This window comes from Sphingobacterium sp. UBA7038 (genome assembly GCF_002494055.1).
Taxonomy (GTDB): Bacteria; Bacteroidota; Bacteroidia; order Sphingobacteriales; family Sphingobacteriaceae; genus Sphingobacterium; species Sphingobacterium multivorum.
Genome location: NZ_DLAV01000015.1, coordinates 57,672 through 115,342 on the forward strand (window position 1 = coordinate 57,672; position 57,671 = coordinate 115,342).

Sequence of the window (57,671 nt, forward strand, 5' to 3'; positions counted from 1 at the left end):
AGGGAGATAGCGGCCGGACATTATGATATGCAGATTCAGGATGGCGAACAGGACGATCTGGGCAGCCTGACGGGATCCCTCAATGAAATGGCGCGTTCGCTCAAAACATCTTTTGAAGAACTCAATAATAACAACTGGCATCAAGCTGGTCTAACCCAGTTGGGTAACCTGTTGATGGGTAATAAACAGCAGGAAGAGCTCACGGCTGTCACGCTGGGCCATCTGACAAAATATGGCAACTGTGTCAACGGCGCCATATACCTGATGGAACAAGATGAGCTTGTCTTAAGGGGATCCTATGGACTTGAAGATCCCGAACGTAAACGCTTCGCCCCAGGTGAGGGCATGGTCGGCCAGGTCTTTAAAGACAAGAAAGAAAAGTTATTCGAAAACCTCGAAGATACCGATTATGTCATCAGCTTTGCTGCTGGGAAGGTACTGGTGAACAACCTTTTTATACTGCCTGTTTTCGATGGTAACGAATGTATCGGTGTAATGGAGCTGGGCTCACTACAACCTTTTTCTTCCATTCAGCTGGCGTTTTTTAGGGATGCGGTGCAAAAGGTGGGTACGACACTTGCGGCGGCCCAAGCCAGACTGGTGGTACAGAATTTATTGGAAGAAACGCAGGCACAGACCGAAGAATTGCAGGCACAGCATACCGAACTGGAATCGCTTAATTCGAGCCTCGAGATGCATACCCATAAGCTGCAGGCTTCGGAAGAGGAACTCCGCGTACAGCAGGAAGAATTGGTGCAGTCTAACCGTGAATTGGAAGAGCGCTCCAAATTGCTGGAGGATAAAAATTTGGAGATTGCCGAACGCAATCAGGAAATACAGAAAAAGGCGGCGGAGCTTGAACAGAGTACACGCTATAAGTCTGAATTTTTGGCCAATATGTCGCATGAACTGCGTACACCCCTCAATTCAATTCTGTTACTTTCACGCTTGATGGCCGAAAATTCGGATGGTAACCTGAATGAAGAACAGATGGAATCGGCAGCTGTGATCCAAAGTTCGGGAAAGAGCCTGCTGACCTTGATAGACGAGATTCTGGATCTTTCCAAAATAGAATCCGGAAAAATGGATCTGGATGTACAGCCTGTATTTTTTGCCGATATATTGAACGGGCTGACGGCGATGTTCGCACCAATCGCCGCCGACAAGCAACTTGGATTAGAAATGAGCGTTGCGGAAGGAATGCCGCTACAGCTCGAAACAGACAAGCAGCGCCTGGATCAGATTTTACGTAACCTATTGTCGAATGCCATCAAATTTACAGCTTCGGGTAAGGTTACCTTGCATATTGACCGCGAACAGTCGCAGACAAACCGTATCGTATTTGAAGTGCGCGATACGGGAATCGGAATACCGAAAGACAAACAGCATCTGATATTTGAAGCTTTTCAGCAAGCAGACGGTTCTACACGCCGCAAATTTGGCGGTACTGGACTGGGGCTCTCCATCAGTCGGGAACTGGCGCGTCTGCTCGGCGGCGAAATCTTGCTGGATAGCGAAGAAAACAAAGGCAGTGTATTCCGGCTGATCCTTCCAGCGAAGACTTCGGATGCCACGCCAGCTGCTTTCGGCACGGTGCAATTGTTGCCGATAGAGCTAGACTTCGCTGAAGAAGCATCTACAGCTGGAGTGCAGACTTCGCAAACAGTGAACTTGCCTGCCAAAAAGACACTGGAGATACCTATCCCAGCCGATATTCCTGATGATCGCGATAGTATCGTCGCCGGCGACCGCTTTATTTTGATTGTTGAGGATGATATTGAATTTGCAAAGATTCTGCTGAAATATACGCGCCAGCAAAACTACAAGGGTATCGTGGTCGTCCGTGGTGATATCGCGGCTGAGATGGTGGCACGTTATATGCCGTTAGCCGTTCTGCTGGATATTCAGCTTCCGCTCAAAGATGGCTGGCAGGTAATGGCTGAGATCAAGGAAAACCCCAAGACTCGACACATACCGGTGCATATTATGTCTTCTTTACAGGTTAAGAGGGAAAGTCTGCTGCAGGGCGCCATAGACTTTATCAATAAACCGATGGCATTGGAGCAGATGGGGGATATGTTCCGTAAAATAGAAGATGCCCTCACGCGGCATCCCAAAAAAGTACTTATCGTTGAAGAAAATCCCAAACATGCGGCAGCGCTGTCGCTCTTCCTCGGAAGTTTTGACATTGCCTCGGAGATCAAGAGCAATGTAGAAGATAGCATTGTGGCGCTGAGCTCAGACACTGCCGACTGTGTGATACTTGATATGGGGGTTCCAGACCGTGTTGGCTATGAGACATTGGAAGCTGTAAAACGGAATCAGGGTCTTGAAAATTTGCCGATTATTGTTTTTACCGGTAAGAACCTTTCGCAGGTAGAGGAAATGAAATTAAAACGGTATGCCGATTCTATCATTGTAAAAACGGCTAATTCCTATCAGCGTATTTTGGACGAAGTGGGTTTATTTCTACATCTCGTAGAGGAAAATAATGGTTCCACTACCAAATCTCCGGGTAGACTTGGCTTTTTGCGGGACGTTCTGCAGGGTAAAAAGGTACTTGTAGCGGATGACGACATCCGAAATATCTTCTCGCTTACTAAGGCGCTCGAAAAATATCAGATGACCGTGGTCCCGGCAACGGACGGAAAAGATGCCCTGAAACAGCTGGAAGATAATCCGGATGTAGCGGTGATCCTGATGGATATGATGATGCCCGAAATGGATGGTTACGAAACGATAGCTTCGATCCGACAAGATCAGCGATACGAAAACATGCCCATTATTGCTGTTACAGCCAAATCAATGATGGGGGATAGGGAAAAATGTATTGCCGCAGGAGCGTCTGATTATATATCCAAACCGGTGGATATTGATCAGCTTTTGTCCCTACTTCGCGTATGGATGTATGGATAATAGGTATATAAGGATGATGGATTGATTATTAGTAAGGTATTAAATATAGACAATAGGGGGATACTAAAACTGCATGGATAAGAACAAAATCATATTGATTATCGACGATGATCAGAACAATATATTTGCATTGAAATTGGCCCTGAAGTCAAGAGGTTTTCAAGCGATAGGCTGCCTGTCTGCCGAAGAGGGACTTGCTCAGTTACGGGATCATGCCGGCATAGGCCTTGTCCTCATGGATATGATGATGCCCGAGATTGACGGTTATGAAGCCACTCAGCTGATTCGGAAAACAAAGAATGCCTGTGAATTGCCTATCATCGCTGTGACGGCACAAGCCATGACCGGCGACCGTGAAAAATGTCTGGCTGCAGGAGCAAATGGCTACATTTCGAAACCGATAGACATTGAACTTCTGGTGCAGCTAATAGGGGAAATAAAAGGATGATTACGGGAAAAAAAATTGTCAGCCAAGAGCAGGTGATGATGCTGATGGAGGATGTGGAGCGTCTTTATGGTTACGATTTTACCCATTATACGAAAGCCTCCTTATCGCGGCGAATCAACCAACTTTGCCTGCTGGATAATTTTGCGAGCTTTGCCGAACTGCGTTACCGTGTTGTCCACGATCCGGAATACCTGCAGCGATTTGTCGAAAAGATGACGGTCAATGTGACCGAAATGTTTCGTGACCCTAGCTTTTTTGCACATCTTCGCCAGGAAATCCTACCCAAATTGCGCACCTACGCCTTTATCCGTATATGGATAGCTGGCTGTGCAACAGGTGAAGAAGCGTATTCACTGGCCATTCTATTGCAGGAACATAATCTGCTGCACAAATCGCTGATCTACGGCACCGATATCAATCCCTCGGTGCTCGAGCAGGCAAAGAAGGCTGTCATCCCGATGGCAAATCTAAAATCCTATGTTGAAAATTATCAGCTTTCAGGCGGTAAAGCTGATTTTTCATCGTACTATACCGCGAATTATAACTGGGTGAAATTCAATCCAACCTTGCGGGAACGAATTGTATTCGCTTCGCATAATCTGGTGAATGATGCTTCTTTTAATGCTTTTCAGCTCATTCTATGTCGAAATGTGCTGATCTATTTTGACACAGAGCTGCAGGCCAGGGTATTATCGCTCTTTGATGAAAGCCTTGAGACATTTGGTTACCTTGCCTTAGGCAGTCAAGAGACGCTGCGCTTCTCTGCGCTGGCACCCAACTATGATCAGGTGGGACACGAAAAAATATGGCGTAAGGTCAAGTAGAATCGAATACTATTTTTAACTGGATAGTATTAAAAAATTAACTTATTTAAAAAAATAAAGTATCTTAGTAGGATTGGAGGAAAAATGACTAAAATTCTTTTAGTTGATGACCACCGGCTTGTACGCAATGGGATACGCTTGATAATTGATACCCACGACAAGCTTACGGTGGTAGCTGAAGTAGATAGTGCGGAGGATGCACTGATCTACCTCGAACAAAATACATTGCCGGATCTGGTTTTAACTGATGTGAATATGCTGGGGATGGATGGCATAAGTTTTATCCGTATGGCCAAAAAAATCTATCCGGATGTTAAGTTTGCCATATTATCCATGATTGAAGAGCCCGCTCAGGTAGCCGAAGCTTTTCGGAGCGGAGCGGACGGCTATCTGTCCAAGGCCGGCGATTATGATGAGATCTTATTTGGCTTATTGCGCTTGGCGCAAGGTCACAAGTATCTGATGACTAATTTCGGTTTGCGCTTTATGGAAGATTATAATGTTGAGAGCAGTGCTACGGTCGATGTAGGTTCGCGCCTGGCACAGTATGAGATTTCCGATCGGGAGTTTGCTGTGCTGGAACTGATTGCCCAGGGTTTCACGGCAATGGAGATTGCGGATAAAATTTTTCTAAGCAAACGAACCGTTGAAGGACATCGCCAGAACTTGATGGATAAGACAAAAAGTAAGAATACGGCGGATTTGATCCGTTTCGCTTTTCAGCAGAAGCTTTTGAGTTAGCGCAGGATTTTTCGAATGGCGAAGACCTTAGGAAAGGTATCAGGAAATATTTTGCTAAAGTGAGTTATTAAGAATCGGGCTTCCATCTAAATGGAAGCCCGATTTTTGGGCGTCTTACGATCTCTTTTGTTTCTAGCGTGAATGCTAGCGTAGATATAGCCCATGTTTAAGTCGAACGTTGCCTGGATTTTTTGCTACTTCAGCTTTTTCAATTTTACCGTTTTTGTTGATAGGGGTATTACATAGCGATTCATCGCATCTTTGTCTATTCCTTCCACTTCATAATGGCTTTCTGGATTTATATTGAGCAGCATATTCGTGCTATATTGGTTTGCCTCCGTATTGAAGATCAGGGTGACGCTTCGGTCTTTTTGATCGTACTGTAATTCGGCAATTTCTCCGGCATCGGTGGTCAGCCAAAGATTTTCTTTTGCCAGAAAGACACGCCCTTTGGAAGCTGTAGTCAGGGCAACCTTGACCAGCTGTTTTTCGGTTTTTAGATTACCACTGAAAGCCAGCCAGCCAAATTCGGGATGGTCGACAATATAGGTTCCCGAATTGACGGCATAGCCATAAAAACCGGTTCCATAATCGCCCGAGATACCGTCATTGGCCAGTGTGGACGGGTAAGAGTGGAATGCTCCCGGGCCAAAGCCGTCTTGGGTGACATTGGCCAATGCACCCATCATGCCGGCATGTCCGATACGGAGTAGGTAGAAGTCGTCCGGATGGTCGCGGTAGGCAGTCAGGACGGGAATGGCATTGAGGGCCGAACCATAATGATGCAGCTGCCGCTCGATACGGGAGAGCTTGCCGCCATAGACAAAATCCCAGTAACGGCGCGCACTGCCATTGTAACCCCAGTGCGGAACGGTTGGCATGTAGGCGATGATGGCATTTAGGGTGACTTGAGCCTTTTCATCGAAACCAAAAAAGCGTGACCAGAGGTATACCTCTTCCTGACCGGTAGAGTCCCAGGGCATCTCGCTTCCGAATGGATAATTGAGGGTTTTCCAATGCTCTGCTCGCTTGCGCATGGCAGCTTCAAGCTTATCGGCCATGGTGGTTAATCCTTCCTTTCGGAGGTCATTGAGGACGATAAGGAAAATACTGCCTTCCATTTGACCGAACTGCGCGTAATAAGGCGCTTTTTCGACCATGGCGATACTGGTCTGGTACGCCCGTTCGAGGTACTTGTCCCAAGTTTCCTCGTTGACCAGATTGTTGTAGTTGCGGGCAAGCCTGTACATCACCCAGTGTGCTGCCGCCACGTGTGGGTAATTGTAGGACCGCCCAATGTCGTCGGCTTCTTTTTTAGGCCAAGCAGCCCAGGTCTTCCAGTTGATGTCCGAGCGGTAGGTTCCTGCGGGCATCGAGTCGGGTTCATAATAAAAGAGGCTTTTGACAACGCCATATTTCTTGTCGCCTTCTTTATGCTGGATATGGCCATATAGCGTCTCATTGACAAAACGTTTCAATTTGGCTATTTCCTGCTGATTGGGCTGTAGTACCTGTTTCATCAGGGCGGCAAGCCAGCTTGCGGCACCGGCTTCATCGCTTAGACCCGCAAACCAGGCACTCTTATTTTGGGTGATGGGCTGCTGTTCTTCATAGTCGTAGGATATAACAGATGGTGATCGGCCAAAAATATCTTTATCATTTTCATACCACTGCTTGGTAGTGAGGAAATGGCCCAGATCTTGGACGACTTCTTTTTCAGATTTGATCACTTTATAGTGTATCGTCTGTGTAATGCCATCCCGGTAGTTGATGGTAAGCCGCGCACGTCCCCAACGATTGCCCTTCACTTCGTATTCGGTCCAGTGCTGTGCTGTACTTCCTTTTTTTGTCAGGGTCAAAGCACCTTCAGGATAGACACTGACATTTTTGACCGCTTTGCTATGCTTAACAAAAAGTTTGGCGGGATTGTCCATGGGGACAACATATCCGGGAAGCCCAACAGCAACAGGCCTATTATTTTTCAGTAACTCCGATTCAATTTGTCGGATACTTGGTGCGAGAACGAATTTTAAGGCAAAGGTCTTTGATTCCTGTGGCTTCAAGAGGGTAGAAGTCGGTGTATTCCATTGTTCTACGCCTTTCCAGTCAGTCTCAGCATGGGCTTTACTGTGGATCAGCCATTCATGAAATCCCTCAAAGGTAATACTTCGGGGGGTCGGGTCGGTATTGAGCGGATTGTAGGCTTCAAAGCCTGCATTTTTATAGGGCAATACCAATAGACTAGGTCCATTGCCATGTAGACGGTTGACCTGTAGATAACCCGCATCTTGGCCGATATAGGGATCGAAAAACACATTCTGTGCATGCGCCTGATCGAGATTTTTCCAGTCCATGTTGTTATTGAATGGAAGGGGGATGCCCAGCGCGCCAATTTCGATGGTATAATCAGTTGGATTTGAAATCTCAAAGCTAAGGATCAGGTCGCCATGGTCATCTTGCCAGTTGCGGATGACCTTTAAGGGGATGTTGTTGAGCGTAGGACTAATATCCGCGCTGGCCAGGTTGTTTTTTGTAGGACTTAGCGCCTTTACGTGCTTACGCGCTGTAGCCGATGAATAGGCGCTCCAGGAGCTATCGCCCTGACGACGCAAACTGATCGTGATATCACCGATATGAAAAAATTGATTACGGTCTCTTTTGCGCAGGAGTTCAACAGGTGTATAGTCAAAGTCTTTTTCGCTTCCGTTGGGACGAAAAGAAGATAGCGTCTGCGACGCATTGAGAATGGCTACATTGAGGTTTTTGAGGGTAAAGCTTTTGGCGCCCTCTTCTACGCCTAAGGTGGCTTGCTGCGCTTTGACTGCTTTCCATACGGGGTGTTCGTCCTGCTGGCTATATACGCTGCTTGGCAACTGTGTGCATACGAGCGCAAATAGGATCCAATAGCATTTTTTAAGATTCATTTTAGATATTTTAATACTCATTATAAGACAGCTAAGGTCAATGCTCTTACAAAGATGAAGGATTGTACCCTGTATTTATGGGTAGATTTTAACCTTCAATAGCCCATTTTTAACCAGTTAGCCCTCAAAATTTGTAATGTGATGACTGAAGTTATAAATTTAATGTTAAATAGACATTTATCGTAGATTTTATTTGTTGTAAAATCTGTTAAATGGCAATATCGTTTCTTATGTACCTGTAAACTCTTATGTACTTGTAAACCTTGTGTTATCATGAAACATCATTTTTCTTTCGCTATTTTGGCAGCAATGGTTATGTCGCTAACAGGGCTGGTGGCCCAGCCGTTGAAACCGTACCAACAGCCTAATGTATTGAATCCACTGCTGCCCGGATATTTTGCGGACCCGAGCATCAAGAAAATTGCCGATACGTATTATATCTATGCGACTACGGATGGGAACGGTTGGGGCGCAGGCCCTTCGCAGGTGTGGAGTTCCAGGGATCTGAAGAACTGGACCATTCAACCCATGAACTGGCCCAATACACACTGGTACTGGGCGCCTGATATGACGCAGGGATACGACGGACGATATTACCTCTATTATAGTCAGCCTGTAGAAATTTTTGGGGCAGTGGCCGACAGCCCAACGGGACCTTGGGAACCTTTGGTAGCCGAAGGCAAATCGATGATCCCTAATTATATGATTCCAGGTGTAATCACCCTGGACGGGCAAACCTTTCGGGATGATGATGGCCGCATTTATCTATTTTGGGGGACCTGGGGAATCTACCCCGATCATGGATGTGGGGTGGGGATACTCAACAGGGATATGAAAACCTTCGACAAGACAGCATTGATCCCCAATACGGTGGCAAAGGACTTTTTTGAGGCTCCTTATATGTTTAAGCGTAAGGGCATCTATTACCTGATGTACTCCTCGGGGCATTGCGAAGATGGTACGTATCGTGTTCAGTACGTTAAAAGTAAAACCGGTCCCATGGGGCCTTTTGAATACCCATCGACCAATCCAATATTGATTACAAACGAGGATGGCAGTATAGACGGTCCAGGACATCATAGTATTCTTGAACAGGATAATCGTTATTTCATTGTCTATCACAGGCACAACAATCCACACGCTGGGGGTGGCTTCCATCGTCAGGTTGCCATGGACGAGCTATTCTTTACGGCTGACGGCGATATTGAGCCGGTGCGTGCCACACATGCTGGTGTACCGGATTTGTTTCCAGCAGTAGTAGAGCCAGTCGATTTGGCTTTTGGTAAAACCGTGACGGCCTCTTCCTGGTACAATACCGACTTTAGGCCTTCTTTTTTAGTAGACAACAACAATGGAACGCTATGGCGGGCCAAAAATAATCAGGGACCCGCCTGGGTAGCTATCGACTTAGGTAAAACAATGGATATACAGACCATATCTATTCAGTTTGAATACCCGACGTATGCCTATCGATACCGACTCGAAACCTCTATGGATGGTATCGTCTGGGAAAATTTTGTGGATCGCTCGGATAACGACCGCTGGGCGAGTCCTATTGTAGAACATGGCAAAGCTAGGACGAGATATGTTAGGCTAAATGTATTGAACAGCCAATTGAATGGACTTCCTCGTGGCGTTTGGAACATGAAGGTGTATGCACAAAAGCTTCCACAACAGACGCTATGGTCTGCAGCACAAAAGATGCCTGTGCAGGAAGTCGCAGTGGGTAATTTGATCCATATCGATGCGGCCAATTACCAGGAAGGACAATACGTAAAAAGTATTCAGAATAAAGGGCTACTCGGGGGCATGTTCAGCACGGAACAGGCCCTGGCTGTTAAAAATTATCAGGGTAAAAAGGCATTCTTCTTTGATGGTGGAACTGCGCTGCGATCGACATTCGCCGTGCCACAGTCGTTGGCTGCAAATGGCTCCTATAGTATAGGACTATGGGTCAATAATCCGGACATAGCGCGGTTTGAACAGCTGGTTGCCTGGTCGTCGGGGCAGCAGGATCTCAGTAAAGCGATTTTTGGTTATGGTACTGATGCCGGACGTGGGGCCATCACGCATGGCTCCTGGCCTGATTTGGGATATGCATCGGTTCCGGACTCAAATGTGTGGCATCATATTGTATTTTCCTTTGACGGCTATCAGGAGTCTGTTTATGTGGATGGAAAGCTGCAGCGTAGGGAAAATAGGATGCTGTTTGTCAAGCCCGGGGATGTTTTTGTCCTGGGAGCTTCGGATATACTGGACCAGCATTTTTCGGGCTATGTATCCAGTTTGCAGGTATATAATACGAGCTTGGATGAGGAGGAAGTGGTTAGGTTGGCCAATGAAGTGCCGAAATCGAATTTCTTTGCGCTGCAAACTGACGATTTAAACCTCGGAAAGCTCAGCACCTTGCGGAACCAGGGAACAGCGAAGGATACCTTAGTGACGGTTGACGATGCGGAAGTTATGATAGCCGGAAATAGATTGGCACTGAAAGGTAAGGCTTTTGAAAGTTCGGCGCTAAGGGAGATTCTTCAGCTGCAGCGGTATACGCTTTATTTTGATTGGTATGACGATGGTTCCTGGCAGCATGCTGTGCTTGTCAATGATAAAGGCAAGAAGAGCTTTTATCGCAATGGGAAGATTGAAAAGCGCGTGTTTTCTGACAAACTGCTGCGGGTAAGTAAGAATACCCTCGAACTGGCTTATCCATTTCATTTCTTTCGCGCCTATGCTGGTACCGTAACATCGGACGAGGTAGACGCAAAGTTCAGTCAGTGGAAAGCGGGCCTAGCCAAGGGACTGGACGGGTATGTTCCGCAGGTGCTTTCTCCGCCGCGCCTGATCAATGCCGATCAGGTATTTGCACAGGTAGAGAAAAAGCCAGGAATGTGGTATTTATTCCGTTCTGATGGTGAGAGCTCAGGCTGGAAGCAGCAGTCTTACCATCTTTTTAAATCATCCGGACCCGGAAAATCTATCGAAGTTCTTGCGAAGGATGCCTTTGGCCATGTCAGTAAACCGGTAGTGGAAGCGATTTCGGCGCAAAAGCCGAAATTGGTGCAGCCAGCACAGGATGAAAGCTATTCAGCCAAGGATCAGGAAATTCCTTTCTGGGATGGTTATCACTACAGTGAAAAAACCGATAGCACGCAGACAGCGCTTTCCTACCTAGCTGGAACCTGGAAAATCCAGTCCAAAAATACAAAATGGGGCGATGCAGATCTTCTAGCCCCGTTTGTTTTTAAAGAGCTGGAGGGCGATTTCACGCTAGAGGTTAAGGTAAGTGATGTGGTAGGCCTGGGCCGTAAAGTACGTACATCAAGTGAAGCTGGTGTCATGATTCAAAGCATGGATCGTAAGGATGCCTATATCAGCAATTGTATTTTGACGGGATGGAACCTGGGCAACCTTTCGCGGAGCATCGGTCCACAGATTTTTCAGGAAGAGAATACAGGAACGGGCCTTAATTTTTCGCCTTACCTTCAGGTCCAAAAGGTCGGTAGTTATTTCTTTTTGCGTTGCTCGATAGATGGTGTGGATTGGAAAGATCTGCCTGGAACACCGTTTCTACGTCCAGATCTGAACGGCAAAAGACTGCGCGTCGGCCTTTACCAGATTGCCGGTAACAACCAGTTGGGCTATGGCGAATTTGAAAGACTTTGTATCTGGAAATAAATATGATATGTCCATAAAAAAACAGCATTGAACAATGTGCAATGCCGTTTTTTTATGGAAAGTTTACTGATGAAGGATCACTTGGAGTCATTTAGCGTTAAAGTGCTGATTAATGAGTCAGCTTCAATTTTCGTTATTTGTTTGCTGTATGACCCGGTTTGCAATTTATAGCGGAGATCCACCACTTTCGCTTGTATATTATAGCGAGTCATCACTTTCAGCACTTTGGTATATTGCCTCTTTTCGGCATCGTACCCGAAAGCGAAAAGATCCAGTTCTTCCTTGATGTTGCAGCCTTTAAAATAAACATTTTTCCAACGATGTCCTAAATTGCCGATGGGATTATACCAGATGATGGAAGAATCGAGATTTCTTCTGCCCCAGCTATCGGGAATGGGATACAGGCCCAGTTTCTTACGCTGTTCATTGTAATGAACGCCATATTTTTCGGTGATACAGGTTTTGCTGAAATACGACCGGATGGAAGGATAAATGGGCAATAGAATAGCAATAAAAGATAGTACGACAAATAGGTTCCGAAAAGTGGTTTTCTTCATAAGTGGTCTTTTGATGTTGCTAGGCTCGTATATTGTGCACCTTCATTGTATCTGTCTACAATGGATTTCCTGTTTTCATTTTAAATATATTAAAAAATATGGAGTGAGGCGCTTCTAAAGTAAAATTAGGGCGATCAAAAACATTATGAAAAGGTTATTGTTGTAAAAAATAAGGTATAACCTCAGGTAATGAAAATAATTCTTCTAACGCTTAGATCCTTTCTCTTTTTGTCCGTATTGCTGTTGACAGCCTGTTCGACCTTGATCAACAATGTTCAGGTACATACGTTGACAACAAATTACTGCGCGCCAAATGTGGCCTATAGATCAATTCCAATACAGGAAATCACTGCCTCGGACAGTATTCAGTTAAGGAAAATCTTTTCTTACCATGATTTTGTGCTGATCAGATATCTCAATCTGGCAGAACCTATCATCCAGTTTTTGGGGACTGCGAATAATGCTACGCTGAAATTGGCGGCCAAGCAAAAGATGATTGAAAGGTACATGCTGTTTGAGACAGAGCTGAATGCCATCGCAGCAGAGTTGGATTGTAACGGTGAGCGTATCGATAAGCTCGCAGGTTATATAGACGAACTGAATGCGAAAACGCAGACCCGTCTGACTGTGGCTTCTATACTACTGGGAGCCGTTACAGCCGTGACTGCAACCACGGTCAAAAATGATGGTCTCAACAATGGGTTGAGTATCGCTGGCGGGGGCGGCACCGCCGTATTGGGGTTTATGACACTAAACCCCAAAGGTAAAAGGATCAAGATGCAGCTGCAGCGAAATATGCTTGAAAGTATTTGGTATCAAAATAATAAGCAGCAGATCTACCCAAGCTCAGTTTGGGGAATTCTGTCCGAGAAAAAATTTAGCAACGCTGAAAATTTTTCTTTGATTGAAACAATGCGGCAGCGCTGGTTGCAATACGGTTTGGATGATGAACCGGATAGTCCCCGGCAGCAGCTTTATTTTAAGGATGGTGGAACTTTTTCAGCCGAGGAACTACATGATCTAGCCAATATGCACAATGAATTGCAGGCGACCATTCGTTCCATCCAGCAAGATATGCGAAGTTTAATACTGGCCATTCATACACTGGAATGAGGTTAAGTCCTTTCATTACTGAAATGACTAGTCACATATCTAATTTTGGTTCTAGTGGGCATTGATCTTTAGATATTTTTCAATTGCTTGCCCGATACTGTTGGCCTCGATAAATTCAACTAATTCCTGTACCAGGTTAGAAAATTCAGGATAGTCCGCGAATGATAGCTCCCAGATATCCTTATCGGACAGTAAGTCGTGAGTGGACTTTAAACCATTGATATACTGGCTCAGCTTGGGTTGGAGGTCGTCCTGAAAAACAAGCCTTCCACTGGCGGCTTCACGAATGACCAGCAGATAAGCCGCAACACCAATGGCTAGACCCACTGGTGGTTTGCCCTGAAAAGAATACCATGGGGCGATCAGCGGAAACACACGCATTTTCATCTTGGTGGTATACTGTAAAGCAATAGCATGCCAGCGGTGGGCAAGAAAGGGATTTTTAAAACGGTCGATCACCGCCCTGCCAAACTCTTCCCATGCTGCTTGCTCAATATGGGCATAATGCTGTAGTGTGGGGCCGATTTCGTTGAAAAGAATATGGCGGATATATCGGTCAAACGCAGGAACTTGGAAAAAGTCCTTCACATATTCTACAGAAGACAAAAGCGCGATGCCGCAGCATAGGGTATGGGTAGCGTTTAATAAACGTAGTTTAATCTCTTTGTACTGCTCGATGTTGGCTACAAGTTTAACTGCAGAATCAATTGCTGCAAATGAAAGTTGTTTCTTTACGGTTTCACTGTCTGTTTCTATTGCCCAGAGACAATATGGTTCGGCCATAATAGCGAGTAGGTCTTCATAGGGGAACTTGCTGCTCGAGATACTCCCTGGGACGATACGGTCGACGAGTGAATTGCAAAAGTGATTGGCCTCTTTAATCCAGCTGACAAATTCGGAATTAAGATTTTGCCGTTCAGCTATCTTAAGGATGACTCTTTTAAGTACCTGTGCATTGTCGGGAACGAGTTCCGTCGGAATAATAATAAGTCCTTTGCTTGGATCGCCGTTAAAATGACGGAATCTGGTATAGAGATATGCAGTTACTTTAGCGGCAAAGCTTGCCGGAGGATTACCTCCGATGTCACCTTTATCTTCGACCAGACCTGCTTCTGTGGTATTGGATAGCAAGATTTCCATCTGCGGATTTGTAGCAGTTTCCAAAATTTCTGACCAGCTTTGCTGTGCCGACAATACCCTGGAAATGGAGGCATTTACTTGCTGACGATCGACAATCTTTCCATTTGAATAACCCTGCACGCAGAGGGTATATAGCGCATCCTGTGTATTGAAAGCTGAACTGTCACCTTGGGTAGTTGATTTTACAACCAAAATTCGTCCATTAAATAGCCCTGCCTGATTCGCCCGATGGATAAAATCATCGGGTAGTCCTCTCAAAAGGGAACCTGTCCCAAACTGAATCACTTTTTCGGGTAAATCGAAAATGGAGGAGTGGGGTAGATCTATATTGTGAACAGCTATATTAATCAAATTTTCTTTAGACAGCTTCATGTGGCGTAAGATTAGATTCTAAAAATCAAAAATGATGACGCAACTATTTATGACGCGCGCATATTTATCTAAGTACAAGTCTAACGGATCTTTATCTTATTTACAAATGAAAATAATCTAGCAGCCTTTATTGGTCGATATTGTACTATTTTTGGTCGATAAGCATCCTGTCTTCGAAAGGAATAGTATGCTACTTGACCTGGCTGGGACTGACCGCAAACTTTTTCTTAAATGCAGTACTGAAATGCTGCAGCGAACAATAGCCCATTTCAAATGCGATTTCAGTAACCGGTTTTTTACCCTCGAGGAGCTGGTTTTTAGCAAGTTCTAGACGCAGGTCGGAAAGATAAGAAAATGCAGTTTGATGGAATACTTCTTTAAATCCCCGTTTGAGTTTATATTCATTTAGACCGCCTATCTTTGCCAGTTCGATCAGCGAAGGTGGTGATTCCATATTTTTGACTAGATAATCGCGTGCGAATATAATCCGTTCTTTATCGTGGTCATATTTGAGGTAGGCGGAGTTTGAATGTTGGATAGTATTGAAGGACTCTGCTTGCAGGACAAGTAATTCAATGGTCTTCGAAAGAAAAAATAACTTTTTGAGATCGGCAGTGTAATTACAGTTCAAAATCGAATGAATGCAGTTCAGTTGGGATAGATCGATGTTCAAATTGGCTTTGGAAAATAGGATGGGCTTCCCTGCTACAATGCTATCGGCAAATCGTTTAAGAGATTCGTTTCCATTTTTTGATATATCCAAAAAAGCATCCTTCTGGAATTGGATCATAAAGGATTTCATTTTTAGTTCATCAAACCTCATTTTACCGGAAGCCTGTGTGCCGTAAAACAAATTGTGCTGATTTTTTTTCAGTTCAAAAGCACCATTCATCCCATCCTGTTGGATCGATGTGCTCCCTTGTAGGTTAAAATGCATGCTTACCAGTTCGGTATCGCCTGTCCAGTCAAGTTCAACGGGCCTGTCGAGGTCGGCTTCAGTATACAGGATTTTGATCCCATCAAAAATCCACTGTTTTGACGAGAGCTCACCATTAGATAGCTTGATTTTAAAGACCTCATCTTTAAAATCACTGCCCTTAAAGCTTTCTTCGTCAAAGGCCATTTTAAATGGCTTTCCTTCGTTGGTGAATTCAAATCCCATGGTTCCCTAATTTACTAGTTTTACTCCTTTTTTTGCAAGTTGATGCGATGGAAGCGAGGTAGTTTTGTATAGAAAATTAACGATAATTCCTCAACATGCAAAATACTTTTACATTCTCCAAAGCTACCCATTGGCTATTTTATTCAATTTGTGCATACTTTCTGATGAATGGCGCCCAGCTTTGGGAGACAGCGCTCATGGTGCCTGCGTGGACAGTAGCGCCGCCTTCTTCTCTGATTGTTTTTCAGAAGCCATATGTCCTGGATTTTAAGGTTTTCTGGATTGTCATGCACAGCCTACATGAAATTATCTTTATCGTCGCTTTATGTTATAATTGGAAAATAAAAAAGCGCCGGAATTTGATGGTCGCCGTGTTTTTGGCCCATCTGAGCGTTCGGATTTGGACCTTGATCTACTTTGCACCCACCCTGATGGAATTTCAGCGATTGCCCTACAGTGATACCGTGGACCAGATCCTGAAAGAGAAAGCCATGCAGTGGCGCAATCTCAATATTGTGCGTGTGGTCCTATTTTTTATGCTCAACTTTTTATTGATCTGCGTATTGAAAATAAAACAAAAAGACGATGAATAAAAATACAAATATTATCCGTGTCGGAACCGTCAGAGCTATACCGCTGAAAAATATCAGACAGCAGCCCCTTCTTCCTGTAACCGATTAGTTTGTTGTCTTTTAATATCTTTGATGCCTTTGCTACCCAACCATTCCATAAAATGATCGGGATTGTCCGGTATAAAATGGATTACCTGACCATTTTTAAGAAGTAAAGAAAATATACCGCAATTAGCGATGAATTTAATGATTTCATCAGAACGATGTTTCAATAGTGAAAAATATTCCATTAAGTTTGGTTCGTTTTTTTCTTTAAAAAATAGGTTGGGTAAGATTACCCAAAATATGCGTTAAATGGTTAATTTAAACGATTGCATAAATCAACTCAAAGATGTGAAATATTGTTGATATTTCTTCAAAAGATGAAAAATTATAAGAAATTATTTTTTTCCGTTAAATTGTTTTTCGTAGCGTGCTGATCGCTGCATTGTATAGGCCTTCCCGAAAGGCTTTTCCCATAGACTTGCTGTTTTCGTTCGAAAGGTTGGCTTTGAATCTTTAGCTAAAATCAATTAGAGATGTCCTTGATAACAGGTTTTAAACATTTTTACCCTTCTTTTAATTATTCGTTGCAAAGCCTTTTTGCGGAAAGCCATAGTTTTGCTTTGTAACCAATTGGCGAATAGCCGGTCCATTTTTTAATCAAGGATCGGTAAAATCAAAAATAAAATTCTAATGATGCATCGTATGGATGCAAAGTTATTAAGTATGGACCTGCTTAAATAGGCGGGCACCAAAAAAAAATAACCAAGTACTTGCCTCTCGGGGCAAAAAAACGTCTCTGCATTCGGCTTGAGGTAAAATATGGGGTAGATCTTGAAAGGGTAACTCAGTTGCTCAAAAAAATAATGGATGAGGACGAGCAGATTCTCTCTTCTGGGGGTACTGCTGTGCAGTTTGCACAGGTAACCTCACAGGCAGTGGTGGTCGAACTCTATTTTTGGGTCAGAATATCTAAAGACGGTGGTAGTGTCAAGAGCGGACTATTAACCAAGATTTATAACGCGTTTGCTGATGAAGGTATCGATATGGCTTTGCCGATTCAACAGGTAATGCTCAATCAAACCAATAGCGAAACAAAAGTGAAACCCAATCATTAAAGTTGCTCTGCCTGATCAAATAGAGAAGATTATTTTACCATGTTATTGACTGATGGTCGCATCAGCACATTAGTTTACGAGAGTCAACTTTTGAAGAAATGGGGTAGAATGTCCTCCTTTGGGAAGACAGAAATCACTTAAGGAAATAATAAAGTCGGGTTGTTCGTGGTTCATTGCATCGATAAAGCTTTGAGCACGGCGGTCCCCATCCTGCATCAGATCGTAATGTAGATCGGTGATAACACCGAATTTTAAGTTCTGATGTCTAACATCAACTTCTCGGTTGGAGCTGTGTCAAAGTCGGTACGCATTTTTGCAAGTTTTTAAGAATTTTTTTCGGTTTATCATGGCTTTTTATTTGATATTGATTTTGGACTTCGGACAAAACCAATGATTGTTGCACATATCGCACATATCAATGCAACAAAAAGAAATATATTGGCCGTGTTGCCTGTGTAATCTATCAGCTTACCAAACAAAGGTTCACCAACGGCCGCAAATACATACGCAAACATGTTCATCACGCCGATACCTGTTCCAACAAGTTTGGTTCCAAGCAGATCTGGGCTCAGGGTCCAGAAATTGGCTTGCGGACCATACACAAAGAATCCTAAGGTAAACATGAGTATGCCCATCAGGAGGTGATTGTGAATAGGTACCAAATAAATGAGAAGGGCAATAATGCAGCTGATCATCATACCGCAGCGATCGATTTACTTCTGTTTTTGTTAAAGACGAGGTCTGAAATGTATCCGAAAGAAACAGCACCAAGGGCCATCCCAATGGGGATGAGTAAGGTTAACCACATATTGCCTGAAGATTCTTTGTAGTTGTTGCCTAAAAAGTGGATCGGTACCCAAAAGATTAAACCATACCGTGCCATACTTTGAAAACCGATGGCGAGCGAAGCGATCATAAAGTTGCGATGCTGAAATACATGCAGATAGGACTGCTTCCAGTTTTCTTGTTTTTCTGATGCTGCAACTTGTTCTGATGTGTCTTCCTGATCCGCGATTCCTTCTTTTTTGTCAGCAGGAGTATAGCCTTTTTTTTAGGGTCGCTGTATGCGACAAAAAGAAAGACCAATAATGCGCCGGCGAGAAATAGGATAGGATAGCGAAATAGGGTACGCCAGCTTTGTTCCTGTTGGACGAGTACCAAAGCCATCAGAAAGGTCAAAACGGAGGAGCTTCCGGCAGCCATGGTATAAAAGCCAAAAGCCTTGCCACGTTCGGAGATGCTCCACCAATTGGAAATAAGCTTACCTCCTGAGCCCCATGCCATGGATTGGAAATAACCGTTCAGCGTCCAAAGAACCAAAATAGCTGTATAAGAACCAGCGAAACTGATGACGAGATTACAGAGAATGGACAAGCCTCCTCCAGCGACAATCATAATTTTGGGACTCCATCGATCGGCTAGATTTCCATTGATGAGCTGGCCGATCGCATAGCCCATTAACATTGCAAAACTGATCCAGCCTACTTGCTGAAAACTGATGTCTAGCTCTTTGGCAATACCTCTTGCTGCCCATCCAAAATTGTGTCGACCTGTGTAAAAGAATAAGTAACAAAACATGGTTACAAACAACATTTTCCACTGATCTTTTCTAAATTTTCTTTCCATTAAAGCTGCTCCGTTGAGGGGTGGACGAATAAACCTGCTCGTATTGGTTTGTGCGTTAACGCATAGCTTATTGCATCATTGACTTCAGCAAGTGGGAATTCACGTTCGATCAATGATTCAAAGGGATACTTTTGCCAGTTTTCAATGATAAAGTCTACAGCGACAGAGAAATCGGTATAGTTGTAATTATGCAGTCCTTTGATCGTGAGCATCTTTCGAATTACTTTTTCGGCGTCTATCCCAGTAGCGCGCTGCTTAAACACGGCACCTACGAGAACAGCATTCCCATGGAGCCCCAACGTATCGATTCCAAGCTCCATCGCCTCTGGCGAGCCGCTCATGTCGATAAATCGGTCTATAACTGTAGCTTCTAATGCTGTGCTGGATGTGGTTTCACGTAGATCTATTGTAGCTGTCGCGCCAAATTTTTTAGCGAGTTCTAAACGTGCAGGATTAATGTCAGAAGCGATGATACTTTTAGCACCCATTTCCTTGCACATGGCAATGCTAACCAGTCCCAATAATCCAATGCCTGCAACATGAATGTTTTTTTTCGTAATGGTCTCTGCCAGGCGAAGGGCTCCTGCCGAAGTAGCAACAGCACAATTGATGGTGGCAGCTACTGCAGGAGAGATATCTTTTGGAAGTACTCGTATGCAGGTATTTGGCCGTAAGATGATATGGGTTGCCAATCCACCATGAAGGTCATCCATTTCGGTTATCTGACGGTGACCATATTTGTAGATCTTATCGTTTTTCTGCGGAATCTCCGGCTGATAATTGGCACTATTGGGATCACTGGAAAAAACAGTCCAGGTAATTAGGTCGCCAATCTGTAGCTGATTGCCTCGTGCATCAAGTCCGCTATGATCAGAAGAAATCGCTGCGATAACGCCCACAATCTCATGACCTAAAATCGTAGGACATGGTTCGTTTCGCAACCCACAATAGGTATGAAGATCACTACCACAAAGAGTGGTATAGCGTATGTTGACCAAAATTTCGCCATCTTTCAAAGGTGGAATAGGTTTGCTCACTTTAGCGAGCGCCGTATTAGCTTGATCAAAAACGTAATATGTTGCTAAACAGCCCAAGTAATAATTTAATGACTAAAAGAGGATTAAACTTCATTTGTTCAAAGCGCGTGATTTTTAGCTAAATGTACTAAAACTTCTTGATTTTTTAGAAAACATTTGAGCGTTTTGAAAAGAGGCAGTTCGTTGGTGGTATGTCAATAATTAGTATATTTGCTGCACTAGCGATACATGAAAGCGAAACAATTGATATGGATTCTACTGCCGCTGATGCTCCTGCAGAGCTTCTCGTCGGTATGGCTATGGACTGTTTTTGAATTTAACAGAGATTATATTGCTAAGAATGAGTGTATCAATCGATTCAACGAAAAGGCACTTTCCTGTAGAGGACAATGTATCTTGATGAAGAAAATGCGTGAACATGAGGAGAAGGAACAAAAGAACCTGGAATCTCGTATAATCGACGTTGTATTTATCAATAATCAGCAACGTTTTAACCTTGATATCGCTTTTTTTGAAGAAGCGGCTGCGGAGACCTTACTTCCAGCATATCAGGCAAACTATAGCTATAGACCAATCTTTACTATTTTTCATCCACCTTTGGTTTAAGTCATTTTGCTTTTCGTACGGGCTGTCGGCATATTGACTGATGGCGGGTACTGTCTATTTTCAAAAGATTTAAATTAATACATATGAATTTATATTCCCGTGTCGGGACTGTCGGGGGCGTAATCTTACTGCTACTCGCATTTTCAGTTGCTTTTTCAACTTCATCCTGTACTGCCGATCATTCAAAAAAGAACGGTAAGAAAGCTACGGATTTTATCTTGCCTAAGGAATCCGATCTGGTCCGTATAGCGGATACTGTTTGGGATGTTACCAATTATACTATATATGCGGATGCCAAACTCAACAATAAATACCATACCATTTATCTGCGTTTAAGAGATACCTCGGGAATTCCGATCAATGACAAATCCCTTGATTTCTATCCAGAAATGAGTATGGGACGTATGAAGCATGGAGGCCCCTTTGAGCATCCCGTCGCGCTCGGCGAAGGCTGGTATAGCAGCCCAATGGTTTTTATTATGGCGGATATCCCGCAGATGGGGAAGGGCTGGCAATTACATACGATACGTAGTCACAATCGCATAAAAGATACACTTGCCATCAAGATTCCGGTTACTGCAGCAGCAACCATGCGAACAATGAGCTCTGGAACCAGAGACGATAGCCGCGTATTTATTTCCTGCCTATTGCCTGATAGCGTAAAGCAGGGAAGGCATCCCATCCGATTTTTAATGAATAAAATGGATGGTCATCATTTTCCGGTATTAGATCATTATGTCATTAAACTAAAGACCAATAGGCCTACTACGGAAACGGGGTCTTCGGAAAATTTTGCTGCTGAAAGTACAGGTAATGGTTACTATGAAGGCACTGTTAATTTTTCTATGCCTGGTCGTTGGGAAGTCGTTGTCGAACTATGGAAAGCGGGCAAAAAATCAAATCAGGATGATATAAAATATCTAGTGCAGGTCACTTAATACAAACAGAATTTATTTTACCAATATACTTAAACAATAAAAATGAAAAAGAGAATCAACGTAATCCTAGGCTGTTTCGGTTTTGTAGCTATACTGGCGTGTAGCGGAAATGAGGTGACAAAAGTCAAGAAGGAAAATAGTGCCCAGCAACCTTCCGCAGTTGAGTCTGGGACCATGCTCGATTATAAAACCGAGGGGCCCAAAGGGGGGGAACTATTTCTTCCTTCGAACACAAACCTTTTGATGCGCAGCTTGCAAATAGGGGCGTAGAACTATTTGTGTCGAAATGTGCAATGTGCCATAGTTTTGATCGTACATTGTTAGGTCCATCGTTGGACGCTGTCATCAAACGTCGTACCCCGGAGTGGATTATGAACATGATGCTAGATCCGGCAACCATGCTGGAGAAAGATGCCGACGCGAAAGCACTGAGTAAGGAGTATGGGTCGCCAATGATTAGCTTGGGCTTGAAGCAAGAAGAGGCACGTGCCATTTTAGAATATTTGCGCGAACGTAATAGCACTACAAAATAGATCGGATCAATGAAGTCACAACACTGTAGATGGTGGTTTTGTATGACAATGGCTTGGGCAATATGTGTGCAGGCAACCAATCTGTTGTGGGCATTTATTGAATTTGAGTGCAATCGTACCTATATCGAGCAAAACCTCTGTGTCAATCGTTTTGAACCGGCAGTGAGCTGTAAAGGCTTCTGTTTCCTTAGCGAAAAGACGGTTGAACAAAAGGATGTGAACAATGTGCTCGCCAAAATGAAGGGGGTGGAAATATTGGTCTTTGTGCAGTATGTGAAGGGAGTCTTGCTGTACTCTCCAATAGTACCTGATGTGAAAACTGTCTATCCGAAAGACTTTGTCTCCGATACCTTCGGAGGTATACTGCCTGAAATTTTTAGACCGCCAATCATTTGATTATTCCACAAATATTTTTTCACAGAATAATCATAAAGAAATGGTAATACGAAAAGAGAAACTAGATTTTCTAAAATTAGAAGATATTGATTCCACTTCGCAGGGAATCGTTATTATGCCTATAGCAGCTTTTTTACAAGCTAAAGCAAATCAAAATACGTTCCACCTAAGGTCTTTTTATACCCTTTTGTTTATCAAGAGTGGTGAACTGTCTATGGTAGCGGATCAGAGCGTACAGATTATAGCTGCCCATGATATAATCAGCATAAATTCAAATTGTGTGTGTAGTTTTCATGCAGGTTCGTCTGTAGAAGGATACAGTGTCTTATTTACAGCATCCTTTCTCATGGAAAGTCAGAACACTGCTGTAAGAAACTTCTTTCATTTTTTAAGGAGTAGATGTAAGCCCGCTTTTGTGCTCTCAAAAGAAGATATGATCAGTTGTCTACATATAGTAAGTTTGATGGAAACAGCTTATAATCCAGTCAAATTGAGTGCTCACGGTGTATTGAGCCGCTACTTAACCATGCTGCTCCAGATTTTGGGACGGCAAATCGTGGTCGATCATGTGGCTGTAAAGCAGGAGGAAGATGACGATAAAATCCGAAGTTTCGAATCTTTGGTTGATAGTCATTATGCGCAGCAGCGTTATCCGTCATTTTATGCAGCGCAATTGAATATATCGATCAACTATCTTAATCGGATTTGTCGAAAAAAAAGATCGACGAGCTGCGGTACTATTATCCGTGGACGCATACTATTGGAGGCCGAGCGATTGCTTTATCATACTTTTAAAACGGTAAAAGAAATTGCCTTTGAACTTGGTTTTGAAAATGTACCATATTTCAGTACATTTTTTAAAGCAAATAAAGGAATGAGTCCTGAGGAGTTTAGGAAAAATTGTTGATGTAAATATGACTAAAAGCCTTTTTCATGTAGTTGAAAAAGGCTTTATGTTTATTTTTTCTTTTCTGATTTTTTCTTACCATCAACAGGTAGATCCAATATAGCCATTAATAATAGATAATAACCTTTTTCCAATCCTATTTTTTGTGCTTTTTGGTGTATAGTGTCCATATCTTTAGTCAATTATTGTTTAAATTCTATTTTGCTATTTGGGTAAACAGAATCAAATGCTGTACCCAAAAGCTTCCCTTGGCCAGTTAACCGTATTTTTAGGGTGTAAATAACGTAGCGCATTCACTTTGTGACAAAAAAATACGGACTGCTCAAGTATTTAATGCAGTGAACGTATCGGACGTATCCGCAGTGAGATGTAAAAAGTACATGAACGTCATTGCTGTAAAACATTTTCAAGGCCAGTATTGTCATACTTCCAATTAATAATTAAAACAGGTATTTATGAAAAAGATAATTCCATTTGCGCTCATGTCGAGTTTATTGGTGCTCGTGTCGAGCTGTGCAGCAATTGAAGGTATATTTAAAGCTGGTGTGTGGTCGGGCATCCTATTGGTTGTTGTCGTAGTCGCTATTGTCATTTGGTTGGTGAGCAAGCTGTTTGGCGGATCAAAATAATGATATGAATAGGATTTTCGCTATTTAGGGACTTATTGTTTTTCGACGAGATATTTCCAGTAACGTTTGGGAACATGTCTTAAGTGAAGCTTCAGGTTTTTGCGTGATTCAATAGAGGTACTCTTAAAATAAGTCTTCCAGAGATGCTGATAATCTTTTTCTTGAGGATCGAGATCCACTTCTAGCTGATATGGATCTTGAACCTCGTCTTTATTGTTGTTGTATACCTCCAAGATATTTTTGCCATCATAATGAAAGCCATAGTTTCGCCGTATATCATAAATTAACCAGCACTGGTCGGCAAATCGGTTTTTAAAGAAGTCTACAACCAGGGGAATCACATTGAAATCGGGTTCAACGATGGCTGTGTAGAGATTATCGTTAGACTTGACAAATCGGATAAAAGCCTTCATGCGGTGTCGTTCGCGGCTGATCTTTTTGATCGCCTGATGGATACGGAGTACAGGTGGGTATCCATAATTGCGTATATCCAATTTTCCCCTTCGAAAAAGTTCGATGATCAATCGAAATCCATTGAGCCATTCAGATTGATTATCGGACAAAAAGTTATGATAAAAGATTTTTGTTTCTTGTGCTCCGAGTATCTTTTCCATTCCCACTAAAATGCGCATGGCTTTTTTTACATCAGTATGGATCTGTCGCTTCTCCGAAAAAATATTAATTTCCATAGACTTTTCTGTTGTGGGAATGCTATCAAATTCTTTCCGTTCAAAGGCCTCAAATACACAACAGAGGTATCCGGAATAACTTCCGTCAAAAATATAGTCCATTAGAAAAGTGTTAGCTGGGTATTGGAAGCCGTGACCTGTGCACGAGGGTTACTTTCAAGAATAGACTTTCTGATGTTTTCGGGATAATGGAAGCCTCCAGCGATGAGTGTATCCTGGCAAACCATAAAATATTTGGCGCGATTATAGGCAATTCCTATTTTTCGAAGTTGATATTCCTTTAATTTTCCATATTTGCGCGATTGTACAATTTTGTTGGCAGATTGCCTGCCAATACCGGGGATTCGGATAATCCACTCATACGTAGCGCTGTTGATGTCGATGGGAAAAAATTGCGGGTTGCGTAACGCCCAAGCAAGCTTAGGGTCTATTTCTAGATCGAGATGTTGATGCGTGCTGTTGAGTATTTCATGAAGCGAAAAACCATAAAACCGAAGTAGCCAATCTGTCTGATAAAGTCTGTTTTCACGTACAAGAGGTGGTGATGTTCCAATTTGGGGAAGGTTGGAATCGGTCGCGTTGATGGGAATATAACCCGAATAATAAACCCGTTTGAGATTGTAATCTTTATAGAATGTATTGGCCGCCTGCATAATCTGTAGGTCGCTCTCTGGAGTTGCTCCAATAACCAGCTGCGTACTTTGGCCTGCTGGTACAAATAAGGGTGCTTTCTTGTCTTTTTTTCGATCCTGACGAAGATTGAGAATTTCATTTTTAATAATCCCCAGAGGCTCGCGAACGGACTGATGATCCTTTTCCGGAGCAACAAGTTTGAGTCCCTCCTCAGTAGGAATTTCGAGGTTTACACTCATTCGGTCAACATATAAACCTGCTTCTTTTAATAATGATTCACTTGCTCCGGGGATGGCTTTGAGGTGGATATAACCATTAAAACGTTCTTCCGTCCGAAGTTTCTTGACAACTAACATTAAGCGTTCCATGGTGTAGTCGGCAGATTTGAAAATACCCGAACTTAAAAAAAGACCTTCGATGTAATTTCGACGGTAGAAATTCATGGTCAATTCGACAACTTCCTTCACCGAAAATGCTGCGCGTTGCACGTCGTTGCTACGTCGGCTAACACAAAAGGAACAGTTGTAGATGCAGTAATTGGTCATTAAAATTTTTAGTAGAGAGACGCAACGGCCATCTTCGGTGTAGGTATGACAAATGCCACTAGCCGATGAATCGCCTATTCCACCACTATTTTTTCGTTTACTTCCACTTGAACTGCAACTTACGTCGTATTTAGCGGCATCAGCTAATATTTGCAATTTATCATCAAAACCAAACATGATATGTTCTCCAATAATTTGCTGTAAAATTACTAATATTATTAGTTATAAATACCCGTAAAATTACTTGATTTGCTTTTTTAGGTTCGTACTATTCATCTTCAACTGCGAGAGGATGCCCAAATTTGCTAAAAAAATAAACGATTTGTGACGGGATTTTGTTCATGAATAAACTACATATTATGGCAGAGAATAATTTGAATAATAAAGAAGCGCTAGAAAAGCTAAAAGGGATCGTCGATCAAATTGATGTGGGAACAGTCTGTTCATTTCCATCGGATTCTGACTATCCCCATGGTGTTCCGATGAGCAGACAGGAAGTGGATGCAAATGGTGACATTTGGTACATCTGTTCGGCAGAAAGTGAGACGTTTAAAAATATTTCACAGGATCCCAAAGTTTCCCTATTTTATGCCGATCCCAAAACCTACACCTTTTTGAGTATAAACGGTAAAGCAAGTCTTTCGCGGGATCAGGAAAGGATAGACCGTTATTGGAACAAAATGATGGAAGGCTGGTTTAAGAAAGGAAAAGAAGATCCCAATATCCAATTGCTACAGATCACACCTGAAGAAGCGCATTATTGGGATTCAAACTCCAATATGGTCGTCAACTTGTTTAAAATGCTGAAAGCAGCTGTTACAGGCAATACACAAGATATAGGTAAAGAAGGAGATCTTAATATTTAATATAAACGGAATCTATAATATCAACACAATAATTAGCACCCTAAAAAGGTCCTCTTTTCCAACATGAGGACCTTTTTTCTAACCAAACTTTTATCGAAAAAATCTGTTACGCGTTTCCTTTGATCACACGTAAAAGTACTGCGATGATTGCAATTACCAAAAGAATATGAATTAGCCCTCCGCCAACAAAGCCTCCAAAAAAACTGATTGCCCATATCAGGACCAAAATAACAGCGATAGTATATAATAGATTTCCCATAGTAATGAATATATATGTGTTTATTGAATAACAATACTTATCCAGCGATGGTTTAGTATTTTTTCTCTTTTTTCCACTTACGGATCCTCCCGACTGCATTTTGATAAGGTGAAGCGGTGTTAAATTGAATCATTCTGCCTAAGGTCCATTTTTCATACCACGATACACCATAAAGCTGCATGTCTGTCTTTTGCTCAATGAGTTCCACAATTTTTAAAACAGTTTGGTCTAGTTTTGCGCACAAAGTATTAAAATCTAGATTGTTATAATCCTGATAAAATTTTTGAGCCAGTTTGCCTAGCTCATTCCATTTAAAACCAGTCTCCGGAAAATCAACCTCTTTGCCATCTTCACTTTTCTTATTCCATTTGAGAACCAGCTCACCCCAGCCAATTAAATAGGAAATTAGGTTATTTATACTCATTACTGTTCCTTTAGCATGACCCTGGAGTATAAGAAGATTAGTTTGATCGTTCGGAATATCGGAAAGTTCACAGACAAGCTTGCTGTAATTTATACGGATAGCTTGAAGGAGTTCGTCTTTTGTGGTTGGTATAGCCATGGCATAAATGTGAATTATACATAAGATACAAATAATTATGTATAATTGATTAGCTTGGGATGGAGTTGTAGAGCAGAACGTGTTCACAAGCCCACAGCAGACAATGTTTGACAATGCCTTTTGTTTTAGTCTGATAGGGTTTTTGAATATATTATTGTAATTGAAAAAACAATCAACTTTAAATTGTAAAAAATTTGGTTTTATGTGTGTTTTTTGGTAAAATTTATTGTTTTATTAAAGTGGTGTTGTATTTTATTCTGTTTATAACGAATATTGTTGTAAGTATTTAGACAGGATCTTTCATACGGGAAATACTGTCTAAGATGTACTGCCAATGAAATAATAAACTGAAAAATTGATACAAAGATGAAAAAGATTTTATTGTTAATAACCGTGGTTATGTTCGTCGTTTCGGGCGCATTCGCTCAGATTCATAAGCCTGTTAAATGGACTGTGGCCAGCAAAAAATTGAACAACAAAGAAGCTATGGTCTATGTGAAGGCTACTATTCAAAATGGTTGGCACATTTACTCCCAAAATGTAAAAGACGGTGGCCCAATTCCAACATCTTTCAATTTCGGTAAAGCTGCTGACTACGTTTTGGTCGGTAAGACAGCTGAACCAAAACCGAAGATCAAACACGAAGAGGTTTTCAAAATGGATGTGGGATACTTCACCAATGAAGTGATCTTTCAGCAAAAGGTTTCGCTCAAGAAAGGAACAGCAACAGTAAAAGGTACCGTGGAATGGCAAGCTTGTGACGCTTCACAATGTCTTCCTCCAGATGAATATGCTTTTGCTGTAACGATCAAATAGTCTAATAAATAAAAGCAATTAACGATCTAAAGCGATTTGGTGCTTAGTATAATTGATAGAAAAAGGAAAATTAAGGATAAAGGCTAGGTAATCACACCTAGCCTTTTTTGTTTAAAGGGGGCTTTTGGTATAAAAAATAAGCCCTTTGGTATAATATGTTAAATCTATTTTTTACGGAATTTTAGCTTTGTTTAAATGGATTACACAAACTTACTTGAGCAGGCAGATCTTTTTTTAGTGCATAGTTACCGCAAGAACCACAACCCACAGTTATATTTTCACACCATTGAAAGGGTTCGAGATATTGTAAACGCAGTAATGACCCTAGGCGAAAAGTATACCTTGACGGCCGAGGATAGATTTGTGGTTGCGGATGCGGTCTCATTTCATTTGGGAAGTAAAAGCTTTGTTGACCTTAACCAAAGGATGTATCTGGAGGTAAATTATAGAAGGAATCAGGTGATCGATGAACGCATATGGTATGCACTGACCCTGGTCTTCTTACGAAACCATACTTACTTTACAGAGGAAGCACGCCTATTGAAGGAAGGTATAAAGAAGAACAATATTGTCTATTTTGTGACGTTGCAAACTGCAGGAAAACAGTCATCGGTCTGATGTAAAGGTGTGTTTTATGATAAAAATGATAAAGGTAGATCGATTAAAGTTGAAGCATTGTACACTAGTTAGTTTTTTGATCATGGGATTGTTATGTTTCAAGACCGCATGTTACGGACAAATGGGGTTTGGACTTCGGGTGGGTGGTAATATTTCGCGTGCAAGTGGCAATGCATTTGGCGCCAATAGAATGGGATATCAATTAGGAGGGGATTTGATTTTTGGACTTAATAGCAAGATGGATATTCAAGTTGAGCCTAGTTACAACTTAACCAGAATTCGTGTCAATGGTAACACGGCTTCTCTTGCTGGAGGCTTATCCAAGGGGACCCGTTCGCTGAAATATCTCAATACACCCGTATACCTAAAAATTAATTTTACGAGAAAATTTTCAATCTTGGGTGGCCTAGACTTGAATATGTTGCTCAACGACGACAGGTATAAACTTAATGATGGAAAACCAGCGTTCAACAGTCGTACACGGATAGGTTACGCATTAGGGATAGATCTTGGCGCGCTGTATTTTAGATACCGACAATTCAAAAAGAATAATAAAATTGTAGACAATTGGGATGCACATATTGACCAGTATCAACTGGGATTTAAAATGCGTTTGTTTTAAGCTAATAGTTCCACTGGTAGGTAACCTTTGCAGACTTTCCTGTGCTGTAAGCTGAGCCGCTCTGATTTTGCTACATCAGGCGGCTTTAATTTTATTAATGATTTACGATTTGTTGTGGAGATGTTTATTGCTGGATATCATGGATATTTGCAGGACTAGCTCGACACACCAATCGATGTACTTGTAACGGGCTGATGGAGGATGGAGCTCCTATAGGGCTGAAGGATTTTCCCCGTTTATCAAACTAGACTGCAAATACCGGGATGCTGATCGTGAACGTACGTTACGACAAGGGGATGCTGATCATGTTAAACGAGGTTTGTACTTCATCATGCGAAAGTTTTTAAGGAAGTTCACCTGTTATTGTTTTAGCGTATATCTTTATATAGCAACAATGTTGCATTTGTGTTGTTTTGTTTTTACATTTGTTTAAACGAAATTACTATGAGCAGCATTTCCAAAAAAGTTAAATTACCTGTCACCGTTCTAAGTGGATTTTTAGGTGCGGGAAAAACCACACTATTGAATCATATTCTACACAATAAGGAAGGCAAGAAAGTTGCTGTTATTGTTAATGATATGAGTGAAGTGAACATTGATGCACAAGCTGTTGAACGTGAAAATGTGCTTTCGCGAACAGAAGAAAAGTTAGTGGAGATGAGCAACGGATGTATTTGTTGTACCTTAAGGGAGGATTTGATGGTGGAGGTGGAGCGACTAGCGAAAGAAAATCGCTTTGATTATCTTCTTATCGAGAGTACTGGTATTTCGGAGCCTATTCCAGTAGCGCAGACATTCAGTTATAGTAGTGCTGACAATGGGATTGATCTGTCTACGTTCAGTTACATTGATACTATGGTAACTGTGGTGGACTGTTTCAATTTTGCTAAAGATTTTGGAAGCGCCGATACCTTATTAGATCGGAAACTGACGGATGACGACTATGACAATAGGGCAATTGTAAATCTGTTGACTGATCAGATCGAATTTGCCAATGTTATCCTTTTGAATAAGGCCGATCTGGTATCTGAGGAAACTTTGGGCACTCTCGAGTCTGCTATTGGGCGGCTCAATCCCGGAGCCAAGTTAATCCGTACACAATTTGGACGTGTTGATCCAAAGGAAATTATGGGTACGAGCTCGTTTGACTTTGATGAAGCTTCCTCTTCGGCTGGATGGATCAGAGAACTTGAAAATGAACATAGCCCCGAAACAGAGGAGTATGGTATTTCATCTTTTGTCTTTCGATCGCAACGGCCCTTCCATCCACAACGGCTGCACCGTTACCTCAACGAGCGTTACCCGCACAATATCATACGAGCCAAAGGTCTACTGTGGTTGGCCTCCCGCCCGCATTTGGCCATCAGTTTTAGTCAGGCAGGTGGTAGCGTAAGGTTGGAAAGTGCAGGCTCATGGTGGAGTAGCATGCCCGAAGAGCAGCGCTATCAGTATCCCGGTTATGCCGAAATCAGCGCTGAACTTCTTAAACGTTGGCATCCGGAGTGGGAAGATCGAAAAAATGAATTGGTATTTATAGGTCAGGATCTGGATAAAGAAAAATATCTGGCGGAGCTGGAAGAATGCCTGTTGACCGAAGAAGAAGGCGATGACTGGCGTTTTACCTGGTGGAAAGACGAATTTCCTAAAAATATTTAAAACTATTTGCGATCTGCATCGGTTAAAAAAGTAAGTAATGTAGGTTAGATATTGTATTTTTCGAAGGTCAGGGGGTGATTTCCTGGCCTTTTTTATGCTGATTTGTCAGATGTTATTAAGTTACGGTTCTGAACCTTCATCAATCCCCCATAAAAAAAATAGGGATCTCTTCCTAAAACGCTTGATCATGATGGTTGAAAATCATCCTTCTGATTCCAAAAATTTCAAAGTATTATAGCAATTTTGAAATTGTATAGTAAAAGGACAGCATAGTTGTGGGACAATTATCGTCACCATGCACGATAAAATTAACTATGAGCAGAATGTAATTTCTAAAATAATACCTTTAAGATTTTAACTTGTATTAATGTCGATACTAAAAAAGTATTATAAGAAAGTGGAGGCTTATTTTAATGCTATTGAATACATGTACACGCTGGTAATATCTTTAGGCCTTGATTGGCGAAAGGAATCGATCTGAAAAATGTAATTAACACGCTCTCAAAAAAATAGTATTGATATAACCTAAATATAGACACTCTTTGACCGATCTATTCGGTGAAATATAAGTAACGAGATTGTCAGAATAATCATTAGTTATTTAGAATAGTTTTAAATAGATGACTTTGGATGTATATTTGGAATGCAGAAAAGGTATACCATTTAACTGCATACTGATTTTATATTGAACGATTATTGTTAGCTAGATGAATAAAGTAGAACTGTTTGAAAATGAGCGCGCAAGTGGCTATGACCAATTTGTTGAGACCTGGATTCCCAATTACCATTATTTTTTGGATCAGCTGCCTAAGCTCCTCCGAGAAACCGAAAATAAGGATTTATTAGTGGTCGGATGTGGCACAGGAAATGAAATAGAACGTTTTGTTGACACAGCAGAATCTTGGACAATAACCGGGGTAGATCCGTCGCCTGAGATGATTAGTCAGGCCCTGGAAAAATTTGAAGCGGACGAAAATGTTCATCTTGTCGAAGGTGTGGTAAGTGATTTGGACGAAGAGAAGCAATATGGTGCTGCGACACTTTTACTTGTATTACACTTTCTAGAAGACAATGGCCAAAAATTGGCTATGCTCCAAGATATTTCCAAGAGAATGATGTCGCAAGCACCCTTGTTATTATTAGATATTACGGGCAATAAGGAGCAGATTCAACAAAACTTGCAATTGTTGAGACTTCTTCTGCCCGATGGGATAGATGAAACACAGGTCGCTCAAAGATTGCGAAGAATCGAGCGTGAATTGTTGCATGTCTCGGAAGAACGATTAGCCGAGCTCTGTGAAGAAGCCGGATTTGAACCTCCTGTTCGATTCTTTCAATCATCGATTTATATGGGGTGGATAACCCGAAAAAAAGATATTATTTCCTTTTCTTAGCAAAGGGATTGAAGGAAAGCCCCGCATGAATATAAAACGAGGGATCGGGGCTTGCTTCCCATATATAATCGCGCTGGGTTTTGTTTTTTTCAAATACGCGTGAGCGAGGTATGGTTTTTAGTCCTGATTTAAGGGTGGCAATAAAAGATCGGCCCAGGTTATGTTCATAAGTCAGACCCGAATTGATTTCCATCTGACTGAAGGTATATACTTTTTCAGCGCCCTGAAAGTTATAAAGGTAAAAGATCGTACTATTTAAATCGGAACCTATTGAAACGCGGCCATTCCGCAAGACCTCTTTTCGAAGGTAGGCTCCTTTAGGTAAGATGATATCAAGTATCATCCTATTGGCAAATTGTTGCTTGTAGGCAAAGGTTGGGAAAACCGGAATAATGGCTGCCGGATCTATAAAGCCGATGAGGCCTACCGCCATTTGAATCTCCCGCGTAGCTTTTAGTACCACAGTAGCAGATAATACCCCATTCATGCGTTCTATTGCTTTTTCACTCCCATTGGCAGCAACCGTTGCGGTATAAAATGCTACTTTGCCCCATAAACGTGAATAACGGGTAAGATTAAGTGATTCGTAATGATAATGATATTGATGGGTTGACTGTATGGTGGATTGTGCGATGGGGTCTAGACGATTGGAGTTGACAGAAGTGAACTGATAGCCAATATTGGTACCCAAGTTCCAGGTTCTGCTCTTTAAAAAATTAATGTTGATACTACCTCCGGCTTGGTACATCGATTCTACTTTTGTTTTAGGTAAATCCTGACCTTGGAGTTTTGATGAATAACTGTATCCTGTATTGGATTCATAGGTCAAATTGAGAACCCGTGTTATGGGGAATTTGTCGGTAACAACAGGCCTCACTTTTTGCTGTACGCTATCTTTAGTCTGTGCGATTGAAGTGGATATACGAAACAATAGTACAAACACTAAAAGTATTTTTTGCATAAATGTATGATTAAAATCATTATAAGGATAGCCGAAATTTGTAGGTGGGATTTTTTTTTTAGACCAACAGGTCTTGTTTTTATACAAAAGTCCAATTTAGGGGAACAGTGAAAAGGAACGTTAAAAATCATCTCCCAGTTTTGGTATAAAAAAAACAGGTCTTCGTATAAGAGATCGGATTCCTGCCAAGAAAAGCTTTATTTTTGTTATTTAGGTTAAAATCATTCTAATGCATGCAAGACTTCAATAATAGCATTGTTTTAAGGTATTTTACAGAAAATAAATTCAGGCCACTGCGACATGTGTTTTTTCTGATCGGTTTACTGTTGCTCTTTGCAAATGCAAATTCGAGTTCTCATTTTCAAGGGAGTTACCGGTTTTATTTTTCTATTATCCTATGGTTTGTATTCGTCTGCATGTTTTACGCCAATATGTATGTACTGATCCCAAAGTTTTTCTTTAAGGCCAAATATGAGTTATATGTCTTAGCACTGATATTGCTGGTAACAGCCAGTTTGCTGGTAGTCATGTACATTGCAAATTACATCTATTCCATTCATATTCCCGCTATAAAAAAACCGGAGTCGGACTCTATGGGGCTAATCGCCGCATTATTTATCTGTATTCCGATTATTCTGACCACCACGACATTTAAGCTTTTTAAACGTTGGTTGGAAGACAATAAGCGTATTTCTGAACTGAAAAACCTGGCTTTGACCACAGAGCTTGTTTCCTTAAAAAATCAGATTCAGCCACATTTTTTATTCAACATGCTGAACAACGTTAAAGCTTTAATTCGAAAAGATCCGAATATGGCTACCGAGGTCATCATGAAGTTATCAGATTTTCTAAGATATCAGTTGTATGAAAATAACGATGATAAGACACTTCTGAAGTCCGAAATCAACTTTATAAGCAATTTCCTGAAATTGGAGGAAATACGCCGCGATAACTTAAAAACGCGTATATCTTGCCCAATAGAATTGGAAAAAAAAGGTGTATTTCTACCGCCGCATCTATTTACGGCCTTTGTTGAAAACGCGATTAAACATAGTCTCAGCGCTGGTGATGCTGATACTTTCATCACAATCCATTTTTCTGAGACGGATCAGCAGCTTTGTTTTGAATGTGAAAATTCGAAAGATCCCGACAACTCATTTGTCCGAAGCAAATATAGCGGACTGGGATTGGCTAATGCCAAAAGACGACTGGATCTGCTGTATAGAAATGATTATGAACTTTCGGTGTCAACAACTGAGACATTATATAGCGTTAAACTTACTATTCCCTTATGAATTGCATTATTGTAGACGATGAACCCCTGGCTAGGGAGGAAATGAAAAATTTAATCGAAGAAATTTCGTCTATTCAGATAGTCGGTACATTTTCCAATGCGATATCGGCATTGGAATGTATTAAGACAAACCCGGTGGACTTGCTTTTTTTGGATATCGTGATGCCGACGGTCAATGGACTCGATTTTGCACAGTCTCTTCCAAATGACAAGCTGGTTATCCTGACGACTGCCTATGCGCAATATGCACTGAAAAGTTACGAATTGGATGCAATAGATTATCTGCTGAAACCGATTAATAAAGACCGCTTAGCCAAAGCGATCGATAAAGCAATGGCCTATAAAAAATTACTAGCGTTAAAAGAAAACCAAAGTACGGTTGAGAAGGCCAGTGAGGATGCACTTTTTATTAAATCGGATAGGAAATACTATAAAATTGCATTTACTGATATTCGCTTTATAGAAGCACTCAAAGATTATGTGGTTATCTATACCCGGAATAATAAACTGATTACTGCAATGAATTTGAAGACAATTCACCAGAAACTTCCGGTGAGCCTGTTTGCGCGTACCAGCAAATCCTATCTGATTAATTTATCGTTTATTGATTCTTTTGATAACCATACTGTTTACATCGATAAGTTTGAAATCCCGATTGGTGAGATTTATCGAGAATCTTTCTTTAAACAATATACCGGAGGGCTACTTTGATCGAATAGTTATCCTAGGCAACCACAAAGCGATCCAGAAAATCGACTTGGATACCATAACTACGTAGGAAATTTGTCAGATAGTCGACACAACACTCTTCTGTTTCGAACCGGAAAATAGCATCTTCATCATCAAGATCAACCGTGGCATCTTGTACTTGTGGAAGATGGGTTTTGACCAATTGCATCAAAAAATTTTTCTTGTCTTTGGTCTTCACAGAACTTTTAAAAATCAACACTTGCCTAACTTTCATCGCTACTAATTTATTTGCGTTCAAAATCATTTGATTCCCCAATCACCTGAGGTATCCTTACAAATCTATATTCTTCATTGCTTCACGCAACCTATATTATACGAAAGCATTTAGTTTTTATACAAAAACAAGGTTGAGCATTGAGCAGATGAATGGTGTAGATTATATGGAGGGCTAGGGATATCAATTCTAAATTTCTACAGAAAGTCGGTGCATTTTTGTCAGAGGCTACAGTGAAGTAGTTTTTTTGTTGAAATCCTATGATAAATTTAGTTGTCCTGTTTTTAAGTACCATAGTCGCTTTTTGGATCAGCGCCATATGTGGAGGGGGAGCAAGCCTTATTCTTATTCCTTTATTGAATTTTATGTTGCCTTCATCGTTAATTCCATTTTCGTTGACGATTGGTACGTTTACCAGCTCAGTATCGAGAATAATTGTTTTTAAGCGGCATATCAACTGGAAGATCTTTCTGTGGTTTGTACCGTTTTCAATTCCGGCTGTACTATTAGGTGGATATCTGATTAAATATATAGAACCTTCCTATTTGCAGTTGATTGTTGCTTTTTTCCTCATGGGAAATATCCCTCAATTGTTTAAATCAAAAAATGCAGCGTTATCTTCGGAAAGTAAGTGTTCGAAATCTTTTTTGGCAATTATAGGTTTTCTTTCGGGCTTTATTTCAGGAATTACAGGTGCAATCGGCTTGTTGTTCAATCGGTTTTATTTGAAAATGGGGCTTTCCAAAGAGGAGATTATTGCCACCCGTGCTGCAAATGAAGTGTTTTTACATCTCGTAAAACTTATTATTTATATTATTTTAGGTCTGTATTCTAAGGCAGCGCTGGGACTGGGCCTGGCAATTGCCGTTGCAACAATAGTCTCATCATTTACTGTTCAGTTTATATTACCCTACCTCAGCGACCAGGTATTTAAAAAAATAGGTTATGGTGCTATGGTGGTTTCAGGGGCGATATTGCTGGCAGGTAGTTCGCGTAAGATTGTCGATCAGAATGACGTGCTGATAGCCTTAGATCGCACGAAGAATAAAACTGAAATTGCATTGAGCTGGCGAGACACAAATTTTGTCTTGGAATTTAGTCAGACGCATGGCTTAGAACTCGAACGATCTATTCACTGGACTGGTTTACCACTCAAACTTCAGCAAAAGTATTTTGCCCTTAGCAAAAAACATAATAGTATCTATATCGAAAAGGTTATACGTTTTAGAAGGAAGGCTAGTTATGAATTTTACTGTCATAAAGAAGGTGTGTTAACACGATTGGATTAAATTGTCTCTTGCCTTTTTATTTTAAAATGCTTATTTCTACTGGTTTTAAAGTGTATTGATATATAATCTATCTATTTAGTAGATTATTGAAAAATATTCCTATATTTGAACCGAAGAATTATTTAGCAGGAAGGATATGGCAATGGAATTTTTAGCACAACAGGTACAAACGCAGCATTTAAATCAAGCTTTTTCAAGTAAAAAACAAATGATGATGCGCGGGCTATCTATGCTTAAAATTTCGGATCGTGTTTTATATACCGGTGCCCATCCAGACGATGAAAACAATAAATTATTGACATTTCTAGCGCAGGATCAGGTGGTCGATACTGCCTACCTTTCTGTTACGCGAGGTGAGGGAGGACAGAATTTTATAGGTAGAGAAAAGGGATTGGATCTGGGGGTACTTCGGGTGCAGGAGTCACTTGCGGCACGTGAAATTGAGGGAACAAAACAGTTCTTTACACGGGCAAAGGATTTCGGCTTTGCAAAATCAGTCGATGAGACGTTGGCGCGATGGGATGAAAATGGTGTACTGGCAGATATGGTATGGACTATCCGTTATTTTCGTCCCACTGTAATTGCAACGCGATTTTCGCCGAATGTCCCTGACTCGCATGGGCACCATCAGGCCTCAGCAATCCTAATGGCGAAAGCTTTTGATCTGGCCGCTGATCCAACAGCTTACAGCGAACAGTTAGCAGAACTAGCACCTTGGCAAGCTCAGCAATTGCTGTGGAATGTATATCAGGAGAGTGGTGTTAAAGATATTGGCGGAGAAGTAACACCTTTGCCAGCATATATTTCTTTGGATATTCCTATAAGACATGGCTCTTTTGACTTACATTATGGTGAAATTGCAGCAGAAAGTCGTAATCGACATCGTTCTCAGGCCATGGGAAGTTTGGCGCAGCATCACTCTAGTATCGAGTATTTTGAAGTATTAAAAAGTGCATCGATCAATTCAGAGGCTGTGAATACTATTTTTACGCATTGTTCAGTGCAAGATTCTTATGCAAATGTATTCAATCGGTTGGTGGATGACCTTATCGCAAAATGTGAGTCTGATACGGCAGAGCTTACATTGGAGCTTGCTTCGATTTTATTTTGGATGAAGATCGTTCCCGAAGATAATATTATTCATAAAAAACGAGCTGAGGTAGAACGTCTGCTACTTGATTTTGCTGGTGTCTCCTTAGAAGTACAGGCTTCTAACGCCCTATGGGTGCCGGGAACCGAGGTTAATATGATCTTGCATGCGCATATTCCAGTGGAGTCTAATTTGCAGTTGACAGCGGTAAATGTTCCTTTTATAAGGGGGGCAAGGCAAATAGATCTTCCCTCGTCTCCATCGAAAATGATCCATTTGAATGGTCAGCTTCTTGATACAATTTTACCTTCTTTTCCAACTTGGCTTAATGCTAATGGTGACGCACATAATTATACACCAGAATCGTCTGCTGATGTTGTATTGACACAATATGGGACCGAATTGTTGGTTCATCTGGAACTGGAATTTGCCGGCTTACCGATCGCGATTAAGCTTCCTGTAAGACATGCAGGTAGTCTCGTTGTCGTAGCTCCCCCGGTAACAGCAGCATTTGATTCGGATATCGTTGTGCTGTCTAAAGCGACCCAACGTTTAGTTGCTTTGGAGCTGCAATCCAATATAGCCGAATCCTTACCTTTTAAAGTGAGGTTAACGCTTCCGGACGGATTGAGCGCATTTCCGAAAGAAATTGATCTCAACATCGCAGGTAATGCAGCGGAAAAACTTTATTTTGAGTTGAGTTCAGCAGCATCACAGGAAGAGATTCAAGAGATTGGATTTGAGATTGAGACCAGTTCAGGTATATATCCGTTCACAGCTAAAAGTATTGTTTATCCGCATATTAACAAAGTAACTTACTTTCCCAAGGGAATACTACGGGTGCTGAACTTGCCAGTGAATATTACGGCCCGGAAAGTTGCTTATATTTCGGGGATGAATGATGAACTTGGAGGGAGCTTGTGCCAACTTGTTGAGCAATTGGATATTATTCCATTTGAGTCCATTGGTGAAATAAATCTCTTCGATTTTGATGCAGTGGTCCTGGGAGTACGGATTTACAATACTCATCCCTTAATTGCGGAATTTCATCAGCTTTTCCGTGACTATGTGGAGCAGGGCGGTGTATTGATAGGGCAGTATAATACGCCATATGATTTGCATTTGACTGAGGTTGGGACTTATCCTCTAGCTGTTTCTCAGGAAAGAATTACAAATACAGAAACCCGCATTTCATTTTTGGACCCATCCCATCGTATATTGAACTACCCCAATTTAATTGGGCAGCATGATTTTCAAAATTGGGTGCAGGACAGGGCACTTTTTTTACCGCAAAAATGGAGTGCAGACTTTGAACCAATACTACGGGGGCAAAACGCAAATAATCAGCATGAAGATGGTTTGTTGCTGCTTCGCAAAACAGGAAAAGGTTATTATATTTACAATAGTTTGTCTCTATTTAGACAACTGCCTGCAGGAGTAGCGGGAGCATATCGTCTTTTTGCCAATATGCTTTCACTTTCATCAGTCTCAGATACTTATTGATCAATAAGTGTTGTAGGCGAGATGATCTAAAAATTGAATCAACACATTTTCGTGGATGGATTAGAAGACCGCTACAATTAAAATGCCCCAAATAGTTACCACTATTTGGGGCATGTCCAATTTTACGATAGGTTTCTTATCAGATACTTTAATCCGATTGTATGTTATTGTACAGAAATAATTCCTAAATCTTTCACACTTCCTTTGGCCACTTGTACGCCTTCAATGCTTTTGTTCATGTAACCAGCTACCGAAGGTTCGACAACAATCTTGTAAGTGCCTTCAGGCATTCCAGGAAAGTAAAACTTTCCGGCTGAGTTTGCCAACGTACCTACAGTATCTACACCGGTAATAGCAAATACATTGGCTTGTGATTCCGCAGGACTAACTGTGCCGGTGATTGCTCCAGATGTGGCCACTGGGATGGCGCGAATAACGGGTTTAAGAAGATATTGATCGTTGCCCGTCTTTACAATCGATTTTGACGCATCAAAATCCAAAAGAAGTGTGTACGCTACATCCGGAATTAACTCATCTTGTACTTTAAGTTTAACGCCAGAGGACTGTCCGCTAGGTGTTTTTAGCGGATGTACAACGCCATTGACCCAGATTTCATTTCCTAAGTCATTAAGTTTGAGCCGAATTTCTTGGATCATACCAGATGGAACATCCTGCCCGGCGATGACGGTATCTTTTCCCATTGTATAATTCAAAATATTAAATGGATCGGCGGCGACATCTATCGTTGTGCTACCCGAAGTAGTTCGGATCTCGATCGCATCGATGTGAAGATTGATCGCGTCATAGTAACCTGGAGCATCCGTAATTTTTACTGTGACAGGTGTTTTTTGTGAGGAGGGACCATCATTTTTGCTGCAGCTGCCGAACAACACCAGGGTCGCTAGAGCAAGGAGAATAAAGTTCTTTTTCATAGTTAGTAACATTATGGTTACAGCTACGCAAAACTTATGCCATTCTATAAATAAAACAAAGTCCTTAGGCCCGAAAAAAAATAACCCCAGATGGAATTGACCATACTGAGGTTGTTTCTATACTTCATAATGATTATTAATCCTTTTTATGGAAAAAGGACTCTTTGGGAATATCAATTACCTTTGAATCATTGAGACTGTATTGAAGTTTTAGCGTAAATCCGCCTCCAGCTTCAAGGAAATCTACAGCAATTGGATGGTAGCCTGGTTCTAAAGCAATCTGTCCACTTTTCATAATCGGTGCATGCTGCCCGTCATTATTGACGACGAGCTGATCATGTATCCGCAAGACACCGCCATCATCGCAGGTGAAGTAGAAATTATAGATTCCTTTTTCCTTGACATAGATATATCCCCGTATTTTTGCACCAAATGAAGGCATTTTGATGGTATCGCTTAAAGCGACATTGCTGATCACTTCCTGGCGTACTTCGGGCCCTGTAATGGCCGAAGTGTTGGCAAAAGTTCCATTGAAAAGTGTTGCCATAAGCCCTGGGGCTATGCTATTTTCATTGGGTTTTACGCTCTTTTTCCAGGTATCATTTTTAAAATCAACCTGATAAGTTCACTTTTTGCACCGGAAGAGGAGATTGTTGCAAAACGAATTGGCCCTTCTTTTTTAACCACGAGCGAACCGTTCAATACTGGGCTCTGCTGTGTTGGAAGGCTACCATCCGTTGTATAGTGTATTTGATTCTGTGGAAGTTCATTTACAACCTTTAGAACAGATTGTCCGTCAACAATAACCTGTGTTTCGGCGAATCCTGTGAGGTCTGGCATACGATAGCGTAAACCCATTTTGTTCCAAAGTCCAAAGTGCGCAATTACTCGATTTCTATAGCTATCATACAGCGGTTTGTTGGTCCATACACGTTCTGATAAAGCGCTTAACCGCGGGAGAATCATAAACTCCAACCGGGCGGTGGAAGGAATCATTTCTGTCCAGATATTGGCCTGAGCACCTTGGATCAGCGGTGCTTTTTGGCTGGAAATATCCGTAGGTACGACATTCATATTGTACACGGCATCCAGACTGCTGCTATTGGGTAAATAATCAAAATATAGCGGGTTTGTAGGTGTCATAACGACCCGGTGACCACGGTTTACAGCTTCTATCGGTGCATTTTTTACCCAACCACGCCAGTACATCACCATCATGCTCGTGTCTGAACTACCGTCTAATATTTCATCCCAACCAATGCTCTGTTTATTTTTTGAACGAATAAAACTGTTTACTCGTTTGACGAAATAACTTTGAAGATCATGTAAGTTCGCTATTTGCTTTTCTTTCATAAAAGCTTGAGCCGCTGCTGATTTTGACCAGGAGTCTTTTTCGACCTCATCGGCTCCGATGTGAATATAATGCGAAGGGAATAAGTCAATAATTTCGCCTAGTACGTTCTCAACAAAGGTATAGCTGCTCTCTTTCCAGGGGCTGATGGGGACAGAAAATTGCTTTCCCCAGCCCGCGGATTGGCTGTCCAATAGGAGTTCAGGATAGGCCTTGGTAGCCACCATCATATGTCCGGGCATGTCTATTTCAGGAATAATTTCTATCTGGCGACTGGCCGCATAGGCAACAATGTCCTTGATATCTTGTTGTGTATAGAAACCACCATATTCTTCCTTTCCGTTTGTTGTGCGGATCAATTCCTTCGGTAGATTAAAGTCGGGGTTCTCTTTGGCTTTCACAAAGCAGGCCGAATCTTGGTTGTTATAAGTACGCCAAGCCCCCTGTTCTGTTAGTTTAGGGTATTTCTTGATTTCTATGCGCCAGCCTTGATCGTCAGTTAAGTGCAAGTGAAATTTGTTGAACTTATAGGTTGCAAGCAGATCAATGAATTTATAGATATAATCTTTTGGAAAGAAGTGGCGGGCTACATCGAGCTCAACACCGCGCCATTTGAAAGCGGGCTGATCTTTTACGGTTACATAGGGAAGAGCAAACTTACCTGTTGTTCCCGAAAGTAGATACAATTGCTGGACTGTCTGTAAACCATAAAATGCGCCCTTTTCTGAAGAAGCGATGATTTGTATACCTTTTTGATCTATCTTCAATTCATACGCTTCATTTGAGAGGCCCTGGACTTTGATCAATTGCAGCGTGGCGTTTGTCTTCTTCACGCTTTTTTTGTTCAGTTGACCGAATAGCGATTGGTTGATCCATGCCGGCAGTGACGTAGAAGAAAATGCTGGATCAATAGCGTAGCCCAATTCTTGACCATTTAGCTGAAAAAGGCCCGGCCCGGCTTCCAGCTGTTGAGGAAACGGAATAAGTTGAGGAAGTATGTTTTTTTGTTGTGCAAAACTTAATGTCGGCAGGTACAGGGCACAGGATACAAGTAAGGTTGAGAAGATTTTATTCATAAATGTGTTTTTTGTGATTCACAAGTAGTTTTAGATTTTGCTGCAATATACCAATATTTCGGGTATCGGCCGGCAATTTTGGTTGATCTGTACTTCTTAGCATTATAAGCAAAGCATTTCTCCTAATATTGTTATAAATGTTTGTTCGACATTTATATATTTATTCTTATCTTTAACTTGAAAATAACCTGTATTTGAATAGGCCTATAGTATGTTTATATCTTGAATATTTTCATTGCATAATTATTTTACTGCTGTTTTAAACAAGATCGTAAAAAGTTGCCTGTGGGTTAACTGCTTTGATATTTTGCAGAGAAGCCTTTCAATAAAGTAGGTTGGTGTTGTTAATTTATTGGTGGTGGTAGAGCTATGAAAAATTTTCTTATTAGCATTGTTTTCTTTTGTCAGTTGGCCCACGTTTATGGACAGCCTAATCGCGTCCATTTTTTCTCCCTTCAAGATGGTCTGACCAATCAGCAGGTGCTGGATATTGTGCACGATGATGACGGATTTATGTGGATAGCCAGCGAGCTGGGATTGAACCGGTATGCAGGGAAGTCTTTTAAATCATTTTATGCAACAGACAAGCCGGATGGGTTATCGGTCAATAGTAATGAAATCAATACCTTGCTTTATACCGACAAGAAATTGTATATCGGAACGCGGTCCAATGGCCTGAATGTACTTGACTTACGTACAAATAAATTTAGCTATTACACACATGACGGTACTAATCCGAAATCCATCGCGACAAATGATATAACCGATATGATTGAAGGGAAAGATGGAAAACTGTGGCTGGCCACCTATCATCAAGGTGTACAGCATTTCGATCCAATAACCAAAGAGTTTAATCATTTCAATAAGAAAAATTGTCCCGGACTTCCCGAGAATAGTGTTTGGTCTTTAGCTGAAGATCGCAGTAACATGCTTTACATTGGGCATGTAAATGAAGGCCTGACAATTTTGGATCCCGCCCGTCGGTCACTGAAACGATTGACTAATCAGAATACATTGGGTAAACTTCCTGATAATGAAATTAAAGTGTTGTTTTGCGATCAGGGGGGGAATGTGTGGATTGGAACCCGTAAAGGGTTGGCTGTATATCATCCGGCTTCAGGTCAATTACAGCAAGTCCCTTTGGCAGGATTAGCAAAAAATGGGAATGAACCTTTTGTCTACGCAATCAAGGAAATTGGCAATACCTTATGGATAGGAGGCGAGTCGTCGCAACTATTTTTGTTGCAGCCGAAATATACGTTTGATAAACGTTTTGAAGGCGTCCAGCACATACAGCTTTTTGATCTTGGCAAAGGTAATAATACCATGGTCCAGCATATCACTCCGGATCGGTTCGGAAATATTTGGCTGGCGTTATATGGTGGAGGTGTAGGGGTTGTTTCGCATATGGCTCCTTTTTTTAGTGTTTTTCCTTCAGACAATATGTTACCTGACCGATTGGCAACAGTGAGTAATGTATTAACTGGTGAAAATCGGACTCGACTGGTAACTGAGGGCTCGGGTATAGTAGAAATGAATGCTGGAGGCCGTTTGTTGGGACAAATTACCCAAAAAAACGGATTGCCCGACGATTTTATACTTACGGCATTTAAGGATCGGCATCAGCATGTATGGATGGGATTGCGGAAGGGCGGGATTGCTGTCCAATATGCTGGATCTTCCGATTGGCATATGATCGATTTAGGGGAGTCTGTGACCGAAGTTCGTGCGATATATGAGGATCATTTGGGGCACATTTGGATTGCTGCCCATCAAGGTCTTTTTATATACGATGGAGTGGCACACCATGTTCAAAAGCTTCTGATCAATAAGCCTATGCTTGGTGATTATGCACCGCGAACGCTAGTGGAAGATGGTCAGCACAATATGTGGGTAGGAACTTATGGGCAAGGACTCTATGTATATAATTCCGACCGTAAACTGCTTCGTAAGATGGACAATAAGAGTGGATTGCGCAATAATACAATCAATCATTTGCTACGCGATAGAGATAATAATATTTGGATCGCTACAAACCACGGATTGGCCATGCAGGATGCAGGTAAGAAAATCGGTGATCTCGCAGTATTGTTACCCCCGGAAGGTAATGCTTGGCTGTTTGTCAATGGAGTTGCTGAGGATCATACCGGAAATATTTGGTGCGCAACCAAATCGGGGATGTTGCGCTATGTCCCGCAAGAGAGGCGTTTTCTCCACTACGACCAATCCTTTGGTTTACCCTTGGGTGGCTTTATCAACGGAAGCGTTGGAAAGGATGCAGAAGGACGCCTGTATTTTGGGATGCAAGAAGGGATGTGTTATTTCAATCCCACAGCTATTCCATCCGATTTACCTAGTTCACCTGTAAGTGTGAGCCGATTTATTGTTTTTCAATCGAGCGAATCCAATGCGCAGGTTGATAAATATCCGTCGGGCACAAAGACTATCACGCTCAATTATGAGGAAAATAGTTTTCGCATCGAACTTGCTGTCATGGATTTTGCTTTGGATGGATTGGTCGAATTTGGGTATCATTTGGAAGGACTCAATAATGACTGGATTTTTTTGGGCAATGAGACAAGCCTCGATTTTCGTAATATTCCCTATGGTGAGCACGAGCTGCTCATTCGTACGCGAATGAAAAACGGTCAGTGGTCGCAAGAGTATCAACGGCTGCTGATTAACATCGCGCCACCCTTTTATTTGAGCTTACCTGCTAAGGCATTTTATATGCTACTCGTGCTTCTAATTGGATATGTGATTATATCCTTTTATTTCAAAAGGATGAAAGCCGAATCGGAACTCAAACTTAAAGAACGGCAACATTTACAAGACGAACAGCTGCATGCCGAGCGGATGAACTTCTATACGCATATTACCCATGAATTACGTACACCCCTGACGTTGATCCTGGGTCCCCTTGAGGATCTGTCGCAAGAAAAGCAGCTTGCTGAGAAACACCGTGCGTTGGTTCAGACGGTTCAGAAAAGTGCCAATAGACTTTTCACATTGGTCAACCAGCTTTTGGAGTTTCGGAAGGTAGAATCGCAATTTAAACCCTTTGTTCCCGAAGCAGGATCCTTGGGCGAAATGCTCGCCGATCTGACACATAAATATAAAACATTGAATCACAAACCTGGTCTTCGCGTATCGTCCGAGCTCCCTGCCGAGGATATACGTACGTCGTTTGATGCAGAAATTGTGCAATTGATTGTCGACAATCTATTGTCGAATGCGTATAAATACACAGCGTCGGGCTATATTAAACTAAGCCTGCGCTACGAAGGTGCAGATCTAAATCATTGGGCCATATTGTCTGTAGAAGACACGGGGGTTGGTATTGCCGAAGAAGATATTGAGCGGATTTTCAAAAAGTATTATCAGATTCCAGGCACAGGTACGCAAGGTACAGGAATTGGCCTTGCTTTGGTCAAGGAACTAGTTGCAATACATCATGGAAAGGTAGAGGTAAGTAGTACGTTTGGGCTAGGCACTACATTTACGGTCAAGCTAAAAGTAGATCAAGTTGTCGCACAAGAAAGCGAACCGCCCACGGCTTCGCAGCGCCCCCTGATTCTACTGGTCGAGGACGATTCGGAGCTCAGGGAGTATCTGGGAACTACCCTGCAAAGGCATTATGATGTGGTACTTGCTGAAAATGGAGCTGCGGGCTATAAAACGGCGATGGCACGAATACCTGATCTGGTGATCAGTGATATTATGATGCCCGATATGGATGGCTTTGAGCTGGTACAGCAGCTCAAACAGGAACGCAGTACAAGTCATATTCCACTGCTACTATTGACGGCGAAAAACACCGATGCAGACCGGCAACGGGGCTATGATCTGGGGATAGACTCCTATCTGATCAAACCTGTTACGGCAGCTTTACTCTTCAAACGTATCGACAACCTATTGAGCCGACAGAAACAGATCAATGAACTGATTTTGGAAAGTTTAAACAGCAAATCACCCTATTCAGATGATTATACCGAGCAAAAACCTCCTGAGGAGCTGTGGCGGGAAAATGAATTTGTTCAGGATTTTATGCAGATTGTCGAGCAGCATATGCAGGATGAAGTATTGGACGCTGCTGCCCTTGCTGACCGAATGAATATGAGTCAGTCTACCTTATACCGCAAGTTGAAGGGGATCACAGGTAAAAATATCAATCAGCTGGTTCGCAAGATACGTATCCATAAGGCTGCGGATCTACTTCGGACGGGGAAATATAATGTGACTGAAGTGTCGTTTATGGTCGGAATCAATAGTGCAATTTATTTTCGGCAGTGCTTTAAGGAAGAGTTTGGCCAGCTACCTTCCGAATACCAACGAGCCGACAATAAGATCCGGGTAACGTATTAAAAGAATACACAAACGCTCATAATGCCCCTGCTACTCCTCCGTGGCGAGGGGCATTTTTTTTCGCATAAAACAGCCTCCTCATGGCAGACCGATAAAGCAGGCTCAGGTTTCATCAAACAGGAAATATGCCTTAAATATATTATAAAAGCTGTTTTTGACTGAAAATTATATGATTTTTGACGGATTTGTATATGATGTAATGCTGCAAAATGGGCTAAGTTTGAGGTATTATCCAATTATAAAATCTAGGTAGGGGTGGCAACGATGCAAAAGAAATAACCAAAGTAGACCATAGTTTACCATCATATTGTCTTGTCCGGCTAGATTGTATTATTTACTGTTTAATTCGTATTTAAATTTATGAAAAACTTAAAGATTGCTTCTTTTTACACCATGTTGAGTGTGATGCCAACATTGCTGTATGCGCAGGAGAAGGTTACGGGACAAGTTTTCAACAAAGCAAACGAGCCTATCGTTGGTGCGAGTGTACTCCTTCTAGAAGGGGGAAAGGGAACCTCAACAGACAAATCGGGGAAATTTGAGCTGAATGCCAACAAAGGAACGCTCGTTGTGTCATTTGTTGGATATAAGACTCGCCGAGTTCCATTGGATGGAACAACAAATTTAAAAATCCAGCTCGAGGCAGATGAAAATGTTTTGGAGGATGTCGTCGTTGTTGGTTATGGTAAACAGTCCAAACGTAATATTACGGGGGCAGTAAGCAATATTAAATCAGAGGATATTGTACGGTCATCATCGACGACAACTGCTGGGGCTTTGGCAGGAAAGGTGCAGGGGATCTCCGTGCGTGCCAAAGACGCGCGTCCCGGTCGTGGTGCAGCGATTGAAATCCGGAATATGGGCTCGCCATTATATGTAATTGATGGGGTTGCCTACGGAGGTCAGGAAGGTACGGACTGGGTCGGTACACAGAATGGCTCCGGAGCAGATATCTTCAACTCGCTAAATCTCGAAGATATTGAGAGTATCTCTATTTTGAAAGATGCCGCAGCGGCAGTATATGGATTCCGTGCTTCTAGAGGTGTTGTACTTATTACCACCAAAAAAGGAGCAAAAGGAGAAAGTGCAAAAATCAATATTAATGGCTACCAAGGCTGGCAGAATTTGACACGTTTTCCGACCATGGCAAACGCGAAACAATACACGCGTGGATTGGTTGAGGCTGCGCAGAATGAAAACCGCGATCCGAAGACGGTTTATACGCCCGAGGAGTTGGCTAAATGGCAGGCTGGAACAGAGCCTGGCTACCAAGGCTATGATTATTATGATATGGTGATCCGTAAGAATATCCCACAGCGATACATCAATGCCAATGTCACCGGTGGAAGTGAAAAATCAAATTATTTCCTGTCATTGGGCCACCTCAATCAGGATGCAATGATCAAGGATTTCAATTATAAGCGAACCAATTTTCAGGCCAATATGGAAGCTGAGGTACTCAAAGGACTTACAGTGGGTACACAGATTTCAGGAAGACATGAGGGAACCCAGGATGTTGGCTTACCAGGTGGAGATGGCTACTTCTCCTCGATTTTGGCTATTATGAAAAATAGACCGACGGTAGGCCCTTATGCAAATGACAATCCAGAGTATATCAATCATACAAATGATTTTCCCTATAACCCGGCGCTCTTTAGTCGCGATATCGCCGGCTATAAAGACAATAAATACCTTGCTGGAAACGTGAATCTCTTTGCGGCCTATAAGACAAATTTTGGTTTGTCGGCAAAGGGAACTGTTTCTTACAATTATACCAATAATAAATTTGAAGGCTTCCAATATACCTATGATGTATATCGATACGAAAATAATGCCTATAAGCGAACTGGCGGAAGTGATGCTGGCTGGCGTTACGATACCACGAGGGAGATTGTTTCTCGGTTTGCGCAGTTCCAGATCGATTATAACAAGCAGATCGGCGATCACACTTTCGCAGGAATGTTAGGCTATGAGCGCTCAGACTGGGACCGGACGTATAAAGCGTTGGGCGCAAATCCTTCGAACAATTATATCCCGTTGTTGAGACTGTCGGAGCTCAATAGTTTGGCCGATGAATGGGCTTACGAGGCTCGGGCTGGATATATTGGCCGTATCAATTACAACTACAAGGGCAAGTATCTTCTGGAAGTTCTGGGCCGTTATGACGGGTCCTTTAAATATTATGAGGGTAAACGCTGGGGATTGTTTCCAGGAGCATCAGTAGGTTGGCGTATTTCGGATGAGGGGTTCTTCAAGCCTTTGAAATCCGTCGTGAGTGACCTTAAAATCCGTGCTTCGATCGGGCAAACCGGACTTGAAGAGGGTGTGGGAATGCATGATTACCTTGCCGGATATAATTGGGCGGCTGGAAGTGCTGTCTTAGACGGAGCCTATGTACCCGGGGTACAGCCAAGAGGTTTACCAGTGCGCAACCTCTCCTGGGTTAAAAATACCAATTATAATATGGGGGTCGATGCAACCTTGTTGAATAATAAGCTGACATTGACGGCGGATATCTTTAAAATTATCCGTACTGGATATCCTGGAAAACGATACGATGTCCTATTACCAGCTGAAATCGGTTATGACCTTCCCAATGAAAACCTCGGTAAGAACGGCTATTATGGTGCGGAAGGTATCATTACTTATACCGATAAGGTCGGTGAACTTAACTATGTTGTCAGTGGGAATATGACTTTTTCACGTTATCGTGACCTAGAAACCTATAAGCCTCGTTTCAGTAATTCGTGGAATGAATACCGTAACTCGATTGAAGACCGCTGGGGTGGCGTATGGTGGGGATACCAAGTTGTCGGAAGATTTCAGTCGGAAGAAGAGATCCGTAACCATCCGATCAATAATGATGGTCAGAACAATAGGACACAACTTCCTGGTGATCTGATTTATAAAGATGTAAACGGCGACGGTGTTATCAATGATATGGATCAGCGTCCGATCGGTTATCCGACAGGTTGGGCACCGATGATGAGCTTCGGTGGCCGGATAGGACTTGACTGGAAGGGTATCAACTTAAATATTGATTTGGCCGGTGGTGCGGTGCAATCCTGGTTTCAGGATTATGAGTTACGTAATGCCTTCCATGGTGGTGGTAATTCTCCAGCCTACCTGCTGGAAGATAGATGGCATCGCAAAGACCCTTATGATCCAAACAGCGAATGGATTCCGGGACGCTACCCTGCGATTCGTAACGGCAACTCGGGTCCCAATAGTCGAAACAGTGATTTTTGGTTGACCAATGTGCGTTACCTCCGAGTCCGCAACCTGGAGGTTGGATACAATCTGCCAAAAGCATGGATTCAAAAGATTAAGGCCGAAAAAATACGGTTCTATATCAATGCTTCAAACTTGATTTCGTTTGACAATGTCAAAGACTACCAGATTGATCCCGAGATCGAAGCGAGAGCAGCAGTAGTATATCCACAGCAAAGGGTATTTATGGTTGGATTTAATATGACTTTTTAACATGAAACTACGATTTAAACTTACCTACATAGGCGTTGCTTTATTGACCTTGTCCTCGTTGAGCAGCTGCAATCACGACGATTGGTTTGACCGGGATTCAAAATCATTGATTACCGATGCACAGCTTTGGAATGATCCGAAACTGTTGACTTCACTCGTCGCCAATTATTACGATAGAATGCCAACGTTACATGGTGTTTTCAATACAGGAGGAATGACCGAATTGGATGATGCGATGTGGTCGGGACATCGCGATCAAAACTGGCGTAACGATTACCAATTTGGTGACGATTACGGTCGCTATTGGGACTATGGACTTATTCGGGATCTGAATCTTTCCCTAGAAAATATCGATCAGTTCAGTACACAATTGTCTGATGCACAACGCAAGCAGTATAAAGCCGAATTACGCTTCATCCGCGCTTTTGTTTACTTCGAACTCGTCAAACGCATGGGAGGGGTTCCGATTGTCACTACGCAACTTATCTATGACTTTAGCGGCGATCCAACACCATTGCAGGTGGCACGTGCCAAAGAGTATGAAGTCTACGATTTTATTTACAAAGAACTGGAAGAGATCAAGGAAGATCTCGCCGTCTATAATGCCAGTAAGACCAGAGCCAACAAGTATACGGCATTAGCTTTGGAAAGTCGGGCAATGCTTTATGCGGCATCCATCGCGAAATATAATAATCTGATGGCCTCACCGATAACGACTGCAGGGGGAGAAGTGGGAATTCCTGCCAATATGGCTACTGGGTATTATACCAAGTCGCTGGCTGCCTCCAAGGAAATTATGAACGGTCCCTATGCGCTTTACAATGAGAATGCCGATAAAGGTGCCAATTTTTATGATATGCTCAATAAGAAAACTGGTGCTGAGGTCATCTTTGCAAAGGATTTTGTAACGAGTTTAAAAGTTCACCGATTTGCTTATGACAATATCGTCAGAAGTCTGACCGAAGACAATGAGTCGTCATCGACGATTTCGCCTTCATTGAGCCTTGTAGAAAGTTTTGATTATCTAGACGGTAGCAAAGGTACATTACATGATAAAAACGGCGCAGGAAATTACGTAGCCTACCAAAATATCAACGATATTTTTGCAAATAAAGATGCCCGTTTGTTTGGAACGGTGATTTATCCGGGAACTTCATTCCGCGGACGTGCTGTAAGTATTCAGGCTGGAGTGGCAACTTGGGGGGCAAATGGAGCCTACCAGTTTACTGCAGCACCACAACTGGGACAGAATTATGCGAGTGGTGGTTTGTGGACCGGCTTTGATGGACCGCTTTATGATGCACAGGACGTCAGCAACACCGGTTTCTATATCCGGAAATTTGTCAGTGATGCGCCGGCGGCCAGCACACGTGGTACATCAGCTGCTAACTGGTGGCCGTGGTTTCGTCTGGGTGAAATTTATCTCAACGCGTCAGAAGCTGCATTTGAGCTGGGGCAGACTGTAGATGCAAGAACTTATGTCAATAAGTTGCGGGAAAGAGCAGGATTTCCGGCCAATAGCATCAGTAATCTAACGATGGATATCATCCGCAACGAGCGTCGTGTTGAACTTGCCTTCGAAGATCATCGTTACTATGATCTTAAAAGATGGCGTATTGCACATTTGGTGTGGGACGGATCTGAAAATGATCCCAACGCGGTTGTATATGGACTATATGCTTATCGTGTCGTGCGCCCAGGGCATGCCGATGACGGTAAGTATATCTATGAACGGGTAAGACCTGCGCGTTTCAGAAAGGCACGCTTTTTCCGTATGGCCAATTATTATGCATCCATTAGTCAGGATGTCATCAATAAAAATCCTAAAATAGTTAGAAATCCATTCCATTAATCTAATTGAACCATGAAAATAAAATTTTTAAGCTTATTGGTAGCTTTTGCAAGTCTACTCGTTGTAGGTTGTGAATATGATAATTTTGAAGCTCCAAAATCAACCCTTTCAGGACGCGTTGTTTATGAGGGGAAGGCAATTGGCGTTCGGAATAACGGCCCTCAATTGGAATTATGGCAGGATGGGTACCCGCTTCGCTCAGCAATACCCGTATATTTTGATCAGGATGGCTCTTTTTCTGTTAGTCTTTTTGATGGCGAATACAAATTGGTGCGGAAAGGAGATTCACCATGGCTGCAACAGGCAACTGATACGGTTTTGGTACAAGTGAAGGGGAATACGACCATTGATGTACCTGTAACACCCTATTTTACGGTGACAAACGAGTCTTTTCAAAAAAATAATAACAGTATTTCGGCTAACTTTACGGTGAACAGAATAGTAGGTACGGCAAATTTGGAGTTTGTGCGTCTTTACCTCGGTAAATCTGTCTTGACAGATCAGGTACAACGCGAGCTACGTGTGGACGCCAATTTGGCTAACATTGCTTTCGGTCAACCGACGAGGATTGTCGGAGAGTTGCCGGACAATTTGAAAAACCTCGATTATGTGTTTGCCCGAATAGGGGTGAAAGCTACGGTATCGGGAGATTACTACTATACTGCCGTTCAAAAAATAGCTTTAAAATAGGTGCTGACGACAAGTTAAATGGTCAGATTACGAAGCCACGGGATCAAATCCCGTGGCTTTTAGAGATGCAAAAATGTATAGACGCGAAAATAAGCCAATGCTTATTTCTTCAACTAAATCTTCATGAAAAAAAACGGAATTTCAATCTTAGTTACCTTATTTTTAATACATGCTACGTGCGGTGTTTTTGCACAGGCTTATCGCAGCGGACCTACCGACAAAGATTTTGCAGGTTACTTATTTGCCTATTTCAAAGGGAATGCTGTTGTAGACGAAGCTGTTTGTTTTGCGATCAGCACAGATGGCTATACCTATCGCGCGTTGAATGACAATCAGCCTATCCTGGATTCGAAGATAATCAGTAAAACCGGCGGTGTTCGGGATCCGCATATTCTCCGTGGCGAAGATGGAAAAACATTTTATATGGTGCTCACCGACATGACTTCCTCCAAAGGCTGGGATTCTAATCGGGGTTTGATCCTGCTAAAATCCGAAGACCTTGTCCATTGGTCCCATCAGGCAATCGATATACAGCAGCGTTTCAAAGGTCAGGAAGCGTTGAAAAGAGTATGGGCGCCCCAGACTATATTTGACCCTTCGGTGGACAAATATATGGTGTACTGGTCCATGCAGCACGGAAATGGTCCAGATATCATCTACTATGCTTATGCAAACAAGGACTTTACAGATTTTGAAACCGAACCTAACGTGCTGTTTCTTCCAAAAAATGGTAAATCCTGTATCGATGGCGATATTATTGCAAAGAATGGTTTGTTCTACCTTTTTTACAAGACCGAAGGACATGGAAATGGCATTAAGCTAGCGATAACTGATTCCCTGACTTCGGGTAAGTGGATTGAACAACCGGGCTATAAACAGCAGACCAATGATGCTGTGGAAGGATCCAGTGTCTTTAAACTCAATCAGTCGGACAAATATATCCTGATGTATGATGTCTATGGTAAGGGGAAGTATCAATTCTGCACCTCTGAAGACCTTGATCGTTTTAAAGTAATCGACCATCAAATTGACATGGATTTTCATCCACGGCATGGGACCATCATTCCTATTTCAAGACAAGAAATTCTGGATTTGACCACCAAATGGGAGAAACCCAAAGATATGGAATTCACATTCAGAAAGAATCCAGTATTGGATGGCTTTTATGCCGATCCGGATGTCCTCTATTCCAATAAAACAAAGAAATACTATATCTATCCAACGAGTGATGGCTTTGACGGTTGGGGTGGTTATTATTTTAAAACTTTTTCTTCCACAGATTTAAGTCATTGGAAAGATGAGGGTGTGATTTTGGATCTGAAAAAAGATGTTGCTTGGGGGCCTCGACATGCATGGGCACCTACAATTACGGAAAAGAAAATCAAGAACGATTATAAGTACTATTATTACTTTACAGCGGCCCAAAAGATTGGTGTTGCGGTGGCCGATTTGCCAACAGGCCCATTTAAAGATTCAGGTAAACCCTTGATCGATTTCAAACCAAATGGTGTAAAAGGAGGGCAGGAAATTGATCCGGCGGTGTTTAACGATCCGAAATCGGGAAAAAGCTACCTGTATTGGGGAAATGGCTACCTAGCTGTTGCTGAACTCAATAAGGATATGATCTCGATTAAAAGAAATACAATCAAAGTGTTAACACCCGACAAGACTTTCCGGGAAGGCGCCTATGTTGTCTACCGAAAAGGTCTTTATTATTTCTTTTGGTCGGAGGATGACACCCGAAGTGAAAATTATCGGGTACGTTATGGAACCGCGACTTCTCCAGATGGACCGATCACTGTTCCTGAAAATAATTTAGTCTTGCAAAAGGATCCTACCCAAGGAATTTATGGTACAGGACATAATTCTATTTTGCAGATTCCAGGTAAAGATGAATGGTATATTGTATATCATCGTTTTAATTATCCCAAAGGTATCGATATGGGCGATGCTGCTGGGTTTAATCGAGAGGTGTGCATGGACCGGTTATTTTTTGATGATCAGGGCCATGTATTGCCTGTCGTTCCAACGCTTTAATCACTTGAACCTAATGCAAAAAAGTAAAATGAATAATCTCATAAAAAAACTATCCGTCTTAGCTGTTTCTATTGGTATGGGCATCAGTGGCCTATACGCACAGGCTGGATTTGGTGAGGCCGAAGCGATCAATTCAGACTGGCGTTTCCATTTGGGTGATATCCAGTGGCAGGCCAGCGCAGAAACGAAGCGTGGAGCCTGGCAGCAGGTCCGTTTGCCCCATGATTGGGGCGTAAAATACCCCCTCAGTCCAAGTTTAGCCAGCGCGACAGGCTATTTACCCGGCGGTATTGGCTGGTATCAAAAACAGCTCCTGATACCTATGGCAGATCAGGGCAAAAAAATATTTATCTATTTTGAGGGGGTATACAACCGAAGCGAGGTGTTTGTCAATGGCAAATCTGTTGGAAAACGCCCCAACGGCTATATATCCTTTTCTTATGATATCACGTCATATATTGAGTTTGGAAAAGAAAATACCATCGCTGTTAAGGTCGACCACAGTAAAAGTGCCGATTCAAGATGGTACACGGGATCGGGCATTTATCGTGACGTTTGGCTTGTAAAGGCCAATCCCTTGCATATTGATCAATGGGGAGTATATGCCTATCCCGAGCTAAAGCAAGGGAAAGGAATGTTAAATACCGAAGTGACCGTTGTCAATAGTACGTCCAACGGCAGTGCGGTTACCGTTGTGCAGGAGTTGATTGATGCCGCAGGGAAGGTTGTCGCTAATAAATCGGAGAAAGTGAAGGTTAATGCTGCCGCTAAAGCGACGATACAGCAGCAATTGACGGTTGCAAACCCTAAATTGTGGAGCTTGGATCAACCCAATCAATACACCTTGCGGACAAGCGTATTGCAAAATGGAAAGCAAATTGATCAGTCGGCAATCAAAACGGGCTTCCGAACTTTTACATTTGATCCAAACAAGGGCTTTGCTTTAAACGGCGAATGGATGAAAGTCAAAGGCGTGTGCCTACATCACGATGCCGGTGTGCTAGGTGCTGAAATGTATACCGAGGTATGGCGTCGACGGCTGCAGACATTAAAATCTTTGGGTGTCAATGCCATTCGAACCAGTCATAATCCGCAAGCATCCTCGCTTTACACCTTATGTGACGAGTTGGGGCTGTTGGTTATGGATGAGGCATTTGATGAATGGGAATTTCCAAAACGGAAATGGCTGCAGGGCTGGAATGTCGGGACCCCCGGTTTTGAGGGATCGTATGACTTTTTTGAAAGCTGGGGCGAGCAAGATCTTGCAGATATGGTCAAACGGGATCGCAATCACCTCTCGATTTTCGCCTGGAGTATAGGGAATGAAGTGGATTATCCAAATGACCCTTATTCACATCCTGTCCTTAACGGCGAGAAGAAGGAGGGTGGTTTTACACAGGCTTCGTATGGCGGATACAAAAAGGATGCACCAGATGCGATGCGATTGGGTGATATAGCGAAACGCTTGGTTGCGGTTGTGAAAAAATATGATAAAAGCAGAGCTGTTACAGCAGGGCTTGCAGGTGTGGCTATGTCCAACGAAACGGCCTATCCGGGGGCACTCGACATTGCAGGGTACAATTATACCGAAAGTCGTTATCAACTGGATCATCAGCGCTATCCAGCACGCGTGATTTTCGGAAGTGAGAATCGGCACGATCTTCCGGCATGGCTTGCCGTACGCGACAACAAGCATATATTTGGCCAGTTCTTGTGGACGGGTATTGACTATCTCGGAGAGTCGGGGCGTTGGCCTTCACGTGGATTTTATTCGGGACTGCTGGATTTCGCAGGTTTTATTAAACCGAGGGGTTATTACCGCCAATCGCTGTGGTCCGATAAACCAAT

General features: G+C 42.2%; 49 protein-coding genes (2 of these 49 cut by a window edge). 31 read left to right on the forward strand and 18 right to left on the reverse strand.

Going from position 1 to position 57,671, the window contains the following annotated elements:
* From B3H30_RS09270 to B3H30_RS09285, 4 genes are all read left to right on the forward strand, one after another.
* On the forward strand, positions 1 to 2,916 hold the 3' portion of the coding sequence (locus B3H30_RS09270; RefSeq protein ID WP_286833993.1) for a response regulator. Its footprint begins 699 nt before the window's first position; only the last 2,916 of its 3,615 coding nucleotides appear in the window; its start codon lies beyond the left edge, outside the window; the stop codon is at positions 2,914 to 2,916.
* A 73-nt stretch (positions 2,917 to 2,989) separates the two neighbouring features.
* Complete coding sequence (locus B3H30_RS09275) at positions 2,990 to 3,364, forward strand: response regulator (protein ID WP_159333172.1); 375 nt, start codon at positions 2,990 to 2,992, stop codon at positions 3,362 to 3,364.
* Entirely contained in the window at positions 3,361 to 4,188 is an 828-nt protein-coding gene (locus B3H30_RS09280) for a CheR family methyltransferase (RefSeq protein ID WP_286710064.1), read from the forward strand. Before B3H30_RS09275 ends, B3H30_RS09280 begins: the two co-directional genes overlap by 4 nt.
* 84 nt (positions 4,189 to 4,272) lie before the next feature.
* Positions 4,273 to 4,929: a response regulator transcription factor gene (locus tag B3H30_RS09285; RefSeq protein WP_286710065.1), complete on the forward strand. Its 657-nt coding sequence runs from the start codon at positions 4,273 to 4,275 to the stop codon at positions 4,927 to 4,929.
* A gap of 194 nt (positions 4,930 to 5,123) precedes the next feature.
* On the opposite strand, the gene B3H30_RS09290 is transcribed toward B3H30_RS09285, so the two are convergent.
* Positions 5,124 to 7,853: a DUF5695 domain-containing protein gene (locus B3H30_RS09290; RefSeq protein WP_286833995.1), complete on the reverse strand. Its 2,730-nt coding sequence runs from the start codon at positions 7,851 to 7,853 to the stop codon at positions 5,124 to 5,126.
* 273 nt (positions 7,854 to 8,126) lie between these two features.
* On the opposite strand from B3H30_RS09290, the gene B3H30_RS09295 reads away from it, so the two are divergent.
* Positions 8,127 to 11,528 (forward strand): family 43 glycosylhydrolase, encoded by a 3,402-nt coding sequence (locus tag B3H30_RS09295; RefSeq protein ID WP_286833997.1) that lies wholly within the window; start codon positions 8,127 to 8,129, stop codon positions 11,526 to 11,528.
* A gap of 77 nt (positions 11,529 to 11,605) precedes the next feature.
* Here the strand turns inward: B3H30_RS09295 and B3H30_RS09300 are convergent, their stop codons facing one another.
* Positions 11,606 to 12,085 (reverse strand): hypothetical protein, encoded by a 480-nt coding sequence (locus B3H30_RS09300; RefSeq protein ID WP_286766648.1) that lies wholly within the window; start codon positions 12,083 to 12,085, stop codon positions 11,606 to 11,608.
* Positions 12,086 to 12,274: 189 nt separating this feature from the next.
* On the opposite strand from B3H30_RS09300, the gene B3H30_RS09305 reads away from it, so the two are divergent.
* On the forward strand, positions 12,275 to 13,198 hold the full coding sequence (locus B3H30_RS09305) for a hypothetical protein (RefSeq protein ID WP_286766647.1): 924 nt from the start codon (positions 12,275 to 12,277) through the stop codon (positions 13,196 to 13,198).
* A gap of 51 nt (positions 13,199 to 13,249) precedes the next feature.
* Here B3H30_RS09305 and B3H30_RS09310 read toward each other — a convergent pair whose 3' ends face one another.
* Together B3H30_RS09310 and B3H30_RS09315 are read right to left on the reverse strand one after the other, a co-directional pair.
* Positions 13,250 to 14,710: a tagaturonate reductase gene (locus B3H30_RS09310; RefSeq protein ID WP_286833998.1), complete on the reverse strand. Its 1,461-nt coding sequence runs from the start codon at positions 14,708 to 14,710 to the stop codon at positions 13,250 to 13,252.
* Between the two features lie 190 nt (positions 14,711 to 14,900).
* On the reverse strand, positions 14,901 to 15,872 hold the full coding sequence (locus tag B3H30_RS09315; RefSeq protein WP_286834000.1) for a helix-turn-helix domain-containing protein: 972 nt from the start codon (positions 15,870 to 15,872) through the stop codon (positions 14,901 to 14,903).
* A gap of 95 nt (positions 15,873 to 15,967) precedes the next feature.
* Here B3H30_RS09315 and B3H30_RS09320 point away from each other — a divergent pair, with 95 nt between their 5' ends.
* A complete protein-coding gene (locus B3H30_RS09320) occupies positions 15,968 to 16,465 on the forward strand; it encodes a transposase (RefSeq protein ID WP_286834001.1) in 498 nt (165 codons plus the stop codon).
* 53 nt (positions 16,466 to 16,518) lie between these two features.
* Here the strand turns inward: B3H30_RS09320 and B3H30_RS09325 are convergent, their stop codons facing one another.
* Positions 16,519 to 16,734 carry a hypothetical protein gene (locus tag B3H30_RS09325; protein ID WP_286710073.1) on the reverse strand — a complete coding sequence of 72 codons (216 nt, stop codon included), beginning with the start codon at positions 16,732 to 16,734 and terminating at the stop codon, positions 16,519 to 16,521.
* Positions 16,735 to 17,259: 525 nt separating this feature from the next.
* On the opposite strand from B3H30_RS09325, the gene B3H30_RS09330 reads away from it, so the two are divergent.
* The gene (locus tag B3H30_RS09330) at positions 17,260 to 17,604 is read left to right on the forward strand and encodes a mechanosensitive ion channel (RefSeq protein ID WP_172462489.1); all 345 of its coding nucleotides are present in this window, start codon (positions 17,260 to 17,262) and stop codon (positions 17,602 to 17,604) included.
* A gap of 344 nt (positions 17,605 to 17,948) precedes the next feature.
* On the opposite strand, the gene B3H30_RS09335 is transcribed toward B3H30_RS09330, so the two are convergent.
* From B3H30_RS09335 to B3H30_RS09350, 4 genes are read right to left on the reverse strand one after another with little or no spacing between them, the layout of a single operon-like run.
* Positions 17,949 to 18,302, reverse strand: a complete 354-nt coding sequence (locus tag B3H30_RS09335) for a hypothetical protein (RefSeq protein ID WP_286834003.1) — start codon at positions 18,300 to 18,302, stop codon at positions 17,949 to 17,951.
* Complete coding sequence (locus B3H30_RS09340; protein ID WP_286834004.1) at positions 18,299 to 18,520, reverse strand: hypothetical protein; 222 nt, start codon at positions 18,518 to 18,520, stop codon at positions 18,299 to 18,301. The genes B3H30_RS09335 and B3H30_RS09340 overlap by 4 nt, the downstream gene beginning before the upstream one ends.
* A complete protein-coding gene (locus tag B3H30_RS09345; RefSeq protein ID WP_286834005.1) occupies positions 18,517 to 19,230 on the reverse strand; it encodes an MFS transporter in 714 nt (237 codons plus the stop codon). Before B3H30_RS09345 ends, B3H30_RS09340 begins: the two co-directional genes overlap by 4 nt.
* The gene (locus B3H30_RS09350) at positions 19,230 to 20,324 is read right to left on the reverse strand and encodes a zinc-binding dehydrogenase (protein WP_286834006.1); all 1,095 of its coding nucleotides are present in this window, start codon (positions 20,322 to 20,324) and stop codon (positions 19,230 to 19,232) included. The genes B3H30_RS09345 and B3H30_RS09350 overlap by 1 nt, the downstream gene beginning before the upstream one ends.
* 171 nt (positions 20,325 to 20,495) lie before the next feature.
* On the opposite strand from B3H30_RS09350, the gene B3H30_RS09355 reads away from it, so the two are divergent.
* The 7 genes from B3H30_RS09355 to B3H30_RS09385 all read left to right on the forward strand — a co-directional run bounded on the left by B3H30_RS09355 (position 20,496) and on the right by B3H30_RS09385 (position 24,276).
* Positions 20,496 to 20,873 carry a hypothetical protein gene (locus B3H30_RS09355; protein WP_115050395.1) on the forward strand — a complete coding sequence of 126 codons (378 nt, stop codon included), beginning with the start codon at positions 20,496 to 20,498 and terminating at the stop codon, positions 20,871 to 20,873.
* Positions 20,874 to 20,956: 83 nt separating this feature from the next.
* Positions 20,957 to 21,811, forward strand: a complete 855-nt coding sequence (locus B3H30_RS09360; RefSeq protein ID WP_115050397.1) for a FixH family protein — start codon at positions 20,957 to 20,959, stop codon at positions 21,809 to 21,811.
* Between the two features lie 42 nt (positions 21,812 to 21,853).
* A complete protein-coding gene (locus tag B3H30_RS09365; protein ID WP_286834007.1) occupies positions 21,854 to 22,081 on the forward strand; it encodes a hypothetical protein in 228 nt (75 codons plus the stop codon).
* A 23-nt stretch (positions 22,082 to 22,104) separates the two neighbouring features.
* Positions 22,105 to 22,344, forward strand: a complete 240-nt coding sequence (locus B3H30_RS09370) for a c-type cytochrome (RefSeq protein WP_286834008.1) — start codon at positions 22,105 to 22,107, stop codon at positions 22,342 to 22,344.
* A 9-nt stretch (positions 22,345 to 22,353) separates the two neighbouring features.
* Positions 22,354 to 22,740, forward strand: coding sequence for a hypothetical protein (locus B3H30_RS09375; RefSeq protein ID WP_286834009.1), 387 nt, complete (start codon positions 22,354 to 22,356; stop codon positions 22,738 to 22,740).
* 40 nt (positions 22,741 to 22,780) lie between these two features.
* Positions 22,781 to 23,647, forward strand: a complete 867-nt coding sequence (locus B3H30_RS09380) for a helix-turn-helix domain-containing protein (RefSeq protein ID WP_286834012.1) — start codon at positions 22,781 to 22,783, stop codon at positions 23,645 to 23,647.
* Between the two features lie 455 nt (positions 23,648 to 24,102).
* Positions 24,103 to 24,276 (forward strand): hypothetical protein, encoded by a 174-nt coding sequence (locus B3H30_RS09385; RefSeq protein WP_167512259.1) that lies wholly within the window; start codon positions 24,103 to 24,105, stop codon positions 24,274 to 24,276.
* A 32-nt stretch (positions 24,277 to 24,308) separates the two neighbouring features.
* Here the strand turns inward: B3H30_RS09385 and B3H30_RS09390 are convergent, their stop codons facing one another.
* Both B3H30_RS09390 and B3H30_RS09395 read right to left on the reverse strand, forming a co-directional pair.
* Positions 24,309 to 25,067: a TIGR03915 family putative DNA repair protein gene (locus B3H30_RS09390; RefSeq protein ID WP_286834014.1), complete on the reverse strand. Its 759-nt coding sequence runs from the start codon at positions 25,065 to 25,067 to the stop codon at positions 24,309 to 24,311.
* Entirely contained in the window at positions 25,067 to 26,320 is a 1,254-nt protein-coding gene (locus B3H30_RS09395; RefSeq protein WP_286834016.1) for a putative DNA modification/repair radical SAM protein, read from the reverse strand. Before B3H30_RS09395 ends, B3H30_RS09390 begins: the two co-directional genes overlap by 1 nt.
* Positions 26,321 to 26,502: 182 nt before the next feature.
* On the opposite strand from B3H30_RS09395, the gene B3H30_RS09400 reads away from it, so the two are divergent.
* A complete protein-coding gene (locus tag B3H30_RS09400; protein ID WP_286834017.1) occupies positions 26,503 to 27,009 on the forward strand; it encodes a pyridoxamine 5'-phosphate oxidase family protein in 507 nt (168 codons plus the stop codon).
* 106 nt (positions 27,010 to 27,115) lie between these two features.
* Here B3H30_RS09400 and B3H30_RS09405 read toward each other — a convergent pair whose 3' ends face one another.
* On the reverse strand, positions 27,116 to 27,268 hold the full coding sequence (locus B3H30_RS09405; RefSeq protein WP_112376008.1) for a lmo0937 family membrane protein: 153 nt from the start codon (positions 27,266 to 27,268) through the stop codon (positions 27,116 to 27,118).
* 52 nt (positions 27,269 to 27,320) lie between these two features.
* Positions 27,321 to 27,830 (reverse strand): ClbS/DfsB family four-helix bundle protein, encoded by a 510-nt coding sequence (locus tag B3H30_RS09410; protein WP_201638913.1) that lies wholly within the window; start codon positions 27,828 to 27,830, stop codon positions 27,321 to 27,323.
* Positions 27,831 to 28,196: 366 nt separating this feature from the next.
* Between B3H30_RS09410 and B3H30_RS09415 the strand changes: the two genes are divergently transcribed.
* The 5 genes from B3H30_RS09415 to B3H30_RS09435 all read left to right on the forward strand — a co-directional run bounded on the left by B3H30_RS09415 (position 28,197) and on the right by B3H30_RS09435 (position 32,936).
* A complete protein-coding gene (locus B3H30_RS09415; protein ID WP_115050411.1) occupies positions 28,197 to 28,646 on the forward strand; it encodes a protein-disulfide reductase DsbD domain-containing protein in 450 nt (149 codons plus the stop codon).
* A gap of 195 nt (positions 28,647 to 28,841) precedes the next feature.
* Complete coding sequence (locus B3H30_RS09420; protein ID WP_286726674.1) at positions 28,842 to 29,264, forward strand: hypothetical protein; 423 nt, start codon at positions 28,842 to 28,844, stop codon at positions 29,262 to 29,264.
* 16 nt (positions 29,265 to 29,280) lie between these two features.
* Complete coding sequence (locus tag B3H30_RS09425; RefSeq protein ID WP_083296050.1) at positions 29,281 to 29,886, forward strand: outer membrane beta-barrel protein; 606 nt, start codon at positions 29,281 to 29,283, stop codon at positions 29,884 to 29,886.
* Positions 29,887 to 30,330: 444 nt separating this feature from the next.
* Positions 30,331 to 31,542, forward strand: coding sequence for a GTP-binding protein (locus B3H30_RS09430; protein ID WP_070568083.1), 1,212 nt, complete (start codon positions 30,331 to 30,333; stop codon positions 31,540 to 31,542).
* 707 nt (positions 31,543 to 32,249) lie between these two features.
* Complete coding sequence (locus B3H30_RS09435; RefSeq protein ID WP_070568080.1) at positions 32,250 to 32,936, forward strand: class I SAM-dependent methyltransferase; 687 nt, start codon at positions 32,250 to 32,252, stop codon at positions 32,934 to 32,936.
* On the opposite strand, the gene B3H30_RS09440 is transcribed toward B3H30_RS09435, so the two are convergent.
* Entirely contained in the window at positions 32,920 to 33,897 is a 978-nt protein-coding gene (locus B3H30_RS09440; RefSeq protein ID WP_070568319.1) for a hypothetical protein, read from the reverse strand. The two genes, B3H30_RS09435 and B3H30_RS09440, sit on opposite strands and share 17 nt — an antisense overlap.
* Positions 33,898 to 34,130: 233 nt before the next feature.
* Between B3H30_RS09440 and B3H30_RS09445 the strand changes: the two genes are divergently transcribed.
* Complete coding sequence (locus B3H30_RS09445; protein ID WP_070568077.1) at positions 34,131 to 35,192, forward strand: sensor histidine kinase; 1,062 nt, start codon at positions 34,131 to 34,133, stop codon at positions 35,190 to 35,192.
* Positions 35,189 to 35,902: a LytR/AlgR family response regulator transcription factor gene (locus B3H30_RS09450; protein ID WP_070568074.1), complete on the forward strand. Its 714-nt coding sequence runs from the start codon at positions 35,189 to 35,191 to the stop codon at positions 35,900 to 35,902. Before B3H30_RS09445 ends, B3H30_RS09450 begins: the two co-directional genes overlap by 4 nt.
* A gap of 13 nt (positions 35,903 to 35,915) precedes the next feature.
* Here B3H30_RS09450 and B3H30_RS09455 read toward each other — a convergent pair whose 3' ends face one another.
* Positions 35,916 to 36,155: a hypothetical protein gene (locus B3H30_RS09455; RefSeq protein ID WP_139145043.1), complete on the reverse strand. Its 240-nt coding sequence runs from the start codon at positions 36,153 to 36,155 to the stop codon at positions 35,916 to 35,918.
* A gap of 260 nt (positions 36,156 to 36,415) precedes the next feature.
* Between B3H30_RS09455 and B3H30_RS09460 the strand changes: the two genes are divergently transcribed.
* Together B3H30_RS09460 and B3H30_RS09465 are read left to right on the forward strand one after the other, a co-directional pair.
* The gene (locus B3H30_RS09460; RefSeq protein ID WP_070568068.1) at positions 36,416 to 37,444 is read left to right on the forward strand and encodes a sulfite exporter TauE/SafE family protein; all 1,029 of its coding nucleotides are present in this window, start codon (positions 36,416 to 36,418) and stop codon (positions 37,442 to 37,444) included.
* A 136-nt stretch (positions 37,445 to 37,580) separates the two neighbouring features.
* Positions 37,581 to 40,037 (forward strand): PIG-L family deacetylase, encoded by a 2,457-nt coding sequence (locus B3H30_RS09465; RefSeq protein WP_286834021.1) that lies wholly within the window; start codon positions 37,581 to 37,583, stop codon positions 40,035 to 40,037.
* Positions 40,038 to 40,201: 164 nt separating this feature from the next.
* On the opposite strand, the gene B3H30_RS09470 is transcribed toward B3H30_RS09465, so the two are convergent.
* The 3 genes from B3H30_RS09470 to B3H30_RS09480 form a co-directional block, all read right to left on the reverse strand.
* Positions 40,202 to 40,969: a DUF4382 domain-containing protein gene (locus B3H30_RS09470; protein ID WP_286766638.1), complete on the reverse strand. Its 768-nt coding sequence runs from the start codon at positions 40,967 to 40,969 to the stop codon at positions 40,202 to 40,204.
* Positions 40,970 to 41,105: 136 nt separating this feature from the next.
* Positions 41,106 to 41,516 carry a PA14 domain-containing protein gene (locus B3H30_RS09475; protein WP_286834023.1) on the reverse strand — a complete coding sequence of 137 codons (411 nt, stop codon included), beginning with the start codon at positions 41,514 to 41,516 and terminating at the stop codon, positions 41,106 to 41,108.
* Between the two features lie 32 nt (positions 41,517 to 41,548).
* Positions 41,549 to 43,396 carry a beta-N-acetylhexosaminidase gene (locus B3H30_RS09480; RefSeq protein WP_286834025.1) on the reverse strand — a complete coding sequence of 616 codons (1,848 nt, stop codon included), beginning with the start codon at positions 43,394 to 43,396 and terminating at the stop codon, positions 41,549 to 41,551.
* Between the two features lie 369 nt (positions 43,397 to 43,765).
* Between B3H30_RS09480 and B3H30_RS09485 the strand changes: the two genes are divergently transcribed.
* The 6 genes from B3H30_RS09485 to B3H30_RS09510 all read left to right on the forward strand — a co-directional run.
* Positions 43,766 to 47,761, forward strand: coding sequence for a hybrid sensor histidine kinase/response regulator transcription factor (locus B3H30_RS09485; protein ID WP_115050421.1), 3,996 nt, complete (start codon positions 43,766 to 43,768; stop codon positions 47,759 to 47,761).
* A 360-nt stretch (positions 47,762 to 48,121) separates the two neighbouring features.
* Positions 48,122 to 51,244 (forward strand): SusC/RagA family TonB-linked outer membrane protein, encoded by a 3,123-nt coding sequence (locus B3H30_RS09490; protein ID WP_070568055.1) that lies wholly within the window; start codon positions 48,122 to 48,124, stop codon positions 51,242 to 51,244.
* Position 51,245: 1 nt separating this feature from the next.
* Positions 51,246 to 53,096: a RagB/SusD family nutrient uptake outer membrane protein gene (locus tag B3H30_RS09495; RefSeq protein ID WP_115050423.1), complete on the forward strand. Its 1,851-nt coding sequence runs from the start codon at positions 51,246 to 51,248 to the stop codon at positions 53,094 to 53,096.
* Between the two features lie 12 nt (positions 53,097 to 53,108).
* On the forward strand, positions 53,109 to 53,786 hold the full coding sequence (locus tag B3H30_RS09500) for a DUF3823 domain-containing protein (protein WP_115050425.1): 678 nt from the start codon (positions 53,109 to 53,111) through the stop codon (positions 53,784 to 53,786).
* Positions 53,787 to 53,909: 123 nt separating this feature from the next.
* On the forward strand, positions 53,910 to 55,823 hold the full coding sequence (locus B3H30_RS09505) for a family 43 glycosylhydrolase (protein ID WP_115050427.1): 1,914 nt from the start codon (positions 53,910 to 53,912) through the stop codon (positions 55,821 to 55,823).
* Between the two features lie 28 nt (positions 55,824 to 55,851).
* A protein-coding gene (locus B3H30_RS09510; RefSeq protein ID WP_286766632.1) for a sugar-binding domain-containing protein crosses the window boundary here: on the forward strand, positions 55,852 to 57,671 show its 5' portion. It continues 679 nt past the right edge of the window; only the first 1,820 of its 2,499 coding nucleotides appear in the window; the start codon lies at positions 55,852 to 55,854; its stop codon lies off the right edge, out of view.

Bases quoted from the DNA above. Each gene is read 5' to 3' on its own strand.
- B3H30_RS09285 (WP_286710065.1), top strand. From the start codon at position 4,273: ATGACTAAAATTCTTTTAGTTGATGACCACCGGCTTGTACGCAATGGG.
- B3H30_RS09325 (WP_286710073.1), bottom strand. From the start codon at position 16,734: ATGGAATATTTTTCACTATTGAAACATCGTTCTGATGAAATCATTAAA.
- B3H30_RS09475 (WP_286834023.1), bottom strand. From the start codon at position 41,516: ATGGCAACACTTTTCAATGGAACTTTTGCCAACACTTCGGCCATTACA.
- B3H30_RS09435 (WP_070568080.1), top strand. From the start codon at position 32,250: ATGAATAAAGTAGAACTGTTTGAAAATGAGCGCGCAAGTGGCTATGAC.
- B3H30_RS09310 (WP_286833998.1), bottom strand. From the start codon at position 14,710: ATGAAGCTGTCTAAAGAAAATTTGATTAATATAGCTGTTCACAATATA.
- B3H30_RS09505 (WP_115050427.1), top strand. From the start codon at position 53,910: ATGAAAAAAAACGGAATTTCAATCTTAGTTACCTTATTTTTAATACAT.
- B3H30_RS09315 (WP_286834000.1), bottom strand. From the start codon at position 15,872: ATGGGATTTGAATTCACCAACGAAGGAAAGCCATTTAAAATGGCCTTT.
- B3H30_RS09495 (WP_115050423.1), top strand. From the start codon at position 51,246: ATGAAACTACGATTTAAACTTACCTACATAGGCGTTGCTTTATTGACC.
- B3H30_RS09425 (WP_083296050.1), top strand. From the start codon at position 29,281: ATGATAAAAATGATAAAGGTAGATCGATTAAAGTTGAAGCATTGTACA.
- B3H30_RS09290 (WP_286833995.1), bottom strand. From the start codon at position 7,853: ATGAATCTTAAAAAATGCTATTGGATCCTATTTGCGCTCGTATGCACA.
- B3H30_RS09280 (WP_286710064.1), top strand. From the start codon at position 3,361: ATGATTACGGGAAAAAAAATTGTCAGCCAAGAGCAGGTGATGATGCTG.
- B3H30_RS09390 (WP_286834014.1), bottom strand. From the start codon at position 25,067: ATGGACTATATTTTTGACGGAAGTTATTCCGGATACCTCTGTTGTGTA.
- B3H30_RS09365 (WP_286834007.1), top strand. From the start codon at position 21,854: ATGAAAAAGAGAATCAACGTAATCCTAGGCTGTTTCGGTTTTGTAGCT.
- B3H30_RS09420 (WP_286726674.1), top strand. From the start codon at position 28,842: ATGGATTACACAAACTTACTTGAGCAGGCAGATCTTTTTTTAGTGCAT.
- B3H30_RS09415 (WP_115050411.1), top strand. From the start codon at position 28,197: ATGAAAAAGATTTTATTGTTAATAACCGTGGTTATGTTCGTCGTTTCG.
- B3H30_RS09440 (WP_070568319.1), bottom strand. From the start codon at position 33,897: ATGCAAAAAATACTTTTAGTGTTTGTACTATTGTTTCGTATATCCACT.
- B3H30_RS09375 (WP_286834009.1), top strand. From the start codon at position 22,354: ATGAAGTCACAACACTGTAGATGGTGGTTTTGTATGACAATGGCTTGG.
- B3H30_RS09340 (WP_286834004.1), bottom strand. From the start codon at position 18,520: ATGATCGCTTCGCTCGCCATCGGTTTTCAAAGTATGGCACGGTATGGT.
- B3H30_RS09305 (WP_286766647.1), top strand. From the start codon at position 12,275: ATGAAAATAATTCTTCTAACGCTTAGATCCTTTCTCTTTTTGTCCGTA.
- B3H30_RS09335 (WP_286834003.1), bottom strand. From the start codon at position 18,302: ATGATGATCAGCTGCATTATTGCCCTTCTCATTTATTTGGTACCTATT.
- B3H30_RS09485 (WP_115050421.1), top strand. From the start codon at position 43,766: ATGAAAAATTTTCTTATTAGCATTGTTTTCTTTTGTCAGTTGGCCCAC.
- B3H30_RS09455 (WP_139145043.1), bottom strand. From the start codon at position 36,155: ATGAAAGTTAGGCAAGTGTTGATTTTTAAAAGTTCTGTGAAGACCAAA.
- B3H30_RS09490 (WP_070568055.1), top strand. From the start codon at position 48,122: ATGAAAAACTTAAAGATTGCTTCTTTTTACACCATGTTGAGTGTGATG.
- B3H30_RS09405 (WP_112376008.1), bottom strand. From the start codon at position 27,268: ATGGGAAATCTATTATATACTATCGCTGTTATTTTGGTCCTGATATGG.
- B3H30_RS09345 (WP_286834005.1), bottom strand. From the start codon at position 19,230: ATGGAAAGAAAATTTAGAAAAGATCAGTGGAAAATGTTGTTTGTAACC.
- B3H30_RS09465 (WP_286834021.1), top strand. From the start codon at position 37,581: ATGGCAATGGAATTTTTAGCACAACAGGTACAAACGCAGCATTTAAAT.
- B3H30_RS09470 (WP_286766638.1), bottom strand. From the start codon at position 40,969: ATGAAAAAGAACTTTATTCTCCTTGCTCTAGCGACCCTGGTGTTGTTC.
- B3H30_RS09320 (WP_286834001.1), top strand. From the start codon at position 15,968: ATGCAAAATACTTTTACATTCTCCAAAGCTACCCATTGGCTATTTTAT.
- B3H30_RS09500 (WP_115050425.1), top strand. From the start codon at position 53,109: ATGAAAATAAAATTTTTAAGCTTATTGGTAGCTTTTGCAAGTCTACTC.
- B3H30_RS09395 (WP_286834016.1), bottom strand. From the start codon at position 26,320: ATGTTTGGTTTTGATGATAAATTGCAAATATTAGCTGATGCCGCTAAA.
- B3H30_RS09295 (WP_286833997.1), top strand. From the start codon at position 8,127: ATGAAACATCATTTTTCTTTCGCTATTTTGGCAGCAATGGTTATGTCG.
- B3H30_RS09460 (WP_070568068.1), top strand. From the start codon at position 36,416: ATGATAAATTTAGTTGTCCTGTTTTTAAGTACCATAGTCGCTTTTTGG.
- B3H30_RS09480 (WP_286834025.1), bottom strand. From the start codon at position 43,396: ATGAATAAAATCTTCTCAACCTTACTTGTATCCTGTGCCCTGTACCTG.
- B3H30_RS09410 (WP_201638913.1), bottom strand. From the start codon at position 27,830: ATGGCTATACCAACCACAAAAGACGAACTCCTTCAAGCTATCCGTATA.
- B3H30_RS09445 (WP_070568077.1), top strand. From the start codon at position 34,131: ATGCAAGACTTCAATAATAGCATTGTTTTAAGGTATTTTACAGAAAAT.
- B3H30_RS09275 (WP_159333172.1), top strand. From the start codon at position 2,990: ATGGATAAGAACAAAATCATATTGATTATCGACGATGATCAGAACAAT.
- B3H30_RS09360 (WP_115050397.1), top strand. From the start codon at position 20,957: ATGAATTTATATTCCCGTGTCGGGACTGTCGGGGGCGTAATCTTACTG.
- B3H30_RS09400 (WP_286834017.1), top strand. From the start codon at position 26,503: ATGGCAGAGAATAATTTGAATAATAAAGAAGCGCTAGAAAAGCTAAAA.
- B3H30_RS09300 (WP_286766648.1), bottom strand. From the start codon at position 12,085: ATGAAGAAAACCACTTTTCGGAACCTATTTGTCGTACTATCTTTTATT.
- B3H30_RS09385 (WP_167512259.1), top strand. From the start codon at position 24,103: ATGAAAAAGATAATTCCATTTGCGCTCATGTCGAGTTTATTGGTGCTC.
- B3H30_RS09380 (WP_286834012.1), top strand. From the start codon at position 22,781: ATGGTAATACGAAAAGAGAAACTAGATTTTCTAAAATTAGAAGATATT.
- B3H30_RS09450 (WP_070568074.1), top strand. From the start codon at position 35,189: ATGAATTGCATTATTGTAGACGATGAACCCCTGGCTAGGGAGGAAATG.
- B3H30_RS09370 (WP_286834008.1), top strand. From the start codon at position 22,105: ATGTGCCATAGTTTTGATCGTACATTGTTAGGTCCATCGTTGGACGCT.
- B3H30_RS09430 (WP_070568083.1), top strand. From the start codon at position 30,331: ATGAGCAGCATTTCCAAAAAAGTTAAATTACCTGTCACCGTTCTAAGT.
- B3H30_RS09355 (WP_115050395.1), top strand. From the start codon at position 20,496: ATGAAAGCGAAACAATTGATATGGATTCTACTGCCGCTGATGCTCCTG.